The sequence below is a fragment of the Ramlibacter sp. 2FC genome (assembly GCF_005503345.1).
In the GTDB taxonomy this organism is placed as follows: domain Bacteria; phylum Pseudomonadota; class Gammaproteobacteria; order Burkholderiales; family Burkholderiaceae_C; genus SCMQ01.
Genome location: NZ_SCMM01000034.1, coordinates 1 through 53,369, shown reverse-complemented (window position 1 = coordinate 53,369; position 53,369 = coordinate 1). Strand labels below are relative to the sequence as shown.

Below are 53,369 nucleotides of genomic sequence, written 5' to 3'. Positions count from 1 at the left end.
CCCGGCGCCTGCCCCCTCCCCTGCCCTCCCCCAGCGGGGGAGGGAGAGAGCCGGTCGAAGAAGCGCCGCAGCCGCTCGATCGGCAGCAGCATGAGGTCGTGCAGGCAGAGGCCCGGCAAGGCCTCGAGCTGGGCGCGCGTCCAGGCCACGCCCTGGGGCATGAAGCGCTGGGCCGGCGCCAGCACGGCGTCGGCGTCTTCCTGGCGGCCTATGCGCCACAGCAGGCTGTCGATCTTCAGGCGCGCGCCACCGCAGTTGCCGCAGGGCGTGTAGCTGCGGTACTTGGACAGCAGCACGCGGATGTGCATCTTGTAGGACTTGGTCTCCAGGTACTCGAAGAAGCGCTTGACGCCGTACCAGTGCTGGTTCCACTTGCCGTTCCAGTTCGGCGAGCCCTCGATCACCCAGCGCTGCTGGGCCTCGGTCAGCTTGCTCCAGGGCGTGTCGCGCGGAATGCCGGCCGTCTCGGCGTGGCGCATCAGGTCGTCCTGGCACTCCTGCCAGGCCGGCGTCTGCATGGGCTTGATCGCGCCGGCGCGCAGCGTGAGCTTGTCGTTGGGGATCACCAGGCCGTAGTCCACGCCGATCACGCGGCCGAAGCCGCGGCAGGCCTCGCAGGCGCCGACGGCCGAGTTGAACGAGAACATCGAGGGTAGCGGCTCGGCGTAGCGCAGGTCGCTGTCCGGGCAGTGCAGGCCGGTGGAAAACCGCCACAGCTCGGGCTCGCCCTCTTCCTGCAGGCGGTAGACGTTGAGGCGCCCGCCCCCGCGCCGCAGCGCGACCTCGATGGCCTCGATCGCGCGCGACTTCTCCACGTTGCCAATACGGAAGCGGTCCGCCACCACGTCCAAGACTTTTCTGGGCCCGGTCGGCGTGGCCACCTCGCGCTCGGCCTGCACCTTGGTGAAGCCGCTGGCCGACAGCCATTGCTCGACCTCCTCGGCGCTGGTGTGGGCCGGCAGTTCCACCGGGAACGTGACCACCAGCCGTGGATCTTCCTGTTCTGAACGGCCCCGCAACTCGGCGTAGATGGTCTCGGGCGAGTCGTGCCGCACGGGCTGCGCGGTCTGGCGGTCGAACAGCTGGCCGGCGCGCGCGAACAGCAGCTTGAGGTGGTCGTTGAGCTCGGTCATCGTGCCCACGGTGGAGCGCGAGCTGCGCACGGGGTTGGTCTGGTCGATCGCGATCGCCGGCGGCACGCCCTCGACCTTGTCCACCGCGGGCTTGTCCATGCGGTCCAGGAACTGGCGCGCGTAGGCGCTGAAGGTCTCGACGTAGCGGCGCTGGCCTTCGGCGTACAGGGTGTCGAACACCAGGCTGGACTTGCCCGAGCCGCTGGGCCCGGTCACCACCGTGAGCTCGCCGGTGCGCAGGTCGAGGTCGAGGTTCTTGAGGTTGTGCTGGCGCGCGCCGCGGATGCGGATGAGACCCTGGGACATGGCGTGGATATTTCGGTGAAGGCCGAACATTCTAGGGGGCGGACCTCGCCGCAGGGCGGGCGCCGGCAGAAGCCCTGTAAACCGTTTGCATTAAGGGAAACCCCCTGCGATGTCCGCCCGGGCGGGAACGGGCATCGCCCTACACTGTCTCAGCGCGAAGGAGACCGCATGAAATCGTTCCGACTGACCTGGCTGGCCGCCGTGCTGGCCGGCTTTTGCATGACGGCGCAGGCCCAGATCCTGATCGGGCAGACCGCCGGCTTCAGCGGCCCCGTGGGGGCCGGCGTCAAGGAGACCACCGAAGGCGCCAAGCTCTACCTGGACGCGGTCAACGCCCGCGGCGGCGTGCACGGCCAGCCGATCGCGCTGGTCTCCATGGACGACAAGTTCGAGCCCAAGCTGGCGGCCGAGAACGCGCGCGTGCTGATCGAGGACAAACGCGTGCTCGCCCTGTTCCTCAACCGCGGCACGCCGCACACCGAGGCCATCATCCCGCTGCTGAACCAGCATGGCGTGCCGCTGATAGCCCCGTCCACCGGCGCCATGGTGCTGCACCAGCCGGTGCAAAAGCATGTGTTCAACGTGCGAGCCACCTACCAGCGCGAGGCCGAGAAGGCCATCGTGCACCTGAACACCATGGGCATCACGCGCATCGCCGTGGTGCATGTGGACGACAGCTTCGGCGCCGACGGCCTGGCCGGGGCCCAGCGCGGCCTGGCCGCGGCCAAGCTGACCCCGGTGGCGCTCGAGAAGTTCGACCGCGCCAAGCCCAATTTCGCGCCGATCGCGCCCAAGGTGGCCCAGGCCAACGCCCAGGCCGTGCTGATGATCGCCTCGGGCTCGGCCGTGGTCGAGGGCACCAAGGCGCTGCGCGCGGCGGGCTCGGCGGCCCAGGTCGTGACCCTGTCCAACAACGCCTCGGGCGGCTTCGTAAAGAGCCTGGGCGAGCTGGCGCGCGGCGTGATCGTGACCCAGGTCTTCCCCTACGAGCGCTCGATCGCCTTCCCCATCGTCAAGGAGGCCCAGGACCTGGCGCGCGCCAAGGGCGCCAACGAGATCAGCCCCGCCATGCTGGAGGGATTCTCGGCCGCCAAGGTGCTGGTCGAGGCGCTGCGCCGCGCTGGACCCAAGCTCAGCCGCGAGCGCGTGCAGACCGCGCTCGAAGGCCTGCGCAAGCTCGACATCGGCGGCCTCGAAGTCGGCTACAGCACGACCGACCACACAGGTCTGGACTTCGCCGACCTGTCCATCATCGGCATCGACGGCCGCTTCAAGCGCTGAGCCCCTCCCGGGGCCCTTTCCTTACTTGGCGGCGCTGGCCGGCGCCGCGGCCGGCGCGGCCTCGTGCGGCGCCTCGATGCCGTGCTTCTCGCCGCCCATGTCGATGTCGCCACCCTTCATCAGAATGAAGATCGCGAGCGCGGCGAAGGCGATGAAGCCCACAAGCAGTTTCCACATGGTGTTTCTCCCGAAAAAAGGCCCTCGCTGATGGAGGGCCGGGTTGGATGTCCCCGCCCCTGTGGTGGGGAGTAAAGACCAGGATCAGTCGTTGGCGTAGATGTCCACGTCCTTGGTCTCGCGGATGAACAGGGTGCCGATCACACAGGTGGCGGCAGCGATGATGATCGGGTACCAGAGGCCGTTGTACATGTTGCCGGTCTGGGCCACGATGGCGAAGGCCGTGGTGGGCAGCAGGCCGCCGAACCAGCCGTTGCCGATGTGGTAGGGCAGGCTCATCGAGGTGTAGCGGATGCGGGTCGGGAACATCTCGACCAGCATGGCGGCGATCGGGCCGTAGACCATGGTCACCAGGATCACCAGGTAGGTCAGGATCAGGGTCACCATCACCTTGTCGAGCTTGGCCGGGTCGGCCTTGCTCGGGTAGCCGGCGGCCTTGAGCGCGTCGGCCACGGCCTTCTTGAACTCGCCGTCCTTCTTCTTGGCCTCGTCGGCCGCCAGGCCCTTGGAGGCGTAGCTGGCGATCGCGGTCTCGCCGATCTTGATGGTGGCCACGCTGCCCGCGGCCGCCTGCTCGTTCTCGTAGCTGACGGAAGCGCCGGCCAGCACCTGCTTGGCGATGTCGCAGGAGCTGGTGAACTTGGCCGTGCCGGTGGGGTTGAACTGGAACGAGCACTCGGCCGGGTCGGCGGCGATCACCACCTTGTTCGTGGCTTGCGCGGCGGCCAAGTCGGGGTTGGCGGCCTTGGTCAGGGCGCCGAACACCGGGAAGTAGGTCAGCGCGGCCAACAGGCAGCCGGCCATGATGATGGGCTTGCGGCCGATCTTGTCGGACAGGGAGCCGAACACGATGAAGAAGGGCGTGCCGATCAGCAGCGAGACCGCGACCAGGATGTTGGCCGTGGCGCCGTCGACCTTGAGCGCCTGGGTCAGGAAGAACAGGGCGTAAAACTGGCCCGAGTACCAGACCACGGCCTGGCCGGCGGTCAGGCCGATCAGCGCCAGGATCACGATCTTGAGGTTCTTCCACTGGCCGAAGGACTCGGTCAGCGGGGCCTTGGAGGTCTTGCCCTCGGCCTTCATCTTCTGGAAGGCCGGCGACTCGTTCATCGAGAGGCGGATCCAGACCGAGATCGCGAGCAGCGCGATGGAGACGATGAAGGGCACGCGCCAGCCCCAGTCGGCGAAGGCAGCCTCGCCGATCGCGGTGCGGGTGCCCAGGATCACCATCAGCGACAGGAACAGGCCCAGGGTCGCGGTGGTCTGGATCCAGGCCGTGTAGGCGCCGCGCTTGCCATGCGGCGCATGCTCGGCCACGTAGGTGGCGGCACCGCCGTACTCGCCGCCCAGGGCCAGGCCCTGCAGCAGGCGCAGCGCGATCAGGATGATGGGCGCGGCCACGCCTATGCTGGCGTAGTTGGGCAGGATGCCCACGATGAAGGTCGACAGGCCCATCAGCAGGATGGTGACCAGGAAGGTGTACTTGCGGCCGATCATGTCGCCCAGGCGGCCGAACACCAGGGCGCCGAAGGGCCGCACGATGAAGCCGGCCGCGAAGGCCAGCAGCGCGAAGATGAAGGCCGAACCGGCGTCGAGGCCGCTGAAGAACTGCTTGGCGATGATGGCGGCCAAGGAGCCGTAGAGGTAGAAGTCGTACCACTCGAACACGGTGCCGAGGGACGAGGCGAAGATCACTTTCTTCTCCTCGCGCGTCATGGGCCTAGCTGCGGTTGTAGCCATGGGTTTGTCTCCTGTCTATCTGGTTGCAGCCCCCGACACGGGGACTTGCTTCCATTCTTGGCGACGGCTCTGACCCTGCTCTGACGCGAAACCAACGCAGGCTTGCGCCAAACTGAACCGGGGCTGACGGCTTAGGGTGAAACCCTGGGGATCGATTTCAGGATGTGGATGAGGGCAAGCTGACCGCAGCGTCCCAGGCCGGGCCCTGGAACCAGGGGTCGCCGAGCAGGTAGGCGCGCAGCATGGGCAGGGCATCGAGGCCCCAGAACAGATGGCCGTCGACCGCGATGGTCGGCACGCCGAACAGGCCCAGCGCCAGGGCCTGTTCGGTGCGGGCCTTGAGCTCGGCCTTGACGGCCTCGCTCTGCGGGTCGCGGGCCGGCGCGAGCTCGCGCGTCAGCTGCGCCAGGCGCAGCGGGTCGGCCGCCTCGGCGCCGCCGCGCCAGACATGGCGAAAAATGGTTTCGCAGACATAGCGGTTGGGCTCGCCCTGGGCGTCGCAGGCCAGGGCCAGGCGCAGCAGGCCCAGCGGGTTGAAGGGGTGGCTGGCCGGCAGCTGCATGTCCACGCCCTGGCTGTGCGCCAGCCACTGCACCTGGCGGTAGGTCCAGGCGCGCTTTCCAGCGATCTCGGCCGGGCCGAGCTGGCCATGATGCCGCAACAGGCCGGCCAGCAGCAGAGGCCGGTAGCGCAGGCTGTGGCTGATGCCTTCCAGCGCCTCGGGCAGCTTCTCGAAGGCCAGGTAGGCGTAGGGCGAGATGAAGTCGAGGTAGAAGTCCAGCTGCTTCATGCTGCGTCCTCGGCAGGCAGGGGCTCGGCCGCCGCCAGGCGCTCGGCGATGCGCGCCCAGACCACGCGCTTGCCCGCGTCGTCGAGCCGGCTCCAGGCGCGGATCTCGTCCAGCGTGCGCCAGCAGCCCTCGCAGAGGCCGCTGGCCTCGCCCATGCGGCAGACCGAGATGCAGGGGGAAGGCAGCTGCGCTTCGAGCGCGAGCACCTCGCGGGTGCGCCCAGCCAGTCGTGTTGCCGCGCTCATCCCGCCACCTGCACCACGTCGACCACCGGCGCGCCCGTGAGGCGCTCCAGGTCCTGCGGGCGCAGCTCGAACACGCCGTGCGGATGGCCGGCCGCGGCCCAGATCGCGTCGAAGCGGAACAGCTCGCGGTCGATCAGGGTCACGGGCGGCTGGGCGTGGGCCAGCGGCGCCACGCCGCCGATCGAGAAGCCGGTGCGCGCCTTGACGAAGTCGGCGTCGGCGCGGGCTATCGCCCCCAGCTGGGCCTCGACCTTCTTCTCGTCGACGCGACGGTCGCCCGAGGTCACGACGAGCACGGCCGCGTCGTCGCTCTTGCGCCGGAAGACGATGCTCTTGGCGATCTGGCCGAGCGCGATGCCGAGCGCGTCGGCCGCCTGCTGGGCGGTGCGCGCCGCACCGTCGAGCAGCCGCGGCGCATGCGGATGGCCCAGGCGCTCGAGCTCGGCGCGCACGCGTTGCATGCCCTCGGGCAGGGCAGAGACTTCGGCGCCACACATGGCGGGTTCAGCCGGCACGCTTGTTGAGGATGGCCTGGGCCGCGCGCGAATTGGGCTTGCGTCCCAGGAATTCGCTGATGAACTTGCCCGCGTCGACCAGCTTGTCGAGATTGATGCCGGTGTCTATGCCCATGCCGTGCAGCAGGTAGACCACATCTTCGGTCGCCACGTTGCCGGTCGCGCCCTTGGCATAGGGGCAGCCGCCCAGGCCCGCGACCGAGGTGTCGTACTGCCATACGCCCAGCTCCAGGCTGGCCAGGGTGTTGGCCAGGGCCTGGCCGTAGGTGTCGTGGTAATGGCCCGAGACATCGTCGATCTCGTAATGCCGCAGCGCAGCCTCGAGCGCGCGCTGCACCTTCAGCGGCGTGCCCACGCCTATGGTGTCGGCCACGCCCACATGCTGCACGCCGATGTCTTTCATGAGGCCGGCCAGGTAGGCCACGCGCTCGGGCGCGATCTCGCCCTCGTAAGGGCAGCCCACGCAGCAGGACATGGCGCCGCGCACGTAGATGCCGGCCGCGCGCGCCGCCTCGGCCACGGGGCGGAAGCGCTCTATGCTCTCGGCGATCGAGCAGTTGATGTTCTTCTGGCTGAAGGCCTCGCTGGCCGCGCCGAACACCACGATCTCGTCGGGCCGGGTCTTGAGCGCGGCCTCGAAGCCCTGCAGGTTGGGCGTCAGCACCGAGTAGCGCACGCCGGCCTGGCGCTCGATGCCGGCCATGACGGAGGCAGCGTCGGCCATCTGCGGCACCCACTTGGGCGAGACGAAGCTCGTGACCTCGATCTCCCTGAGGCCGGCCGCCTGCAGGCGGTGCACGAGCTCGATCTTGACCGCGGCCGGCACCGGCTGCTTTTCATTCTGCAGGCCGTCGCGCGGCCCGACATCGACGAGTTTGACTTTGGGGGGAAGCTTCATGGGGCACTCTCTCTACGCCACAGTATCGCAAAATCCGGCCCCTGCGGCCGGCATCCGTATTAGTACCTAAGGCGCGCGTAATAGGTCCGCTGCGCGGCCTCGAGCGCCTGGCCCAGTGTCTGTATGCCCTGGTCGGCCAGCAGGGGCAGCAGGCGCAGGAACACCTCGGCCGTCAGCAGGGCGTCACCGAGGGCCCGGTGGCGCCCCTCGACCCCGATGCCGAAGCGCTCGGCGATCGCCTCCAGCTGATGCGATTCCTGGCTGGGATGGACCAGGGCCGAAAGCAGCAGCGTGTCCAGCACCGGCTGGTCGAAATGCAGGCCCGCCGCCTGCTCCTTGAGCCGCAGGAAGCGCATGTCGAAGGCCGCGTTGTGGGCGACCAGCACCGTGTCCCTGGCGAAGGCATGAAAGGCCGGCAGCACCTGCTCTATGGTCGGCCGCCCGCGCAGCAGCTCGGGAACTATGCCGTGGACCGACAAGGAGGCAGCGGGGATGTCGCGCCGCGGGTCGACCAACTGCTCGAAGCCCTCCTGCCGCAGCAGCCTGCCGTTGACGATGCGCACGGCGCCGACCTGGATGATCTCGTCGCCACCCGAAGGGTCCAGCCCCGTGGTCTCGGTGTCGAACACGGTGTAGGCGAGCTCGGACAGGCGGCGCTCGGCCAGTTCGCCGGCCTGGCCCGCGCGCTGGAACAGGTCGAAGTCGTAATACTCGGGGCGGCTGCCGGCGGGCGCCGGCAGGGCCGCCTCGGCCGGTTCCTGCGGGCTGGCCTGCGGCAGCAGGAAGCGGAACCAGGCCTGGTGACTGGCGCGCTCGCGTTCGAACCAGAAGGCGCCGCCATGGCGCTCCACGACATCGCGCACGCTCAGCGGCAGGGTCTCGTCGCCGACCTTCATCGGGTCCATTTCCCAGCCCATCGCGGTTTCGCTGTTCATGACCTGGCCGGACCAGACCAGGTCCAGGTGGGCGCGCGGCCCGGCCGGGCCAAGCCGCAGCTCGACATGGCGCAAGCCGAATTCTTCGAACAGCCGACCGGCGAGGTAGACCAGGGCCTGCAGCAGGGAGAAGCTGTCCACGCGCAGCCACAGCGGGACGGGCGGCGCCACGGTGGCGCAGGGCAGGCCATGGGCCGCCTCGATGCGCCGCGCGGCGGCGGCCAGCAGGTCGCTGCCCAGCATGTCCTCCATCGGCCAGCGGGTCTTGAGCGCATCGGTCGAGCTGGCCACGAGGTCCTGGATGCGCCGGCTCATGGCGGCGGTCTCGTCGCGCACCACGGCGAGGAAGCGATCGCGCAGGGCGGCGTCGAGGTCGGGGTAGTCCAGCATGTCGAGCGCCGCCTGCATGTTGGCCAGGGCGGAGCGGCTGCGCTCGGTCAGGCCCAGCAGCAGGCGGTCGCGCGCGCTCTCCTGCTCGAGTTCGCGCGTGATGTCGTCGAGCAGCAGCACATAGCCGCTCATGGCCGGGCGCTCGCCCTGCGCCGCGGGCGCGCGCACCGGCGTCATCAGGACCCGCAGCAGATGGCCGGCGCCGGCGGTCGTGACGAACTGGGCCGCAGGGCTGGCCGCGTCCTGCGCCATGCGCTGCTGCACGCGCTCCAGGGCATGGTCGATCAGCGGGCGGTCGAACACGGCATAGATCGAGCGCCCGAGCCCGATCAGCTCGGCCCCGCCCGCGACCTCGGGGGCCTGCGACAGGGCACGGAACTGCAGGCGCGCGCGCTGGTTGTAGAGGATGACACGACCGTCCAGGCTGCACACCACCACGCTTTGCATGAGCTCGGACATCAGCGCGGCGAGCCGGCTGCGTTCCTGCTCGATGCGCTGGCTGGCCTCGCCCACCCTGGCCTCGACATCGCGCTGCAGCTGCGCCCGCTGGGCCGCCAGCGCCTCGATGGCCCGGGCCAGGCCCCGGTTCTCGGCGCTGCCCCGGGCCGGCAGCTCGCTCGGCCCCTGCCCGGCCAGCAGCACCTGCGCCGCTTCGAGCAGGCGCGCCGGGGCCTCGACCCGGTCGCGGTACAGCAGGCGCGCCGCATGGCCCAGGCCGCCCGCCAGCACCAGGCCCAGCAGCAGCAGCAGCGCGGCGCGCGGGGCCAGCAGTTCGCCCAGGACCGCGCGCTCGGCCTCGGCCAGCGTGGCCGCGACCAGCGCCAGGGCCAGGCCGGTCCAGGCCGCCAGCACCCCCCCAGGCAGCAGCGTGGCCAGCAGCCGGCGCGGGTCGCGCTTCACGGCCGGCGGTCCAGCAGTTCGCGCACCCGCTGGACCAGCTCCTTGGTCGAGAAGGGCTTGGTCATGTAGCCGTCGGCGCCCAGGGCCAGGCCCTTGGCGACATCGGTCTCGCGCCCCCTGGCGGTCAGCATCAGGATCAGCGTGTCCTTGAGCTGCTCGTCGGCCCGCACCTCCTGGCACACCTCGAAGCCCGTCTTGCCGGGCATCATCACGTCCAGCAGCACCAGCTGCGGGCGCTCGCGCCGGATCGCCGCCATCGCCTCCAGGCCGTCGCGCGCGACCGTCACCTCGTAGGCCTCGCGCCTGAGCAGGTATTCGAGCGAGATCACGATGTTGGGCTCGTCGTCGGCGATCAGTATCTTGTACGTCATGGGGCGTCTCCTGCCTGCTGAAGCTCGTCCTGCCCGGCCTCCCCGCCCGGCGCGCGCCAGGGCAGCCGGAACAGGAAGCGCGCGCCGCGGCCGGGCTCGGACTCGACCCAGAGCCGCCCGCCGAAATGGGCGACGATCTGGCGGCTGATCGGCAGGCCCAGCCCCGTGCCCTGGGGACGGCGGGCCTGGTCGCCGCCCTGGCGGAATTTCTCGAAGATCAGCGCCTGCTGCTCGGGCGGCACGCCCGGCCCATTGTCCTGCACCGCCACCGTCAGGCCCGCGGCGTCGGTGGACAGGGTCACTTCGACCCGCCCGGCCTGGGGTGGCAGGAACTTGGCCGCGTTGGACAGCAGGTTCAGCACGACCTGCGTCAGGCGGTCCGCATCGGCGCGGATCACGACCGGGGGCCCCGGCGGCAGGCTCAGGCTGAGCTCGGCCCCGCGCTCGCGGAACATCTCGGCCGTGGTCTGCATGGCCTGGCTCAGCAGCCGGCCCATGTCCACCTCGCTGTTGTGCCACTCGGCATGGCCCGACTCGATCTTGGCCATGTCCAGCACCTGGTTCACGAGGCGGGTCAGGCGCTCGGTCTCGGCGACGACGATGCCCAGGAACTGCTGGCGCTGCGGTGCCGGCATCTCGGCATCCTCGAGCATCAGCTCGGCCAGGGCGCGGATCGAGGTCAGCGGCGTGCGCAGCTCGTGCGTGACCGAGGACATGAAGTCGTCCTTGAGCCGGTCCAGGCTCTTGAGCTGCTCGTTGGCGGCGCGCAGCTCCCGCGTGGCCTGCTCGAGCGAGCGCGATTTCTGCTCGAGCTCGAGCGAGTGGGCGCGCAGCTGCGAGGCCTCCTGCAGGATCTGCACCACGTCCTCCAGCGCGAGTGGCTCCTCCTCGACGGCCGAGGCCACCATCACGCGCGCCGAGGCGCTGCCGATCGCGCCCGCGAGCTGGGTCTCGACGAACTGGACCAGCCGGGCGTCGGGCGCGATCTGCGCCACCCCGTCCACGCCGGCCTGGCGCGCATAGTCGTCGAACAGCTGCTGGGCCCCGGGCTCGCCGAGAAAGCGCGCGGCCAGCGCCTGCAGGTCCTGCACCCGGGCGCGCCCGCGCCAGAACACGGGGCCGCTGGTCTGGCTGCGCCCGAACACGTCCACGAACAGCAGGGCCTGGCTGGCCTCGGCGGCGTTCGGGCTGCGCCACAGCGAGACGCCCACGTAGGCGCCCAGGTTGGCCAGCAGGCTCCAGAACAGCGAATGGCTCAGGTTGTCCAGCCCGCTCAGGCCCAGCAGCTGCTCGGGCTTGAGCAGCGCGATGCCCCAGGGCCCCTCGGACAGGAAGCCGCCCGCCAACCAGCCCGACTTGGCCAGCGAGGGCAGCATCAGCGTGTAGACCCAGAGGCCGAAGCCCAGCAGCAGCCCGGCCATGGCGCCACCGCGCGTGGCTCCCTTCCAGTACATGCCGCCGAGCAGGGCCGGCGCGAACTGCGCCACGGCCGCGAAGCTGATCAGGCCGATGCTGACCAGGGCATAGGCCTCGCCCGCGAGCTGGAAATAGGCGTAGCCGAGCAGCAGCACCAGCACGATGGCGACGCGCCTGATGCCCAGCAGCAGGCCCGTCAGGTCGCGCCCCGCACGCGCGCCGAAGCGGCGCGTGCGCAGCAGCAGCGGCATCACGAGGTCGTTGCAGACCATGCTGGCCACGGCGATGGTCTCGACGATCACCATGCCGGTGGCCGCCGACAGGCCGCCGACGAAGGCCAGCAGGGCCAGCGCCAACTGCCCGTGCGCCAGTGGCAGCGAGAGCACGAAGGCCTCGGGGTCCATGCGGCCCGGGCCGAAGACCAGCCCCCCGCCCAGCGCGATCGGCAGCACGAACAGGTTGATCAGCAGCAGGTAGAGCGGAAACACCCAGACCGCGCGGCGCAGGTGCCGCTCGTCGACGTTCTCGACCACCATGACCTGGAACTGCCTGGGCAGCAGGATCACCGACAGCATGGACAGCAGCATCAGCGCGAACCACTGGCCCCAGGCGAAGGGCGCGCCGACAGCCGAGGGCAGCAGCTGGGCCAGCGACGGAACGGCCTGGGCGCGCGTGAAGATGTCGCCCACGCCCGCGAACAGACCGTAGCTCACGAACAGCCCCACGGCCAGGAACGCCAGCAGCTTGAGCAGCGACTCGAAGGCAATCGCCGCGACCAGGCCCTCGTGGCGCTCGCTGGCGTCGAGGTGGCGCGCGCCGAACACCATGGTGAAGCCGGCCAGCACCAGCGCGAAGTACAGCGTGCTGTCGCGCCACCAGGGCCCGGGCGGCGGCAGCGCCTCGCCCAGCGGCACGGTCAGCAGGGCATAGCCGCCGGACACGGCCTTGAGCTGCAGCGCGATGTAGGGCAGGATGCCCACCACCGTGATCAGCGTAACCAGGCCCGCCAGCAGCGGGCTCTTGCCGTAGCGGCTGCCGATGAAGTCGGCGATCGAGGTGATGCGGTAGCTGCGCGCGATGCGGATCATCTTGCGCACCACCACCCAGGCCAGCACCATGGCCAGCGTGGGACCGAGGTAGATCGGCAGGAACCACGGGCCCGAGGAGGCGGCCCGCCCCACGCTGCCGAAATAGGTCCAGGCCGAGCAATAGACCGCCATCGACAGCGCATAGACCCAGGGGTTGGCGATGATGGAGCGGCCCTGGGCCGCGCGCCGGTCGCCGTAGAGGGCCACGGCAAACAGCCACAGCAGGTAGGCGAACGAGGTGCCGACGACCAGCGGGGCGGGCAGCATGGAGGCGCTCACTCGGGCATCCGCTCCACCAGCCAGCCCAGCGCCGCGATCAGCAGGCCCCAGAGCACGAACAGCGCGACGACGAACAGCGGCACGCCCCAGACCGTGAGGCCTAGGTTCCAGAGGGCCAGCAGGGGGAAGTTCAGCAGCAGCGCACCGCCGACGAACAGGGCCAGCAGGCGCTGGGCATCCAGTCGCTTGAACACGGTGTTCTCCTTGGCGGGCGGCGCCGGGGCCGCGGGGGCCTGAGCCGGATTGTGTCGGCGCGCCATCAGCTGTCAAGCCGGTAGTGCAGGCGCAGCTGCTGGCGGAAGCGCTTGATGATCAGCAGCGCGTCCTTCAGCAGGTCGCGGTCCAGCGTGCCCAGGCTGGACAGCGGCAGGAGGTTGTCGAGCGGCAGGCCCAGCTGCTTCTGGCGCAGGTGGTTGCGCAGCCTCAGGCCCATCAGGAAATGCAGCACCTCGACCAAGTCGCGCGCCAGGTCCTGCGCCAGCTGGCCGCGCGTCGCCAGGGCACGCAGCCTGGCCGCCGTGCCGACCTCGTCCAGCCGCGCCTCCAGCGCCAGCGCGCGTGCGCCGTGCACGATGGGGAAGGTGCCGAGCTTCTTGAGGTCGAAAGGCGGCTCCTCGCGCCCACCCAGCGCGGCCAGCCTTGCCCACCAGGGGCCCGCTTCGCTGAACTGCTCGATCGCCCCGACGAAGCGCGCGAAGAAGGCGTCGCTGCCGGCCAGGATGCGGTGCAGATGGTCCCTGGCCTCGCGCAGCAGGGCCGCGTCCCCCGCCACCGCCCGCGCGTCCATGAAGATGGCCAGGTTCAGCGGCCCCTCGGGCTCGGCGCCGTAGAGCCATTGCCTGATGCTGTCGCGAAAGCCGGCCAGCGGCTGGCACCAGAGCGGCCGCGTCAGCATGATCTCGCCCGGGCAGGGCGGGTAGCCCAGGTCGGTCAGGGCCTCGCTGAAACGCCGCACGCTCTGCGCGAGCTCGGGGCAGGCATAGCCGTCGCGCAGCAGCAGGGCATTGTCCTGGTCGGTCTTGAGCGCCTGCTCGCCGCGCCCTTCGCTGCCCATGACGAGCAGGCAGCTGTTGCGCACCAGCTCCGCCGGCGCGACGAAGGACCAGAGACGCGCAAAAATCTGCCGATTGAGCTCGCTCACGAGGCCGCAGATCAGCTCTATCCTGGCGCCGCCGCCCTGCAGCAGCGCGACCAGTCCGTCCACCTGCCGCGCGGCGGCCTTGAGCGCATCGAGCGAGCCGGCCTGCTCGACCTGCAGCGCGATCAGGTGCGAGTGGTTGGAGACGAAGCCCATCAGGTCGAGCTGGCTCAGCACCCCGAGGATCTCGTCGCCCTCGCGCACCAGCACGCGGTGCACGCGGTGGCGGATCATGGCCAGCAGGGCCTCGGAGAGCTCGGCGTCGGGCGGCAGCGCGACCAGGTCGAACTGCGCCACCTCGCGCACCGCGAGTTCCTGCGGCGGCACCCCGCGCAGCAGGGCGTCGCGCAGGTCGGTGGTCGTGAACATGCCGATGCGCTGCGCGCCGTCGCGCGCGTCGCGCACCAGCGCATGGGTCTGCCCCTGCTGCGCCAGCAGGCGGCACAGCGAGACCAGGTCCATCCCGCCGTCGACGACCAGGGGCTGGCGCAGGTAGGCGTCGCGCACCCGCACCATCATCAGCGAGAGGAACTCGCGGCTGCCGTGCAGCAGGGCCTGCTCGTCGGTGCCCAGGCGGTCGAAGGGCGGAGCGTCTAAACGGAAATCGTCTGGCACGGCGGCGTCCCGTCAAAAAAGGACTGCGGGCGGGGCTGCCGCAGTCCTTTCAGCTTAGCGCAGGCGCGGCAGCAGTGCCTGCGCCGCGGCCAGCCTCAGTGCCCCGAGGCGGCCTCGGCTCCGATGCCGGTCTCCGACCGCACCTGCTGCGCGAGGAAGCCGGCGCGGTCCCGGCGCGCCTGCGCGCCCCTGTCGAGCAGCGAGACCAGCCAGATGCCGACGAAGGCGAGGCTCATCGAGAACAGGGCCGGCGAGGCATAGGGGAACAGGGCCGAGCCCTTGGGATTGCCGAGCGTCGCTTCCCAGACCGAGGGCGAGACCACGGTCAGCACCACCGAGGAAATCAGGCCGAGAAAGCCGCCGACCACCGCCCCCTTGGTCGTGCAGTCCTTCCACAGCACCGACATGAACAGCACCGGGAAGTTGGCCGAGGCCGCGATCGCGAAGGCCAGCGAGACCATGAAGGCGATGTTCTGCTTCTCGAACACGATGCCCAGCGCGACCGCGAGCACGCCCAGCGCGATCGTGGTCATCTTCGAGATGCGCAGTTCGGACGCGCTGTCGGCCTTGCCCTGCTTGATCACCGTGGCGTAGAGGTCGTGCGAGACCGCCGAGGCGCCGGACAGTGTGAGGCCAGCCACCACCGCCAGGATCGTCGCGAAGGCCACGGCCGAGATGAAGCCCAGGAACACGTTGCCGCCCACCGCGTTGGCCAGGTGCACGGCCGCCATGTTGCCGCCGCCCACCAGGCCGCCCTTGGCGTCGAGGAACTGCGGGTTGGTCAGCACGAAGGTGATCGCGCCGAAGCCGATGATGAAGGTCAGCAGGTAGAAGTAGCCGATCCAGCCGGTGGCCCACATCACGGACTTGCGCGCCTCCTTGGCGCTGGGCACGGTGAAGAAGCGCATCAGGATGTGCGGCAGGCCGGCCGTGCCGAACATCAGCGCCATGCCGAAGCTGATCGCCGAGACCGGGTCCTTCACGAAGTTGCCCGGGCCCATGATGGACTGGCCGGCGGCGGCGGCCTGCTCGGGCGCCTGGCCCGCAGCGCCGGCCAGGCCGGCCTTGATCTCGACCGCCTTGGCGAACATGGCCTCGGGGCTGAAGCCGAACTGCCACAGCACCATGAAGGCCATGAACGAGGCGCCGCCGAGCAGCAGGCAGGCCTTGATGATCTGCACCCAGGTGGTCGCCGTCATGCCGCCGAACAGCACGTAGACCATCATCAGCGCGCCGACGATGACCACCGCCATCCAGTACTCGAGGCCGAACAGCAGCTTGATCAGCTGGCCGGCGCCGACCATCTGCGCGATCAGGTAGAAGGCCACGACGACCAAGGTACCGGAGGCCGCGAAGATGCGCACCGGCGTCTGCTTGAAGCGGAACGCCGCCACGTCGGCGAAGGTGAACTTGCCGAGGTTGCGCAGCCGCTCGGCCATCAGGAAGGTGATGACCGGCCAGCCGACCAGGAAGCCGATCGAGTAGATCAGGCCGTCGAAGCCGCTGGCCATCACGGCCGCGGAAATGCCGAGGAAGGAGGCCGCCGACATGTAGTCGCCGGCAATCGCGAGGCCGTTCTGGAAGCCGGTGATACCGCCGCCGGCGGTGTAGAAGTCGGCCGCGGACTTGGTCCTGGCCGCCGCCCACTTGGTGATGAACAGCGTGCCGATCACGAACACGCCGAACATGCCGATCGCGGTCCAGTTGGTGGCCTGCTTCTGCGCCTGGCCCAGGTCTGCGCCGGCCGCCCAGGCGGCCGAAACGCCGCACAGGGCGAGCAGGGCCAGCAGGCGTCGTGCGGTATCGGTGTTGCGGCTCATTTCAGCGCTCCCTTGACCACGGCGTCGGTGAGGTCGTCGAACTCGCGGTTGGCGCGCCTGACGTAGAAGGCGGTGATCACGATCGTGAAGACGATGACGCCGAAGCCGATCGGAATCCCTATGGTCATGACACCCGCACCGAGCTTTTGCGAGAGGAAGGGCTTGTTGAAGGCCACCAGCAGGATGAAGCCGTAGTACACGACCATCATGGCCAGGGTCAGCCACCAACCCAGGCTGGAACGCCTGGTCTTGAGCTCCTGGTATTTCGGATTGCTGACAATCCGTTGAACCACATCGTCTTCCATATCGTCTCCATTGGTGATCTGGGACCGAAGGCTACGTGAAGCCACTTACCCTGTGCTTACCAAGGAACGAGTCAATATGCAGGGCCAGGCGGCGTGGTGCGCCCAGACGGTAACAGCTTGCGGTCCGGACGTAAACCCGGCAACGGCCCTGCCGGGTTCAGTAGCCGCGCGCCGGATCGACGATGCCGGCGATGGGCTCGCCGCGCTCGAGCGTCGCGATCTTGCCCGCGATCTGGGCAATGCTTTCCTCGCGCAGCGTGCGCGCCGAGGTGTGCGGCGTGACCGTGATCTTCGGATGGGTCCAGAACGGGTGGCCGGCCGGCAGCGGCTCGGTGCGGAACACGTCGAGCGTGGCGCCGGCCAGCTGGCCGCTGTCGAGCAGCGCGATCAGGTCCTCATCCACCAGGTGGGCGCCGCGCGCCACGTTGATCAGGTAGCCCCCGGGCTTGAGGCGCGAGAGCGTGGCGCGGTTCAGGATGCCCTCGGTCTCGGGCGTGAGCGGCAGCAGGTTGACCAGCACGCGGCTGGCGGCGAGGAAGTCGTCGAACTGCGCCGGGCCGGCAAAGCAGCGAACGTCGTCCAGCGCCTTGGGCGAGCGGCTCCAGCCCATGACCGGGAACTCGAACACGCGCAGCGCGCGCGCCACGCGCTCGCCGAGCACGCCCAGGCCCATGACGCCGACGGGGAAGTCGGCCCGCGCACGCGGCTTGCGGTAGGACCACTTGCCCTGTTTGACATCGGCCTCGTAACCGTCGAATTCGCGAAAATGTCGGATCACGGCGTGGCAGACATACTCGGCCATCTGCACCGACATGCCCGCATCGTCGAGGCGCACCACCTGGGCGCCCGGCGGCAGGCGCAGCAGCATCAGCGCGTCGACGCCGGCGCCGATGTTGAACAGCGCCTTGAGCTGCGGCTGCTCGTCGAGAAAGGCCTGGGGCGGGGCCCAGACCACGGCGTAGTCGGCCGGCGCGGCGCCGGGCTGCCAGAGTTCGACCAAGGCCTCGGGCAGAGCCGCGCGCAGGCCGGCCAGCCAGGGCTCGGCCTTGGTATCGGTACAGCAGAAAGTGATCTTCATGGGCGCCGAGCGTAGCCGCTTTCGCGCGGCTGAGCCGTCATTCGGAAGACAGCTTGAGCAGCTCCGCCCCCTCGGCCACCTGGTCGCCGGGCGCGTAGAGCAGCTCGGCCACGGTGCCGTCGGCCGGCGCGGCGATGGTGTGCTCCATCTTCATGGCCTCGAGCACCGCGAGCGGCTGGCCCTTCTTGACGATGTCGCCGGGCTTGACCGCGAACGAGACCACCTTGCCCGGCATGGGCGCCGTCAGGCGCCCACCCTCGGCATGGGTCTCGCCCGCATGGGCCAGGGCGTCGAGCTCGACGATCTGGGTCGCGCCGAGCGCGCAGAACACATGGACCACCTCGTCCTGCTGCCAGGTCTGCACAGTCTGGCGCTGGCCGGCGAACTGCAGGTCGATGCCATCGGCCAAGGCGCTGAAGACCAGCGGGCCGCGCGTCTCGCCCAGGGCCAGGGTGAGCGCGCCGCCATGGCCGTAGATCAGCTTGGCGGTCAGGGCCTGGCCCTGGAACTCGAAGTCAAAGCGCCGCCTGGCCTGGCCGTGCGAGCGCCAGCCATCGCGCCGGCTGAAGGGGTCGGCGCCCTCGGCCGCGCGCTCGGCCAGCAGGGTCTGGGCCACGGCGGCGGCCACGGCCAGGTTCAGGCCCAGCTTCTCCTGCTTGAACAGCACCGCCTGCTCGCGCGGGATCAGCGCCGTGTCCAGGTCGGCCTCGGCAAAGGAGCGGCTGGCCACCACATGGCGCAGGAACTGCACATTGGTCGCCAGGCCCACGATGCGGGTCTGCGCCAGCGCCTCGTCGAGCCGGGCCAGCGCCTGCTCGCGCGTGTCGCCATGCACGATGAGCTTGGCCACCATGGAGTCGTAGAAGGGGCTGATCGCGTCGCCCTCGCGCACGCCGTCGTCGATGCGCACCGCGCCGCGGGCAAAGCTGGTGCAGGCCGGCTTGCGGTAGACGGACAGCCGGCCGGTGGCCGGCAGGAAGTTGTTGTCGGGGTTTTCGGCGCAGATGCGCGCCTCGATCGCGTGGCCGGTGATGCGCAGCTGCTCCTGCGCGCAGGGCAGCGCCTCGCCCGCCGCCACGCGCAGCTGCCATTCGACCAGGTCCTGGCCGGTGATGGCCTCGGTGACCGGGTGCTCGACCTGCAGCCGCGTGTTCATCTCCATGAAATAAAAATGCATCTCGCCGCGCTCGCGCTGCTCGACGATGAACTCCACCGTGCCCGCGCCCACGTAGCGCACGGCGCGCGCCGCGGCCACGGCGGCCAGGCCCATCTGCTGGCGCATCTCGGCCGTCATGCCGGGCGCCGGCGCCTCCTCCAGCACCTTCTGGTGGCGGCGCTGCACCGAGCAGTCGCGCTCGAACAGGTAGACGTAATTGCCATGTTGATCGCCGAACACCTGAATCTCGATGTGGCGCGGGCGCTGCACGTATTTCTCGATCAGCACCGCGTCGTCGCCGAAGCTGTTGATGGCCTCGCGCTTGCAGGAGGCGAGCGCGGCCTCGAAATCCTCGGCCTTGTCGACCGCGCGCATGCCCTTGCCGCCGCCGCCGGCGCTGGCCTTGATCAGCACCGGGTAGCCGATGCGGTTGGCCTCGGCGCGCAGCAGCTCGGCGTCCTGGTTGGCGCCGTGGTAGCCCGGCACCAGGGGCACGCCGGCCTTCTCCATCAGCTGCTTGGACTCGGCCTTCAGGCCCATGGCCGAGATGGCCGAGGCCGGCGGGCCGATGAAGACCAGGCCGGCCTCGGCGCAGGCCTGGGCGAAGGCCTCGTTCTCGCTGAGGAAGCCGTAGCCCGGGTGGATGGCCTCCGCGCCCGTGGCCTTGGCGGCCGCTATGATGCGCTCCCAGCGCAGGTAGCTGTCCTTGGGCGCCGAGCCGCCGATGTGCACGGCCTCGTCGCAGGCGCTCACATGCTTGGCGTGCTCGTCGGCATCGGAATAGACGGCCACGGTGCGAATCGCCATGCGGCGCGCCGTTGCCGCCACCCTGCAGGCGATTTCGCCGCGGTTGGCAATGAGTATCTTCTTGAACATGGTGTGTCTCCCGCGGCTCATCGCCTGTGCACGCTGCGCGTGCCATGCAATCTGGTGAGCGCATCACATGCGCTACGCGCATATGAGCGCTCCCCCGCGCAAGCGCGAACGCCGCGGTTGGCAATCAGAATTTTCTTGAACATGTGGTCTCCGTTCCCTCAGGCCAGCCAGCCCGGTTTGCGCTTTTGCAGGAAGGCCTGCACGCCCTCCTTGCCCTCGGCGCTGGCGCGTATGTCGGCGATGCCCTCGACCGTGCTGGCGATCAAGGGCGCGTCGATCTCGCGCCCCGCCACCTGCTGCACCAGGCGCTTGGCCTCACGCACGGCGTTGGGGCTGGCGCCCACCAGGGCCTGGGTCAGCTCGGCCAGCTTGGCGTCCAGCGCCTCGGCCGGCACCAGCTCGTGCACCAAGCCTATGCGCAGCGCCTCGGCCGCCGAGAAGCGCTCGGCCGTCAGGAAGTAGCGCTGGGCCGCGCGCGCGCCCATGGCGCGGATCACGTAGGGGCTGATGGTGGCGGGGATCAGGCCCAGCTTGACCTCGCTGAGGCAGTAGTTGGCGCTGTCCACGCTGACGGCCATGTCGCAGGCCGCGACCAGGCCCATGCCGCCGGCGAACACGTCGCCCTGCACCCGGGCGATGGTCGGCTTGGGGCAGTCGTGGATCACGCGCAGCATCTCGGCGAGCTTGCCGGCGTCGGCCAGGTTCTGCTCGCGCGTGTAGTCGGCCATGCGCCGCATCCAGTTCAGGTCGGCGCCGGCGCAAAAGGCTGGGCCGTTGGCCGCGAGCACGATGGCACGCACCTCGGTGCGCGCGCCCAGCGCGCCGAAGGCCTGGGTCAGCTCGGCGATAACCTCGTCGTTGAAGGCATTGCGCACCTCGGGGCGGTTCAGCGTGAGCTGGGCCACGCCGCCGGATTCGGAGAGGGTCAGGTATTGCATGGCTTACATCCGGAAGACGCCGAACTTGGTATCGGGAATCGGCGCGTTGAGCGTGGCCGACAGGCCCAGGGCCAGCACGCGGCGCGTGTCGGCGGGGTCGATCACGCCGTCGTCCCAGAGCCGGGCCGTGGCGTAGTAGGGATGGCCCTGGTCCTCGTACTGGCGGCGGATCGGGGCCTTGAAGGCCTCCTCCTCCTCGGCGCTCCAGGCGCCCCCCTTGGCCTCGATGCCGTCGCGCTTGACCGTGGCCAGCACGCTGGCCGCCTGCTCGCCGCCCATGACCGAGATGCGCGCGTTGGGCCACATCCAGAGGAAGCGCGGCGAGTAGGCGCGGCCGCACATGCCGTAGTTGCCGGCGCCGAAGCTGCCGCCGATGATGATGGTGAACTTCGGCACCGCGGCGGTGGCCACGGCCGTGACCATCTTGGCGCCGTTGCGCGCGATGCCCTCGTTCTCGTACTTGCGCCCGACCATGAAGCCGGTGATGTTCTGCAGGAACACCAGCGGGATCTTGCGCTGGCAGCACAGCTCGATGAAATGCGCGCCCTTGAGCGCCGACTCGGAGAACAGGATGCCGTTGTTGGCGATGATGCCGACCGGCATGCCCTCGATGCGCGCGAAGCCGCAGACCAGGGTGGTGCCGAAGCGGGGCTTGAACTCGTGCAGCTCGCTGCCGTCGACGATGCGCGCGATGATCTCGCGCACGTCGAAGGGCTTGCGCGTGTCGGTGGGGATCACGCCGTAGAGCTCCTCGGCCGCGAACTTCGGTGCCACGGGTTCGTGGGTGGCGATGGGCGGCTGCTTGCGCGCGTTGAGGTTCTTCACCGCCTGGCGCGCCAGCGCCAGCGCATGCAGGTCGTTCTGCGCCAGGTGGTCGGCCACGCCCGACAGGCGGGTGTGCACGTCGCCGCCGCCGAGGTCCTCGGCCGTGACCACCTCGCCGGTGGCGGCCTTCACCAGCGGCGGGCCGCCCAGGAAAATCGTGCCCTGGTTCTTGACGATGATGGTCTCGTCGCTCATGGCCGGCACGTAGGCGCCGCCGGCCGTGCAGCTGCCCATGACCACCGCGATCTGGGCGATGCCCTGGGCGCTCAGGTTGGCCTGGTTGTAGAAGATGCGCCCGAAATGGTCGCGGTCGGGAAAGACCTCGTCCTGGTTCGGCAGGTTGGCGCCGCCCGAGTCGACCAGGTAGATGCAGGGCAGGCGGTTCTGCTGCGCCACCTCCTGCGCGCGCAGGTGCTTCTTCACCGTGACGGGATAGTAGGTGCCGCCCTTCACCGTCGCGTCGTTGCAGACGATCATGCAGTCCACGCCCTCGACCCGGCCTATGCCGGCGATCAGGCCGGCGCTGGGTGCGTCGTTGTGGTACATGTTGAGCGCGGCCAGCGGCGCGAGCTCGAGGAAGGGCGTGCCGGGGTCGAGCAGCATCTGCACGCGGTCGCGCGGCAGCAGCTTGCCGCGCGCTTGGTGCTTGGCGCGTGCGGCCTCGCCGCCGCCCTCGGCCACCTTGGCGACCTGGGCGCGCAGGTCCTCCACCAGGGCGCGCATGGCATTGGCGTTGGCCTGGAACTCGGCCGAGCGGGAATTGAGCTGGGTGTCTAGGGTGGTCATGCCGTCTTGTCTTCCTCCAGCCCGAGCTGGTCTTTCATCGCTTCACGGATCTTGAACTTCTGGATCTTGCCGGTCACCGTCATCGGGAAGCCGGCGACGAATCGAATGTAGCGGGGCACCTTGTAGTGCGCAATCCGGCCCTGGCAGAAGGCGCGGATCTCGTCCTCTTCCAACGTCTCGCCGGGGCGCGCGACGATCCAGGCGCAGAGCTCCTCGCCGTACTTCCTGTCGGGCACGCCGACCACCTGCACGTCCTGCACCTTGGGGTGGCGGTAGAGGAACTCCTCGATCTCGCGCGGGTAGATGTTCTCGCCGCCGCGTATCACCATGTCCTTGATGCGGCCCACGATGTTGACGTAGCCCTCAGCGTCCATGGTGGCCAGGTCGCCGGTATGCATCCAGCCCTCGGTATCGATGGCCTCGCGGGTCTTCTCGGCGTCGTCCCAGTAGCCGTGCATCACCGAGTAGCCGCGCGTGCAGAGCTCGCCGGCCTGGCCGTACGGCACGATGGCGCCGCTCTCGGGGGCTACGATCTTGACCTCCAGGTGCGGCTGCACCCGGCCCACGGTGGACACGCGCTTGGGAAGCGGCGTGTCGGTGGCGCTCTGGCAGCTGACCGGGCTGGTCTCGGTCATGCCGTAGGCGATGGTGACCTCGGCCATGTGCATGTCGACGATCACGCGCTTCATGACCTCGATCGGGCAGGGCGAGCCGGCCATGATGCCGGTGCGCAGCGTAGCGAGATCGAACTCCTTGAAGCGCGGGTGGTCGAGCTCGGCGATGAACATGGTGGGCACGCCGTGCAGGGCCGTGCATTTCTCGTCCTGCACGGTCTGCAGCACCGTGAGCGCGTCGAAGCCGTCGCTCGGGTAGACGATGGTCGCGCCATGCGTGAGGCAGGCCAGGTTGCCCAGCACCATGCCGAAGCAGTGGTAGAGCGGCACCGGGATGCAGAGGCGATCGGCCGGCGTGAGCTTCATGGCCTCGCCGATGAAGAAGCCATTGTTCAGCACGTTGCGGTGGGTCAGCGTGGCGCCCTTGGGGAAGCCCGTGGTGCCGCTGGTGAACTGGATGTTGATCGGATCATCGGCTTTAAGCTGGCGGACCAGCTCGGCCAGGCGCGGGTCCTGCGCGTCGCCGCGGGCCAGCAGCTCGGAAAAGCGCAGCAGGCCGGGCTGCTCGTCCCCCTGCCCCGCCTCGTCGATCCAGACCACGGTGTGCAGCTGCGGCAGGCGGGCCGCGGCCAGCTGGCCGGGCTGGGCCTGGGCCAGCTCGGGCGCCAGCTCGCGCAGCAGCCCCAAGTAGTCGCTGGTCTTGAAGCGCGCCATGGTCACCAGGGCCTTGCAGCCCACCTTGTTGAGCGCGTACTCGAGTTCGGCCGTGCGGTAGGCCGGGTTGATGTTGACCAGGATCAGGCCGGCCTTGGCCGTGGCCAGCTGCATCAGCAGCCATTCGGCGTTGTTGTGCGACCAGATGCCCACGCGTTCGCCCGGCGCCAGGCCCAGCCCCAGCAGGGCACTGGCCAGGCGATTCGCCTCGGCCTGCAATTCACGGTAGCTGTAGCGCCGCCCCTGGTGCCGGCTGACCAGGGCCTCGTGCCCGGGCTGGCGCGCCACCATGGCGTCGAAGAACTCGCCTATGGTCTGCTCGATCAGCGGCGGCTCGGTGGCGCCGCGCGCCAGGCTCAGGGCAGCCTGGTCCGAGGGGGGTTGCGTCATGTCTGTCTCCATGCGGGCCATTGGTTGTGAAGCCGGATTGGCCGTCAAGCATAGAGGGAGGGCCGGGTTCGTGGCGGTCAGGGAGGTTGCAGATCCTGCCAGTCAGGCGCATAGCCCTAGGTCCGACACCCTCGTCAACCAGGGGCGACTCGGGCCTCGGTCAGCAACTGCGACACCTTTCCAGCGATAGTCGCGCTTTTCCTTCAAAACGAGCTTGCAGGCAGCCCCCTGGAGCGATGGGGTATCGGGATCGTTTGTACGACCTAAAGCTGCACAGAGAGTTGCCAGTTCATTGACTTGGTTCGCGCCAAGATTTCAGGGACGGTCGATCAGCGCCAGCGCAGGTACTCCACCGGCACCTCGCCGTTCCCTTCCTTGAATGCACGCGTGAAACTCTTCTCGCTGCGAAAGCCCACCGCCAGCGCCACCGGCTTGATCGGGCGGCTGCTGCGGCGCAGGGCCTGCATGGCCTGGTCGCGAAGCGCCTCGTTGATCGAAGTTGCCGTCACGCAGCCTTCTGCGGCACGAATCGCACCTGAAGGTCGCAGCCCACGGCCTGCGCATACCTGTTGAGCGTTGCGAGCGATGGCGCATGCTTGCCGGCCGACTCGAGGCGCGATACGGCGCTCTTGGTCGTTCCCATCCGCTCGGCCACGGCGTCTTGCGTCAGCCCCGCGCGGGCGCGCGCCTTGAGCATTTGATTGGCGACTTCATACTCGAGGGCAAGGGCATCGTACGCTTCGACGAAACCCTTGCGCTTGGCCGCATTGGCAAGGAATTCCTGGTGGTTGTGCCGCACGGGCTTAAATTTCAGGTCAGACATCTGACACCTCCTTCATGCGCTTGCGCGCAAGCTTCAGTTCTCGATCAGGCGTTTGCTGTGACTTCTTGATGAAGGCATGGAGCACGACGACCCGCTTGCCAACGAGAAAGCAGTAGAACGCTCTGCCGATGCCGGAGCGGCCGCGGGGCCGAAGCTCGAACAAGCCATCGCCAAAGGCCCGTGAGTGCGGGAGTCGCAACTTGGCCCATGCGCCGCAAGAAGTTCGACCAGGCGGGCGTAGTCGGCGAGAACGTCCACGGGCCACGACTCGATTTCATGAAGCACGCGCGCATGAAAATACTCGATCTCGTAGGGCATGTCGGCATGTTAGCAAATATGAGAACATCCTGCAGGGGTGCGGGAACGGAGTCGTGACGATTTAGCCCCTTCGACTCAGCGGTGGACAGCGTCGGACTCGTCCATCGCGCCGTCAATACCCGCTGCCGCCCTGCGCCGGTACTCCACCGGCGCCTCCCCCGTCCATTCCTTGAACGCACGCGAGAAACTCTTCTCGCTGCGAAAGCCCACCGCCAGCGCCACCTGCTTGATCGGGCGGCTGCTGCGGCGCAGGGCCTGCATGGCCTGGTCGCGGCGCACCTCGTCCTTGAGCGCCTGCAGGCTGGCGCCCTCCTCCTGCAGCTGGCGGTGCAGGGTGCGCGCCGACATGGCCAGGGCCGTGGCCAGGGCCTCGGCGCTGGCGGCGCCGGGCTGGCTGTGCAGCAGGGCGCGCACGCGCTGCACCAGCAGGCGGTCGCGCCGGTAGGGGCGCACGATCAGCGACAGGGCCTGGGGCAGCATGGCGTTCAGGGCCGCCTCGTCGCGGCGCAGCGGCATGGCCAGGTAGCGCGCGTCGAAGCGCAGGCGGGCCTCGCTGCCGCCGCCGGCAAACTGCACCGGCCCGGGAAACAGCAGCGCATAGACCGCGGCATGGGGCGGCGCGGCATAGGGCAGGCTGAGGTCTTGCAGCGGCATGCGCGAGTCGATCAGCCAGCAGGCGATGCCGTGCAGGTTGCGCAGCAGGGTGACGAAGCAGAACTCGCGCGCGGCCGGGTTCACGCCCATGTCGCTCAGCGTGACGGTGGCGAGACCGCCCTGCACGGACAGACCCAGCTCCACATCGGGTGTGAGCAGGCCGTGGTGGCGGCACCAGCGGCGCAGGGCCACGCCCAGCGTGGGCGCGGAGAGCGAGGCGCGCAGCAGCATGCCGTAGCTGCCCCAGGGCAGCTTGCGCGAGAACCAGCCCAGGGCCTCGTCGTCGAGCTCGCGCATGGCCTGGGCGGCCAGCTGCTCGAGCTGGCGCGAGGTCACGCCGCCTTCCGCCTGCCGCAACAGGGCCGGCGCGATCTGCGCGCGCGCCAGCGCCGGGCCGGGGTCGGCGCCGTATTTCTCGTAGGCCGTGAGCAGCATGCGCACGAAGGCCAGCGGGGTAGCCGAAACGGGCTTCATGGAGCGCAGTTTAGTGGCAGCATCGGCACCCATGCTGGCCGCACATGTGGCACCCGGGCGCCTAGACTGCGCAGAAAACACCCCGCCATGATCACACTTCACCACTGCATGAGCGCCCGCTCGTTTCGTCCCCTGTGGATGCTCGAGGAACTGGGCCTGCCCTACACGCTGAAAATGCTGCCCTTCCCGCCGCGGGCCCTGGCGCGGGACTACCTGGCCATCAACCCGCTGGGCACGGTGCCGCTGCTGGAGGACGGAGGGCTGCGCATGACCAAGTCGGCCGCGATCTGCCACTACCTCGTGGCGCGGCAGGCCCCCACCCCGCTGAACGTAGAGGTGAGCGAGCCCGACTTCGGCCGCTGGCTCAACTGGCTGCATTTCGGCGAGGCCACGCTGACTTTTCCGCAAACCCTGGTGCTGCGCTATGCGCGCTTCGAGCCCGCACGTGGGCTGCAGGCGGTGGCCGACGACTACACGCGCTGGTTCCTGGCCCGGTTGCGCGTGCTGGACGGCGCACTGGCAGAGCAGCCGTTTCTCTGCGCGGGGCGCTTCACCGCGGCCGACGTCTCGGTGGGCTACGCGCTGATGCTCGCTGAGCATCTGGGGCTGGAGCCGCGCTTCTCGCCCGCGGTGCGCGACTACTGGCAGCGCTTGAAAAGCCGCGAGGCGTTTCAGCGCGCGCTGGCTGCCCAGTGGCAGGCGGCCGCGGATCAGGGCGTGTCCACCGTGCCGGCGCCCGACACGCGCCCTCCCGGCTGAAACCGAACCCGAGGGAACGCCCCATGCTCATTCCCGAAGAGACCAGCACCCTGGGCGAGGCCTTTTTCCAGGCTGTCGCCCTCTGGCCGGACCAGGCGCTGATCAGCGCACCGGCCAACGACGCGCGCAACTACCTGCCGCAGGGGCAGGACTACAGTTACCGCGACACGGGCGCCCAGGTGCGCCGCCTGATGCAGCAGTACGCGGATGCCGGCTGGGGGTGTGCACACCGCATCGGCCTGCTGCTGGAAAACCGGCCCGAGCATTTCTTTCACAAGCTGGCCATGAATGCGCTGGGCGCCTGCTGCGTGCCGATCAACGCCGACTACCGCGCGCGCGAGCTGGCCTACCTGATAGACCACGCGGCGCTGGACCTGGTCGTCGTGCTGTCGGACCGCGTGGCGCAGCTGCAGGAAGCCCTGGCCCTGGCGGCGCGACGGCCTCATGTCGTGGTGCTCGAAGACTTTGCGCGCGCGGTTCCGGCCGCACTGCGCCCGGCCGCGCCGGACCAGGTCAGCGCGCAGACGCCGGCCAGCATTCTCTACACCTCGGGCACGACCGGCCGGCCCAAGGGCTGCGTGTTGTCGCACCGCTATGAGCTGGCGGCAGGCCATTGGTATGCCACGCGCGGGGGCTTGGCAAGCCTGCGCGACGCGCAGGAGCGCCTGTACAACCCGCTGCCGCTGTTCCACGTCAGCGCGTCCGTCCTTTCGTTCTACGCGATGATGCTGACCGGCAACTGCCAGGTGCAGACTGACCGCTTTCAGCCCTCGCGCTGGTGGACCGAGATCAGGTCCTCCGGCGCGACCATCGTGCACTACCTCGGTGTCGTGGTGCAGCTGCTGATGGCCCAGCCGCCCACGCAGCAGGACCGCGAGCACGCGGTGCGCTTCGGCCTCGGTGCGGGCGTCGAGCCGCAACTGCACGCGATGTTCGAGCAGCGTTTCGGCTTTCCGCTGCTGGAGATCTGGGGCATGACCGAAATGGTCCGGGCGCTGGTGGACAACATGGCGCCGCGCCAGGTCGGCACCCGGACCTTCGGTCGGGCGGTGCCGGGCGTGGAGGTCCGGGTGGTCGACGACCAGGGCCGCGACCTGGCCGATGGCGAGGCCGGCGAGATGCTGGTGCGCCATTCGGCCCAGACACCGCGCAAGGATTTCTTTTCGGGCTACCTCGACGACGAGGTTGCGACCGAGGCCGCCTGGGAGGGCGGCTGGTTCCACACCGGCGACATCGTGACGCGCCATGCCGATGGCATGCTGCGCTTCGTCGAAAGGCGCAAGAACATCATCCGCCGCTCGGGCGAGAACATCGCCCCGGCCGAGATCGAGGCCCTGCTGCAAACCCATCCGCTGGTGCGGCAGGTGGCCGTGCTCGCGGTGAAGGACGAATTGCGCGAAGAGGAAGTACTGGCCTGCGTCGCACTGAACGGCCCCGCGCCCGCGGACCCGGCATCGCGTCTGGCCACGGCGCAGGCGCTGTTCGACTTCTGCAACAGCCAGCTGGCCTACCACAAGGTGCCGGGCTGGTTCTGGATCACCGACGCCATCCCTGCGACGGCGACGCAGAAGATACAGAAGCACAGCATTTTTGCGCCGGGCACCGACCCGCGCGAGCTGCCGGGCATGGTCGACCTGCGCGCGCGCAAGAAGCGGGCGACGCGCAGCTGAGCAGGAGCTCAGAGCCCCAGCAGGGCCGGCAGCTCGGCCATGTCGGTGAAGACCTGGGCCGCGCCGGCCGCGCGCAGGGCCTCGGGCGCGCCATGGCCGAAGGGCGAGGGGCTGTAGCCGTAGACCGTGGCGCCGGCGGCCCGGCCGGCGGTGACGCCGGTCACCGTGTCCTCGACCACGGCGCAGCGCGCAGGCGCCACGCCCAGGGCCCGGGCGGCGGCCAGGTAGACGTCGGGCGCGGGCTTGGAGCGCGGCATCTCGTGGCCGCTGAAGATGCGGCCCTCGAAATAAGGCCGCAGCCCCACCTTGGCCAGCTGCATCTCGACCTTGTGGCGATCGGCCCCCGAGGCGCAGGCGATGCGCCCGGCCACGGCCTCGTGCACGGCGTGCACGGCCGCCAGGGCACCGTCGATGGCGCCGAGCCGCGCCTCGAGCGCGGCGTTGCGGCGCGCGTAGAAGGCGCGCATCCAGTCCTCGGTCAGCGGCTGGCCGGTGTGGGCCTCGATGGCGGCGCGCTCGTCGCGCACGGCCTTGCCGATGAAGAAGCGCATGCAGGCCTCGGCGCTCATGGCCCAGCCGCGCTCTTCGAGCATGTCGCGCAGCACGCCATTGGTGATGGGCTCGCTGTCGACAAGCACGCCGTCGCAGTCGAACAGTACGGCCTGGAAACTCATGACTTCCCCTTGGCACGGGGGCGATCAGCGGGGCGGAAGGTATAGGGCATCGGAGGCGTTGGGTAACGGCTATTCGTAATGCGACCACATGCGCAGCACCTTGACCACATGGACGTCGGGCAGAACCTGGTACACCAGCCGGTGCTGGATGTTGATGCGCCGGGAATAGGCTCCCGCCAGGTCGCCCACCAGCTTCTCGTAAGGGGGCGGGTTCTGGAAGGGGTTTTCCTGGAGGATGGCGAGCAGCTCTTGCGCCCTGCCCTTCAAGCCGCTGGCCGCGAGTTTCTGGGCATCCTTCTGGGCGTGTTTCGCAAAGACCAGCCGCCAGCTCACCAGTCGAGCTCCGTGGCGCAGTTGGCCACGGGCTCAGCCATGCCTTCACGGATGGATTCGCGCATGCCGGGCACCGAGAGCAGGTACAGCGTTTCCTGAATCGCCTGCCAGTCCTGCTCCGACACCAGCACGGCGCTGCCGCGCTTGCCGGAAATGGTGATGGGCTGATGCGACTCGGCGGCCTGGTCGATCAGTCGGTACAGGTTGGCGCGCGCCTCGCTGGCGGTGAGTGTGCGTTGCATGGAAGACCTCGAAGCATTGAAGCGTACGCTTTTTAGTACGCGAAGTCAATCTGCAGGCGGGAAGACAGTTGGCCGCATCAGAACTGGTCGCCGTCGACGTAGTACCAGCGCCCGCCCTCGCGCACGAAGCGGCTGCGCTCGTGCAGGCGCACGGCGCGGCCGGCCTCGCGAAAGCGCGCGACGAACTCGACCTCGGCGTGGTCCGCGTCGATCTGGCGGTGGCTGCGCACCTCGAGGCCCAGCCATTTGGCAGCAGGGTCCAGCGTCAGCTCGGACGGGCGGGTGCTGGCGTGCCAGCTGGCCAGCAGGTCATCGCGCCGGCCCAGCACGAAGGCGCTGTAGCGCGAGCGCATCAGGCTCTCGGCGTCGGGCGCCGGCTGGTCTTGCTCGAGGTAGCGGCCGCAACAGGCGGTGTAAGCCAGGGCACGGCCCTTGGTGTCGCGCCGACCGCAGGGGCACAAGACAGGGGCAGGCGAGGACATGGGGTCAGACTTTCTTCGTCAACGGTGCAGGATGGCCAGACGGCCCGGCAGACTTCTCGCCTTGAGCCGCCCACCACATCGACAGCGGCACCGCCCACAGTCCGCCGCCAAACGGCACGAGCTCGCGCCCGGTATAGAGCACGATGCCGCGCTGGAAGATGGCAGGCTCGGTTTCCCGCAGATGGCGCAGGCCCTTGAAATCCTTGCCGTCCACCGTGGCGCTGGCCTTGACTTCGATGCCGGTGATCCGGCCCAACGGGTTTTCCAGCACGAAGTCCACTTCCACGTCGGTCTGCGTGCGGTAATGCCACAGCGACAGCCGCTGCGCAGAAAACGCCAGATGCTTGAGCAGCTCGCTCAGCACCAGCGTCTCCACCACGCCGCCGGGCAGGCCGGGCTGGGCCAGCAGGCTTTCGGCCGAAGCTCCCTGCAAATGGTTGAGCAGCCCCGTGTCGGGCAGGTAGACCTTGGGCGCCTTGACCAGGCGCTTGCCGGGATTGCGCTCCCACGACGACACCCGCACCACGAGGAACAGCATTTCCAGCAGGGCGAAGTAGCGCTTGAGCGTGGTTTGCGGCAGGCCGGCCGCTCGGCCCAGTTCGGCAAAATTCAGCAAGCTGCCGCTGCGGGTGGCCAGCAGGCGCAACAGGTTGGGCACCTCGGTCAGCTGTGCGATGTTGGCGAGTTCGCGCACATCGCGCTGCATGATGGTCTGCAGATAGCTGTCGAACCACGCCACGCGCCGGCGTGCGCTGCCGCGGGCCACCGCGTCGGGATAGCCGCCCTCGACCAGGCGGGTGACCAGTGCCTCCCGCTCGCAGGCGGGTACCCGCAGGTCGGCCCAATCGCCGTTGAACAGCCAGTCGGCCCGGTTGAACGCAGGGCTGTCCGCCAATTCGGCGCTGGACAAGGGCCACAGCGACAGCAGTTCCATGCGCCCCGCCAGCGAGTCGGCCAGCCCCGGCAGCAGCAACACGTCGGCCGACCCCGTGAGCAGGAAGCGGCCAGGCAGCCGCTGCCGGTCCACCGCCGCCTTGATGGCCAGGAACAATCCGGGGGCACGTTGTACTTCGTCCAGGGTGACTGGGCCCGGCAATCCGTTGATGAACCCTGCCGGGTCGCGTTGTGCCGCGTGCAGCACGGCTGTGTCGTCCAGCGTGAGGTACTGACGGGCAGGCTTGCCCGCCTGTGCGGCGGCCACGGCCTGCACCAAGGTGCTTTTGCCGCTCTGGCGTGCACCGTTGACCACGACCACGGGCGTGTCCAGCAGCGCATCCTGCAGCAAGGGGGCCATGTGTCGTGCGTACATGGCCTTATTTTATTTCGAAATTCAACCAACAGACGGTTGAAATTCATCCACTTAATGGACGAATTTCAGAACATGCGCGAACACCTCAACAGTGTGCGCACGCCCGCCCGGCCGCGCCACGAAACGCATCGTCTTCCGCCCCTCACTTCCAGCACTCGACCAGCACGGTGAAGCCCCTGGCCTTCTCGGCGATCTCGGTCGGCGCCAGGGCCGGGGCGTTGCCGGCCACGGTGTAGCTCACGCCGTTGGCGTCGAGGAAGCCGCGCAGCACCTGGGCGTTGATCGCGAAGTTGACGTTCTGCGGGATGTCGCCGGTCAGGCGCGCCATGTTCAGCGCGTTCAGCTTGGAGACCACCACGCCGATCAGGTTGCCGGCGGCGTCTAGCATGGGCCCGCCGCTGTTGCCGGGCTGCACCGGGGCGCTGAGCTGCAGCAGCCGGGTGTCGCCGCGCACGCCGGCCAGGCTGCTGAGGTTGCCCAGGGTCATGCTGTAGCCCGACAGCACGCCGCGCAGCGGGTAGCCGACCACGGCCACGGGCTCGCCGATCGCGCCGGGCGTCTCGCGCAGGCTGGCGCTGGCGCCGGGCAGGCTGACCTGCAGCAGGGCCAGGTCGCTGCGCGCATCGCTGGTCTGCAGCTCGGCGGCGACGCCGTTGACCTGCAAGTGGCTGCAGCCATTGACCACATGGTGGTTGGTGACGATGCGGCCGGCCGCGACCCGAAAGCCGCTGGCCGAGCTGCGCCTGGGCGCCTTGACCTGGCCGGAAGCGGCCGGTGCCGACGCCGCGCCGGCCGGCACCCCGGAAGGCGCGGCGGCGGGTGACGGCAACTCGCGCGCCTTGGCGCTGGCCTCGGCCTGGGCCGCCTGGCGCTGCTCCGGCGTGAGCAGGCGCTCGATGCCGTCGCGGCTGGCCTGGGCGGCAACATGGCCCCTGGCGCTGGCCAGCAACCACCAGACATAGGCCTGCTGCGGGTCACGCGCCACGCCCAGGCCATTGGCGTAGCTGACACCGAGGTTGTTCATGGCGTCGGCATGGCCCTGGGCCGCCGAGCGGCGGTACCACTGCAGGGCCTGGTCCAGGTCCTTGGCCACGCCCTGGCCGCCGGCGAGCATGACGCCCAGATTGTTCTGCGCGCCGGCATGGCCCTGCTCGGCGGCTCGGCGGTACCAGTCCACCGCCTGGGCCTCGTCGCGCGCCGTGCCGCGGCCGGTGGCCACCAGCAGGGCCAGGCTGAACTGGGCGCGCGGCTCGCCGTGCTCGGCGGCGCGGCGTATCCAATGCGCCGACTGCGCCGCGTCCTGCGGCACGCCGCGCCCGGCGGCGTAGAGCCGGCCCAGCTGGTACTCGGCTTGGGCGTGGCCTTGGTCGGCCGCCTTGCGAAACCACTGGGCGGCCTGCAGCTCGTCGCGCACCACGCCCTGACCCGCGGCGTAAAGCGCCCCCAGGTTGTACTGCGCGGTCGCGTCGCCCTGCTCGGCCAGCTGGCGGAAACCGGCCAGCGCGGTACGCAAGTCGCCGCGGCGCAAGGCCGCCCTGGCCTCTTCCAGCGTCTGCGCGCCCACGGCGCCGCCCAACGCCAACGCCAGCGCAGCACCCCACAACCATCGATGGCCCATGACCCGCTCCCCATGCGGGGACCGGCCTGCGGCGCAGGCCCGGCCCCTGGCCGCTTTATACCCCTCAGGCCAATGCGCGCTGGATCAGGATCTTCTGCACGTCGCTCGTGCCCTCGTAGATCTGGCACACGCGCACGTCGCGGTAGATGCGCTCTACGGGAAAGTCGCTGACATAGCCGTAGCCGCCCAGGGTCTGGATGGCGGCGCTGCAGACCTGCTCGGCGGTCTCGCTGGCGAACAGCTTGGCCATGGCGGCTTCCTTGAGGCAGGGCCGGCCCGCGTCGCGCAGGCTGGCGGCGTGCCAGATCAGCTGGCGCGCGGCCTCGAGCCGGGTCGCGCAGTCGGCCAGCCGAAAGCCCACGGCCTGGTGGTTGAAGATGGCGGTGCCGAAGCTCTGGCGTTCCTTGGCGTAGGCGATCGCGACCTCCAGCGCGCTGCGCGCCATGCCCACGCTCTGCGCGGCGATGCCGATGCGCCCGCCTTCCAGCGCCGACAGGGCGATCCTGTAGCCCTCGCCCTCCTCGGCGATCAGGTTCCCGGCCGGGATGCGGCAGTTCTCGAAGTTGATCTGCGCCGTGTCGCTGCTGTGCTGGCCCAGCTTGTCCTCCAGCCGCGCCACCACATAGCCCGGGCTGTCGGTGGGCACGAGGAAGGCGCTCATGCCCTTCTTGCCGGCCGCCTTGTCGGTGACCGCGATCACGATCGCAAGGTGACCGTTCTTGCCGCTGGTGATGAACTGCTTGACGCCGCTGATCACGTAGCTGTCGCCCTCGCGGCGCGCCGTGGTGGTGAGCGCCGAGGCGTCCGAGCCCACATGCGGCTCGGTCAGGCAGAACACGCCTAGGAGCTCGCCGCGCGCCAGCCGCGTGAGCCACTGCCGCTTCTGCGCCTCGGAGCCGTAGCGCATCAGGATGGCGTTGACCGGGCAGTTGGTCACGCTGATCGCGGTGCTGGTGCCGCCGTCGCCGGCCGCGATCTCCTCCAGCACCAGGGCAAGGCTCAGGTAATCGAGGCCGGCGCCGCCGTATTCCTCGGGCACCACGACGCCATAGGCGCCCAGCGCGGCCAGGCCCTGGTGCGCCTCCCTGGGGAACAGGTGCTCGCGGTCCCAGCGCGCGGCGTGGGGCCACAGCTGCTCCTGGGCGAAGGCGCGCACGGCGTCGCGGATCATTTCCTGGTCGGGGGTCAACAACATTCGAATCTCCAAATCACCACGACGGATAAGGGCTGCCGTCGTGGCGCAAGAACTGGCCCTTGTGGGCCGGGGTCAGGGCGGCGATGGTGGCGCGCATGGCGTTCACGCTCTGCTCGACCGAAAGCGGCGCATCGGGGCCGCCGAGCTCGGTGCGCACCCAGCCGGGACAGAGCGCGACCAGGATGGCGCCCGGGTAGTCGAGCTGGGCCGTGGCCACCGCCATGTTGAGCGCGGCCTTGCTGACGCGGTAGGTCCAGCCGTGGCTGGAGCTCACCGCGCCGATCTGGCCCATGCCGCTGCCCATGAAGGCGAAGCGCCCGGCGGCGGCCTCGACCAGGGGCGCGACCTGCGGGATGACCTGCATGGCGCCGAGCACGTTGGCGTGCAGGGTGCGATCGAACTGCTCCTGCGTGGGCGGTGCCTTGGCGTCGCCGTGGGCATAGACGCCGGCCACGTAGAGCGCGATGTCTATCTTCTCGCCGTCGAGCTGCCAGGCCAGGCCGCTCACGCTGGCCGGCTGGGCCAGGTCCAGGCGCAGCGCCTGGGCGCCGAGGGCGCGCAGACGCTCCAGGCCGGCCGTGTCGCGCGCGGTCGCAATCACGCGCGCGCCGGCCGCGGCGTACTGGCGCGCGAACTCCAGGCCTATACCGCGCGAAGCGCCTATGACCAGCACCGTGGTCATGACAAGCCCTGGTCGATGCTCAGAGCAGTTCCAGCGCCACGGCCGTGCCCTCGCCGCCGCCTATGCACAGCGTGGCCAGGCCGCGCCGCAGGCCGCGCGCCTTCAGCGCGTGGATCAGCGTGACCATGATGCGCGCGCCGCTGGCGCCGATCGGGTGGCCCAGCGCGCAGGCGCCGCCGTTGACGTTGACGATCTCGTGCGCCACGCCCAGTTCCTTCATCAATGCCATGGGCACGACGGCGAAGGCTTCGTTGACCTCCCACAGGTCCACGTCCTTGACCTCCCAGCCGGCCTTGGCCAGGGCCTGCTGCGTGGCGCCGACCGGGGCGGTGGAGAACCATTCGGGTTCCTGGGCATGGGTGGCGTGGCTGACGATGCGCGCCAGCGGGCGGCAGCCGAGCTTCTGGGCGGTGGAGGCCTTCATCATCACCAGGGCGGCAGCGCCGTCGTTGATGCTGGAGCTGGAAGCGGCGGTGATGGTGCCGTCCTTCTTGAAGGCGGGCTTGAGCGTGGCGATCTTGTCGAGCTTGACCTTGCCCGGCCCCTCGTCGACCGAGACCACGGTCTCGCCGGCGCGGGTCTTCACGGCCACCGGCGTGATCTCGGCCGCGAAGGCGCCGCTTTGCGTGGCGGCCTGGGCGCGCATGACGCTGGCGATGGCGAAGGCGTCCTGCTCGGCGCGCGTGAAGCCATACTTGGCCGCGCAGTCCTCGCCGAAGGTGCCCATGGAGCGGCCAGCCTCGTAGGCGTCCTCCAGGCCGTCGAGCATCATGTGGTCAAAGACGCGATCGTGGCCCATGCGGTAGCCGCCACGGCCCTTGAGCAGCAGGTAGGGGGCGTTGGTCATGCTCTCCATGCCGCCGGCCACCAGCACCTCGTGGCTGCCGGCGAGCAGCATGTCGTGCGCGAACATGGCGGCGCGCATGCCCGAGCCGCACATCTTGGACAGGGTGACGGCACCGGCGCTCTTGGGCAGGCCGCCCTTGAAGGCCGCCTGGCGCGCCGGGGCCTGGCCCTGGCCGGCCATCAGGCAGTTGCCGAACAGCACCTCGCTCACGCGTTCGGGCGCGATGCCGGCGCGCTCGACGGCGGCCTTGATCGCGGCGCCGCCCAGATCGTGCGCGGCCAGGCTGGCGAAGTCGCCCTGGAAGGCACCCATGGGGGTGCGGGCGGCGCTGACGATGACGATGGGGTCTTTCATGGTGGGTCTCCTTCGAAGTAAAAAAATGTCAGGCCGGCGCCTTGGCCCGGGCGCGCGGCAGATGAAAGCGCTTGTCCTGCTCGTAGGGGAACACGTCGTAGACATGGCCCTGCTGGATGCGCTGCTTGTGGCTCTGCCAGAACTCCGCGTCCAGCAGGTCGGCGTGGTGCTTCATGAACGCCTCGCGCACCGCCGGGTTGCCGAGCAGGAAGGGAGCGAAGGTCTCGGGGAACACGTCGCGCGGGCCGACGTTCCACCAGACCTCGCCCGAGAGCTCGTCCTCCTCGCAGCGCGGCGGCGGCACGCGGCGGAAATTGCAGTCGGTGAGGTACTCGATCTCGTCGTAGTCGTAGAACACCACCTTGCCGTGGCGCGTGACGCCGAAGTTCTTCCACAGCATGTCGCCGGGAAAGATGTTGGCCGCCACCAGGTCCTTGATGGCGTTGCCGTACTCGATGACGGCATGCTCGATCTGGTGGCGCGCCTTCTGGTCGGCCGGGCCGGCGTCCAAGGCTTCCTGCAGGTAGAGGTTGAGCGGAATCATGCGCCGCTCGATGTAGACATGCTTGAGGATGACCTCGGTCTGGCCGTCGCCGTCGCGGTCGGAGACCTCGAGCTGGCTGGGCGCGAACTTCTCGATCTCGGCGATCAGTTCGTCCTCGAAGCGCGCGCGCGGGAACGCCACCTCGCTGTACTCCATGGTGTCGGCCATGCGGCCGACGCGGTCGTGCTGCTTGACCAGCAGGTACTTGCCCTTGATCTGCTCGCGCGAGGTGTCCTTCTGCGGCGGGTAGTAGTCCTTGATCAGCTTGAACACATAGGGAAAGGACGGCAGGTCGAACACCAGCATGACCATGCCCTTGATGCCGGGCGCGATGCGAAAGCGGTCGCTGGAATGCTTGAGGTGGTAGAGGAAGTCGCGGTAGAACAGCGTCTTGCCCTGCTTGGCCAGGCCCAGGGCGTTGTAGAGCTCGGCGCGCGGCTTGCGCGGCATCAGGCTGCGCAGGAACTGCACGTAGGCCGAGGGCACCTCCATGTCGACCATGAAATAGGCCCGCGCGAAGCTGAACAGCATCTGCATGTCGTCCTCGCCGAACAGCGCCGCGTCGATCACCAGCTTGCCGCCCTCGTCGTGCAGTATGGGCAGGGCGAACGGCAGCTCGGTGAAGCCGTTGATGATCTTGCCGACCAGGTAGGCGCCCTTGTTGCGGTAGAACAGACTGGACAGGACCTGGATCTGGAAGTTGGCGCGAAGCCTGACCTGGTCCAGCCGCGCGGCGATCGCATCCAGCACGCAGGCGATGTCGCGCGGCAGGTCCTCGAACTCGCGCTGCAGCTGGAAGTTGTCGACGATGCGCTGCAGGGTCTCGCGCAGGTTGTCGCGCGAGGGGTAGTAGGCGCGGTAGGTGGGGCGCGCGGCCGGCTCGTCGTTCTCTATGTACTCGGTGCTGACGGCCGGGCGCACGAAGATGAAGTCGTTGTGGAAATGCGTGCGGTGCAGGATCTTGCAGGTCACCGAGTTGAAGAAGGTCTCGGCCAGCTCGGGCTGGTGGTGGTTGACCAGCAGGCCGATGTAGTGCAGCTTGACCTGCTGCCAGACGTCCATGGGCTGCTCGCCGGCCTTGAACTCGCGCTCCAGCCGGGTCACGCATTCCTTGACGCGCAGGTCGTAGAACTCGATGCGCTCGCGCTGGGCGCGCTGCTGGCCGTGCCAGTCGGCGGTCTCGAAGCGGTGCTTGGCGCGCGCCGACTCGGCGCGGAACAGGCGGTAATGGCGGTTGAAGCCGTCCATCATCGCCTTGGCGATGTCGTAGGCGACCTGGGCATCCAGGCGCTGCGGGAACATGCTGCCACCCCGTTCCATCGCCGGCCCAGGTCCTGCTCCGGGGCTCTAGCCCTGGCCGGCCTGGCGCACGCCGGCGATCGCGGCCTGGTACAGGGCCTTGAGGCCGTCGCTGCCGCCCACCGTCATGTGCAGGTCGTTGATCAGGCCGTCCTTGAGGCCGTAGCACCAGCCGTGCAGCGTGACCTTCTGGCCGCGCGCCCAGGCGTCCTGCATCACCGTGGTGTGGGCGATGTTGAGCACCTGCTCGATCACGTTGAGCTCGCACAACATGTCGTGGCGCCGTGCGGGATCGCTGGCTTCGATCAGGCCCAGGTGGCGGTCGCGCACGTCCTTCACATGCCGGATCCAGTTGTCGGCCAGGCCCACGCGCAGGTCCTGCAGCGCGGCCAGCACGCCGCCGCAGCCGTAATGGCCGACCACCATCAGGTGCTCGACCTTGAGCTGGTCCACCGCGTACTGGATGGTGGACAGGCAGTTGAGGTCGGTGGGCACGACCACGTTGGCCACGTTGCGGTGCACGAACACCTCGCCCGGCTCCAGGCCGGTGATCTGGTTGGCCGGCACGCGGCTGTCGGAGCAGCCTATCCACATGTAGCGCGGCTTCTGCTGGGCCAGCAGGCCGGTGAAGAAACCGGGGCGCTCGCGCTCCATCTGCGCCGCCCAGGCGCGGTTATGGGCAAACAGGTCGTCGATCGAGGGAGAGTTCATGCTTTGATCTTAATCAGTCCCGGCCCGCCTGCGGCCGGGCAGGGCACATAGCCTCGGCGCCCCCGAGGTCAGGCGGTCTCGGCGAACAGCTCGCGGCCTATCAGCATGCGGCGGATCTCGCTGGTGCCGGCGCCGATCTCGTAGAGCTTGGCGTCGCGCCACAGGCGGCCCAGCGGGTACTCGTTGATGTAGCCGTTGCCGCCGTAGATCTGCACGCCCTCGCCGGCCATCCAGGTCGCCTTCTCGGCGGTCCAGAGGATCACCGAGGCGCAGTCCTTGCGCACCTGGCGCACATGCTCGGCGCCCAGCAGGTCCAGGTTCTTGGCCACGGTGTAGGCAAAGCTGCGCGCCGCCTGCAGCACGGTGTACATGTCTGCGACCTTGCCCTGGATCAGCTGGAACTCGCCTATGCTCTGGCCGAACTGCTTGCGGTCGTGGATGTAGGGCACGACGTTGTCCATCACCGCCTGCATGATGCCCAGGGGCCCGCCGGTCAGCACGGCGCGCTCGTAGTCCAGGCCGCTCATCAGCACCTTGGCGCCCTGGTTCAGGCCGCCCAGGATGTTCTCGGCCGGCACCTCGACGTTCTGGAACACCAGCTCGCCGGTGTGGCTGCCGCGCATGCCCAGCTTGTCGAGCTTCTGCGCGATGGAAAAGCCCTTCATGCCCTTCTCGATCAGGAAGGCGGTGACGCCGCGCGCGCCAAGCTCGGGCTCGGTCTTGGCGTAAACCACGAGCGTGTCAGCGTCGGGGCCGTTGGTGATCCACATCTTGCTGCCGTTGAGCAGGTAGTAGCCGCCCTTGTCTTCGGCCTTGAGCTTCATGCTGAGCACGTCGGAGCCGGCGCCGGGCTCGCTCATGGCCAGCGCACCCACATGCTCGCCCGAGATCAGCTTGGGCAGGTACTTCTGCCTTTGCGCCTCGTTGCCGTTGCGCTTGATCTGGTTCACGCAGAGGTTGCTGTGCGCGCCGTAGGACAGGCCCACGCTGGCCGAGGCGCGCGAGATCTCCTCCATCGCGATCATGTGCGCAAGATAGCCCATGTTGGCGCCGCCGTAGGCCTCGGGCACGGTGATGCCGAGCACGCCGAGCTCGCCCATCTTGCGCCACAGGTCCATGGGGAACTGGTCGTTGCGGTCGATCTCGGCCGCGCGCGGGGCGATCTGGCCTTGAGCGAATTCGCGCACCGCGTCGCGCAGCGCGTCGATGTCCTCGCCGAGCTGAAAGTTGAGTCCTGGCAGGTTCATGGCATGTCTCCGGAAAGGGGCTGGATCAATAGGTCTGGGGCACGGGCATCAGGGTCTGCTGCATCAGGGCGCAGGGCGAGGCCTTGCCATCCGCGTCCAGGTGCACGACCTCGGCCGTGGTGATGATCAGGCGCTTGCCGGCCTTGACCACGCGCCCGCTGGCGCGCAGCTCGCCGCCCTGGAAGCTGCCCAGGAAGTTGATCTTGTATTCGGCGGTCACGACCTCCATGCCCTCGGGCGCGAGGGTCAGGCCCGCGTAGCCGGCGGCGATGTCGGCCACCGCGCCCATGGCGCCGCCGTGGAAGCCTGCCTGCTGCTGGGTCACCTTGTCGGAGTATGGCAACAGGATGTCGACCCGCCCCGGCGCCACGCGCAGCAGCCGCGCCTCGAGGTGGCGCATCATGCCCTGGCGCGCGAAGCTGTTGGCGATGCGCTGGTACAGCGCGCTGTCGGCGGTGGTGGCGTCTGTCATGGGCGGGAATCGAGTTGACGTTTACGTAAACGTCAATTATGCGCTATTTCGCCGCGCGGGTCGATGGCCTTTCCGTGCGCGCCAGCAGGGCCTTGGCCTCCTTCTCGTGCACCTTCACCTCGTCCAGCGTGGCCTGCAGGTCGGCCATCTGCTCCTCGAGCTGGCGCCGGTGCTCGGCCAGCACGACCAGGAACTTCTCGAGCTGCGGCCCGGTGTCGCGCGGGCTGTCGTACATGTCGATCAGGTCCTTGGCCTCGGTCAGCGACAGGCCCAGGCGCTTGGCGCGCAGCGTGAGCTTGAGCCGGGTACGGTCGCGCGCGCTGTAGACGCGGTTGCGCCCGCCAGGGCCGGAACGCTCGGGCTGCAGCAGCCCCATGTCCTCGTAGAAGCGCATGGCGCGCGTGGTCAGATCGAACTCCTGGGCCAGGTCGCTGATGGTGTAGGTGGTAGCCATGGGATGGGTGTTGGGGGTGCGCGCAGGTGACAGCGCCGGGCGGGCGCCACGCCTAGAATGGGTCCGGTCTTCCTGTGACGTTTACGTAAACGTTAGCTCAGGCCCGCATGCTACTCCACCCCCCTGACCGATGAACTCTGCCGAACTGGAACGCCAACTGCACTACCCCCTGGGCGATACCCTGCCGGCGCCGGGCGCCGCGCTGGAGATCGCCCCGGGCGTCAAATGGCTGCGCATGGCGCTGCCGTTCGCGCTGGACCACATCAACCTCTGGCTGCTGCGCGACGAGATCGACGGCCGCGCGGGCTGGACCGTGGTCGACTGCTGCATCGCGCGCGACGAGGCCAAGACGCAATGGGAGCAGGTCTTCGCGAACGAGCTCGAGGGCCTGCCCGTGCTGCGCGTGGTCGTGACCCACATGCACCCGGACCACATCGGCCTGGCGCACTGGCTGTGCGAGCGCTGGAGCCGGGATGGATTCGAGTGCCGCCTGTGGATCAGCGCCACCGACTACCAGGCCGCCTGCCTGGCCGCGCGAAGCACCACCGGCTTCGGCGGCGAGGGCGCGGCGCGCTTCTTCGCCCTGCACGGCCTGACCGACCCCGAGGCCTTGGCCAGCATACGCGGGCGCACGCGCTACTACCCCAACCTGGTGCCGGACCTGCCGCAGCGCTACCGCCGCCTGCTGGACGGCCAGACGCTGAGCATAGGCGGGCGCGCCTGGCGCTGCATCGCCGGCTATGGCCATGCGCCCGAGCACATGGCCCTGCACTGCGAGGACCTGAAGCTGCTGATCAGCGGCGACATGGTGCTGCCGCGCATCTCTACCAATGTGAGCGTTTACGAGCTCGAGCCCGAGGCCGACTCGCTGAGCCTGTTCCTGGCCTCGATAGACCGCTTCCTGCCCCTGGCGCCCGACACCCTGACCCTGCCCTCGCACGGCAAGCCCTTCACCGGCCTGCACCGGCGCATCGCCCAGCTGCACGAGCACCACCGCGACCGCCTGGCCGAGGTGCGTCAGGCCTGCCAGGCGCGCGCAGGCAGCGCTCACGACATGCTGCCGGTGCTGTTCAAGCGGCCGCTGGACCTGCACCAGACCACCTTCGCGATGGGCGAGTCGGTGGCGCACCTGCACGCGCTCTGGTACGCCGGCAAGCTCAAGCGCCAGCTGGACGCCGACGGCGTCTACCGTTTTTCAAACTGAAGAAATCCTGCGGCCCTCACCAGGGCGGCACCACGGCCTCGCGCAGCTGGCCGCGCCGCTCGGCGTAGTCGGGCATGACCGAGCCCACGGCGTCCCAGAAGCGCGGGCTGTGGTCCATCACGCGCAAATGGGCCAGCTCGTGCGCCACCACGTAGTCGATCACCGGCAGGCGCAGGTGCACCAGGCGCCAGTTGAGCCTGATGGAGCCGTCGGAGCGCGCGCTGCCCCAGCGCGTGCCGGCATTGGACAGGCTGAGCTTGCGCCACTGCACGCCGAGCTGGGGCGCGAAATGGTCGAGCCGTTCGGTGAACAGGCGCCGCGCCTGGCGCATCAGCCAGGCCTGGGCGGCGTCGCGTATCTGCTCGGGCGCGGCGCCGGACGGCAGGCCGATCTGCAGCGTGGGCGGCAGGCCGGGGCCGCCGGCCTGCGCCAGGGTGCCGGCCCCCGAGGCCTGGCGCGGCGCCAGCGCCAGCAGCAGCGGCTCGCCCAGATAAGGCAGCGTGGCGCCGTCGCACCAGGCGATGCGCGCCATGGCCAGCTTCTGCTGACGCTCGTGCGCCTCGCCGAGCTTGCGCAGGATCCACCCGCTCTTCTCGCGCAGCGCGGCCTCGACCTCGGGCAGCGGAGTCCAGCGCGGCGCGCTGACCACCAGGCCGTCGGGGCCGACCGAAAAGCCTATGGTGCGGCGCTGGCCGCGCCGGAAGGCGTAGGCGATGCGCGCCTCGGCCAGGGCCAGCTCGCGGTTGGCGCGCGGATGCGCGAAGCGCACCGGCGCGATCAGCGGCGCCAACGCTTCGGCCGGCGGGCCGGGCCTGGCCTCGGCCGGCGCGGACGGTGCCGCCGGTGGGACCGGTGGGGCCGGGGGATCGAACAGGTCCAGCGTGAGCTGCAGGAGCCGGCGCATGGACATCGCGGGGCTCAGCCCTGGGCCGCCTCGCTGCGGGCCGGGGCCGCGGGGCTGGCCTGAGCGTAGGCCTCGGGATCGAGGCGGTGCATCTCGGACTCTATCCAGGCCTCGACCTCGCGCATCAGCTCGTCGGACTGGCGGCCGGCGCTGGGGATCGGCTTGCCGATCGAGATATCGACCACGCCCGGGTACTTGATGAAGGCCTTGCGCGGCCAGCACCTGGCCGAGGTCACGGCGATCGGGATCACCGGCGCGCCGGTCTCGATGGCCAGGCGCGTACCGCCGTTCTTGTAGCTGCCCTTCTGGCCGCGCGGGATGCGCGTGCCCTCGGGGAACATGATCACCCAGGTACCCTGGCTCATGAGCCGCTTGCCCTGCGCCACCACCTTGTGGAAGGCCCTGGCACGCTGGCTGCGGTCGATGTGGATCATGTCCATGCGCGCCATGGCCCAGCCGAAGAAGGGCACGTAGAGCAGCTCCTTCTTGAACACATAGGCCAGCGGGTGCGGCATCAGGGTCGGCATCACGAAGGTCTCCCAGGTCGACTGGTGCTTGACCAGCAGGACCGCCGGGTCGGTGCTGCCGGTGGGCAGGTTCTCCCAGCCGGTGACGCGGTTCTTGATGCCCAGGATCGCCGTGCCGCCGGAGACCGCCACGCGCAGCCAGCCCACGCACATCCAGTACATGCGGGTGGAGCTGACGAACAGCGAGGCCAGGATCACGAAGATGGCCCAAGGCACCACGGTCACGGCCATCCAGAGCAGGTGAAGCACAGAGCGGATCAGGGGCATGTTCTAGACGTTTTCAAGTTGGCGGTTCAGGCTCGGGCACCTCTCAGGCCCCCGGCACGGGGCGCGGCGCGCGCTCGAGCGGCTCGCCGCGCGAGATCAGGTGGTCGACGAAGGCCGCCAGGTCGGCGTGCACGCGGGTCTGGGGTGGGAATTCGGGCGGCAGCGGGCGGCCGCGCAGCACGGCGGACCGCCCCGTCAACACCAGGTGGGGTTCGCAGCCAGCCGCGGCAGCGGCCTGGGCGTCGTCCGCGTTGTCGCCCACGGCCGGCACTCCCGCCAGGTCCACACCGTAGCGCTCACCGATCTGCTCGAGCAGGCCGGGCTGCGGCTTGCGGCAGCTGCAGGCCTCGTCGGGGCTGTGCGGACAGAAGAACACCGCGTCGAGGCGCCCGCCGACCGTGGCGAGCAGCTTGTGCATGCGCGTGTGAATGGCATTGAGCGACGCCACGTCGTACAGGCCGCGGCCCAGGCCCTCCAGGTTGGCCGCGACCACCACGTGGAAGCCCGCGTGGTTGAGCCGGGCGATCGCCTCCAGTGCGCCCGGCAGCGGCACCCACTCCTCGGGCGACTTGATGTATTCGTCGCCTTCGGCATTGATGGTGCCGTTGCGATCCAGGATGACGAGCTTCATGTCGGGGCTGGCTCGTTGCGGCATCAGGCGGCCAAGCGTGACAGGTCGGCCACGCGGTTCATGGCCTCGTGCAGGCTCTTGAGCAGGCCCTGGCGGTTCAGGCGCAGGTCCAGCTGCTCGGCGTTGACCATCACGTCGTCGAAGAAGGCGTCGACCGCGCCGCGCAGCGCCGCCAGGGTCTGCAGCGAGGCCGTGTAGTCGCCGGCCTCGAACTGGGCGTTGGCCTCGGGCACGAAGCGCTGCATGGCCTGGTACAGGTTCTGCTCGGCCGGCTCCTGCAGCAGCTGCGGGTTCACATGCGGGTCGACCTCGCCGGCCTTGCGCAGGATGTTGGCGATGCGCTTGTTGGCCGCGGCCAGGGCCGGGCTCTCGGGCAGGGCGGCGAAGGCGCGCACCGCGGCCAGCAGCCGGGCCACTTGGCCCAGGCGCTGCGGGCGCAGGGCCAGCACCGCGTCGACCTCCTGGGCGCTGTAGCCCTGCTCGCGCAAGGCCCCGGCGAGGCGGTCGTAGATGAAATCGGCCAGCGCGGTGTGTGCGTCGACCACGCGCTCGCCGAACACCGGCCAAGCGCCGGCCAGCAGCCCGTCCAGCTCGAGCGGCAGGTCCTTCTCGATCAGCATGCGGATCACGCCGAGCGCATGGCGGCGCAGCGCGAACGGGTCCTTGTCGCCGCTGGGCAGGTTGCCTATGCCGAACATGCCGACCAGGGTCTCGAGCTTGTCGGCCAGGGCCACGACCACGCCGGCCGCGCTGCGCGGCAGCGCATCGCCGGCGAAGCGCGGCCTGTAGTGGTCCTCGATGGCGAAGGCGATGTCCTCGGACAGGCCGTCGTGGCGCGCGTAGTAGCCGCCCATGATGCCCTGCAGCTCAGGGAACTCGCCGACCATGTCGGTTAGCAGGTCGGACTTGGCCAGCTGCGCCGCGGTGTCGGCGGCCTGGGCCAGCGCCTCGCCGCCCAGCGGCTGGGCGATGGCGCGCGCGATCGCACGCACGCGCTCGACCCGCTCGCCCTGGCTGCCGAGCTTGTTGTGGTAAACGACCCGGGACAGGCCTTCGACGCGCGAGGCCAGGGTCTTCTTGCGGTCCTGGTCGAAGAAGAACTTGGCGTCGGCCAGGCGCGGGCGCACCACGCGCTCGTTGCCGCCGACCACCGCGCTGGCGTCCTCGGGCCGGATGTTGCTGACCACCAGGAAGCGGTGGGTCAGCCGGCCCTGCGCGTCGAGCAGCGGGAAGTACTTCTGGTTGGCCTTCATGGTCAGGATCAGGCATTCCTGCGGCACCTCGAGGAACTGCGGCTCGAACTCGCAGACCAGCACGTTCGGCCGCTCGACCAGGGCCGTGACCTCGTCGAGCAAGGCCTCGTCCTCGATGGCGCGCACGCCACCGCCTAGCCGCGCAGCGGCCTCGGCCAGCTGGCTCACGATCTCGGCGCGGCGCGCCTCGAAGCCGGCGATCACCGCGCCGTCCCGCGCCAGGGTCTCGGCGTAATGGTCGGCATGCTCGATCACCACCGGCGAGACGGCGGCCTCGAAGCGGTGGCCCTGGGTGCTGCGCCCGGCCGTCAGGCCCAGCGCCTTGAGCGGCACCACGGTGCTGCCGTGCAGCGCGACCAGGCCATGCGCCGGGCGCACGAAATGCACGCTGCTCCAGCCGGGCAGCTCGCAGTCGCTCTCGAGCTGGTAGCTCATGAGCTTGGGGATGGGCAGCAGGCGGATTGCCTCGTCCAGCGCCTTCTGCAGGCCGGTGTCCAGCGTGGCGCCGGTGACCAGGCTGTCGTAGAACAGGGCTTCGGCCTTGCCGTCCGGCGCGCGCTTGAGCGCGGCCACGGCGGCGGCGGGGTCGGAAACATCGGCCCCCAGCGCCGCGAGCTTCTTGAGCAGGGCCGGCGTGGCCTGGCCTTCGGTGTTCAGGCCCACGCTGACCGGCATCAGTTTTTGCTGCACGGCCTTGTCGGCGGCCTTGAGCCAGACATGGCTGACGTGGGCGGCCAGGCGGCGCGGCGAGGCGTAGGCCGTGACCAGGGAGTCTTCCGAAGCCAGGCCCTGGGCGCGCAGCTGATCGGCCAGCGCGCCGGCGAAGGCCTCGCCCAGCTTCTTCAGCGCCTTGGGCGGCAGCTCTTCGACAAACAGTTCAACGAGGAGATTTTGTGTCGTCATGGTGATGCTCTGCCCTCGCCTTCAGGCCGCCTTCTTGGGGATTTGCGCGACCCACTCGCGCGGCGCCATCGGAAAGCCCAGGCGCTCGCGGCTGTCGTAGTAGCTTTGCGCGACGCTGCGCGCGAGGTTGCGGATGCGGCCTATGTAGGCGGCGCGCTCGGTCACGCTGATCGCGCCGCGCGCGTCCAGCAGGTTGAAGCTGTGGGCGGCCTTGAGCACCTGCTCGTAGGCCGGCAGCGCCAGCTGCTGCGTCATCAGGTGCTGGGCCTGCTTCTCGTGCGCGCCGAAGGCGGTGAACAGGAAGTCGGCGTCGGAATGCTCGAAGTTGTAGGTGGACTGCTCGACCTCGTTCTGGTGGTAGACGTCGCCGTAGAGGAGCTTGCCCCCACGCTCGCCCACTGCGTGTGACTCGCCGCCCCCCGGGGGGGCTGGGTCAGCTTGGGAGCGGCCCGGCGCGGACCCGGTGTCGGTCCACACCAGGTTGTAGACGTTGTCCACGCCCTGCAGGTACATGGCCAGGCGCTCCAGGCCATAGGTGATCTCACCGGTAATGGGCTTACAGTCGATGCCGCCGACCTGCTGGAAATAGGTGAACTGGGTCACCTCCATGCCGTTCAGCCAGACCTCCCAGCCCAGGCCCCAGGCGCCCAGCGTGGGGTTCTCCCAGTCGTCCTCGACGAAGCGGATGTCGTTCTTCTTCAAGTCGAAGCCCAGCGCCTCAAGCGAGCCGAGGTAGAGCTCGAGGATGTTGCTGGGCGCGGGCTTGAGCACCACCTGGTACTGGTAGTAATGCTGCAGGCGGTTCGGGTTCTGGCCGTAGCGCCCGTCCTTGGGGCGGCGGCTGGGCTGCACGTAGGCGGCCTTCCAGGGCTCGGGGCCCAGGGCGCGCAGGAAGGTGGCCGTGTGCGAGGTCCCCGCACCGACCTCCATGTCGTAGGGCTGGAGCAGCGCGCAGCCCTGCGCGTCCCAGTAGGACTGCAGCTTGAGGATGATTTGTTGGAACGTGAGCATAGCTTCGTGGCCCCCGGGGGCGGGCCCGGAAATGGGTTGGCGCGCCAGGCGGTCGCGCAAACCGTCGATTTTACGGGGCCGCCGCCCTTTCAGCGGCGCCGCAGGCGCGCCGCCAGCATCGCCGCGGCGACCAGGGCCAGGGCCAGCCCCCACAAGGGCCACAGGCCCAGGCGCGAAACCCAGCGGGCATAGGGCGTGAGGCCGCTGCGGCCCTCGTATTCGCCGATCAGCACGCCGCGGGTGTGGCGCGGCAGGCTGTGCGTGACCCGGCCGCGGTGGTCGATGATGGCCGTGGCACCGGTGTTGGTGGCGCGCAGCATAGGGCGTTCGAATTCCAGGGCGCGCATGCGCGAGATCTGCAGGTGCTGGTCGATCGCCACGGTGTTGCCGAACCAGGCGATGTTGCTGAGGTTGACCATGGCGGTAGGTGCGCTCGCGCCGTCGGCAAAGCGCGCGCCGAGCTCCTCGCCGAACAGGTCCTCGTAGCAGACGTTGGGCGCCAGGCGCTGGCCGCCCCAGTCCATGGAGCGCTGGCCGACCGCGCCGCGGTCGAAGTCGCCCAGCGGGATGTTCATCATGCTCGTGAACCAGCGGAATCCGGGCGGGATGAATTCGCCGAACGGCACCAGGTGGTGCTTGTCGTAGCGGTAGGGCGAGGACGCGCCGGGTTGCAGGCCCACGGCCGAATTGGTGTAGCCGCTGCCGGCCTCGCCGCCCAGCGGCGCGCCGATCAGGGCGGCCTGGCCGCCCCGGCCACCGGCCTCGGCGCGGCCGTAGCGCGCCTGCAGCGCCGCCCAGTAGCCCGGCGGCATCTGGCGCGGCAGCAAGGGCACGGCGGTCTCGGGCGCCACGACCAGGGGGGCGCTGGCCACGCGCAGCTGCTCGCCGTACCAGCGCAGCGCGTCGCCCACGCCGGTGCCGGGCTGGAATTTCTCGTCCTGCGGGATGTTGCCCTGCAACAGGGCCACGCCCTGGCGGCCGGCGGGTTCGGAGAAGCTCAGCCCGCCGTACTGGGCCGCCAGCGGCAGGCCCAGGACAGCGGCCAGCGCCAGCCGCCGCCCCCAGCCGGACTGCGGCAGCTGCGGCAGCTGCCAGGCCATCCAGGCCGCCACGGCGCCTATGCCGTAGACCCCGACCCAGGGGGCGTAGCCGGCCAGCGGACCTTCGACATGGGCATAGCCGCCCGCGCCCCATGGAAAGCCGGTCAGCCAGCGGCCGCGCGCCAGTTCGGCCAGGGTCCACAGGGCCGCGAACACCAGGCCGGCGCCGCTGCGGCCGACCAGGTCGCGCGCCTTGAACAGCATCAGGAAGGCCGCGCAGGCCGCGCCGTAGTAGAGCGCCAGCGCGGCCGCCAGGGCCAGCACGGCCAGCGCCGCCAGCGGCGCCGCCAGGCCGCCGTAGGTATGCATGGAGATGTACAGCCACCAGAAGCTGCCGGCCAGCCAGCCGCAGGCGAACAGCCAGCCCAGCCAGGCGCCGCGCTGCCAGGCGGGGCGCGGGTCCAGGTCCAGCCAGGTGCTGCTGCTCCAGGACAGCTCGCGCTCGGCGCAGCGGCCGAGCTGCCAGGCCAGTGCCGTGAGGCTCAGGAGCTGCAGCCACCACAGCGGCTGGCCGTTCCAGGGCGCCGCCACCGAGACGGCCTGCGCCAGGCCGGCCAGCAGCACCACGAGCGAAGGGGGGATGCGCCGACGCAGGCGCATCAGCCGTCCGCCCCCTGCCCGGCCGGCGAGACCTTGAACCAGCGCACGGCGCCGCCCTTGGTGTGCAGCACGACGAATTTCAGGCCGGCCTGCACATGCTGCTCGCCGCGCCGGGGCACATGGCCCATGGCGTGCGCGATCAGGCCGCCTATGGTGTCGAAGTGGGTGTCGAAGGCGCGGTCGCCCGCGCTGTCCGGGTCGCTGGCCAGCTGGATGCCGAAGGCCTCGTTGACGCGCTCGATCGGCGTGTCGCCGCTGACGCGGTAGGTTTGATCGGCCAGGCCGAAGATGTCGCCCTGGTCGGCCGCGATGTCGAACTCGTCCTCGATCTCGCCGACGATCTGCTCGAGCACGTCCTCGATCGTGATCAGGCCCGCGGTGCGGCCGAACTCGTCGATCACCATGGCCAGGTGGTTGCGGTTGCCGCGGAACTCGCGCAGCAGGTCGTTCAGGCCCTTGCTCTCGGGCACGAAAACCGCGGGGCGCAGCAGGGCTCGTATGTTGAGCTCGGGCGCGCGCTGCAGCTTGAGCAGGTCCTTGGCCAGCAGGATGCCGATGACGTTCTCGCGGTCGCCCTCGTAGACCGGAAAGCGCGAGTGCGCGGTCTCGATCACCAGGTGCAGCAGCGCGTCGAAGGGCGCATCGATGTCGATCAGGTCCATGCGCGGCGCCGCCACCATGACGTCGCCCGCGGTCATCTCGGCCATGCGGATCACGCCTTCGAGCATGACGCGGCTCTCGGCGTTGATGATTTGGTTGTCCTCGGCCTCGGCCAGGGTCTCGATCAGCTCATCGGTCGAGTCCGGTCCGGGATGGATGAACTCGGCCAGCTTTTGCAGAAAGGTGCGCTTGTCCTCGCGTTCGGCGTGACGCGCAGGGTGGGGGTCGGACACGGTCTTGGGGTGCAGGACCTGCAGTGGTTGAACAGACCCTCAAGGATAGCGGATTGGCGTGACAGCTCATGGCCGGCTCAGCGGCCCGACTTGTGGCGCGCGTCGCGCACGCCCTGGCGCACCTCCTGCACGCCGGCCAGGAAGTCGCGGAACTGCTTGGCCTGGGCCTTGAGCCGGTAGTCGAGCTCGGCCAGCCGCTCCTCGACCAGCTCGGTCACGCGCGTGTCCAGCGTGGCCGCGGGCAGCTTGAGGTAGGCCTCGCTCTCCGAGCCGTCACGCTCCACCGTGGCGCCGGCATGGCGCGCGATCTTGAGCATGGCCGTGTTCTCGCTCAGCGCGTGGATGAAGAGCATGTGCACGCCCTCGTTGCGCGCGTGCACCACGGCGCGCTCGAACAGGCGGGTCCCGTAACCGCGTCCGCGCGCCTTCCTGAGCACCGAAACGCCGAACTCGGCGCAGGAGGCGAACTGCGGGTCGAGCGAGAACGCCAGGTGGGCCATGGCGATGAGCTCCAGGCGCCGGTTGTAGATGCCGAAGATCTCGTCGCGCTCGAAGTTCAGACCCTCGCAGTAGCGACGGATATGCTCGTCGGTGGCCGGGTAGCCGAAGCGCAGGTAGCGGTCCTGGGCGTCGAGCGCGAGCAGGTGGCGCGCGATGCGTTCGCGGTGCCGGGGCCCGATGGCGCGGATCGGCACGATCGCGGGCGCCGTGCCCTGCGGCCGGAACCAGCCGCGCACGGCGTCCAGCAGCTCGGTCAATAGGTTCTTGGCGTCGCCCATGGACAGGAATATACGGGTTTTCCCCGAGTCCGGCACGTGAAAGCCCCAGGCTGTCAGACCGGCATGGCGGTGGTCGCCTTGACCCGGTCCATCACGAAGCTGGTCTTGCAGTCCTGCACGCTGGGGTGCTTGAGCAGGGTGTCCATCATGAAACGCGCATAGGCCGCCATGTCGGCCACCACCAGGCGCAGCAGGAAATCCATCTCGCCGGTCAGGGCCGCGCACTCGACGACCTCGGGCCAGCCCTGCACGCTGGCGCGAAACAGGTCCATGGGGTTGCGCTTGGCGCTTTCGGCGAGCTTCTCCAGCCGCACGTTGATGTAGGCGGTCAGGCCCAGGCCCACGGCCTCGGGCTTGACCAGGGCCACGTAGCGGTCGATCACGCCGGCGGCCTCAAGCTGCCGGACACGGCGCAGCACGGCACTCGGCGAGAGCCCCACGGCCTCGGCGATCTGGTCGTAGGTGGCGCGTCCGTCCGCCTGCAGAATGCGCAGAATCTGCCCATCAAGCTTGTCCAATGACTTCATATTGGAAATTTTGCAGTTTTCATGCGCTCAAGGCAAATCAAGCACCGCAAATTGCAGGAAAACTGAGGGCCTGCGGCCCTACAGTGGCGCATCACTTCACGAGAACCGCCATGAACGCATCACTGCCGCCATCCGTCGCCGCCAGCAGCTCCACCTGGGAGAACCCCATGGGCACAGACGGCTTCGAGTTCATCGAATATGCCGCCCCGGACCCGGTCGCCATGGGCCAGCTGTTCGAGCGCATGGGCTTTCGCGCCATCGCCAGGCACCGCCACAAGGCCGTCACGCTGTACCGCCAGGGCGGCATCAACTTCATCCTGAACGCCGAGCCGGACTCCTTCGCCCAGCGCTTCGCGCGCCTGCACGGGCCCAGCATCTGCGCGATCGCCTTCCGGGTGCAGGACGCCAAGGCCGCCTACGAGCGCGCGCTGGCGCTGGGCGCCTGGGGCTACGCGGGCCACGCCGGCCCGGGCGAGCTCAACATCCCGGCCATCAAGGGCATTGGCGACAGCCTGATCTACCTGGTGGACCGCTGGCGCGGCAAGAACAGCGCGCTGCCCGGCGACATCGGCAACATCGGCTTCTACGACGTGGACTTCGAGCCCCTGCCGGGTGTCAGCGGCGCCGAGGCCCTGAACCCCGAGGGCCATGGCCTGACCTACATCGACCACCTGACGCACAACGTGCACCGCGGCCGCATGGGCGAGTGGGCCGAGTTCTACGAGCGCATCTTCAACTTCCGCGAAATCCGCTACTTCGACCTCGAAGGCCAGGTGACGGGCGTCAAGAGCAAGGCCATGACCAGCCCCTGCGGCAGGATCCGCATCCCGATCAACGAGGAAGGCAAGGACCAGGCCGGCCAGATCCAGGAGTACCTGGACCGCTACCACGGCGAGGGCATACAGCACATCGCACTGGGCTCGAACGACCTGATCGCCACCGTGGACGCGCTGCAGCTGGACGGCATCAAGCTGCTGAGCACCAGCGACAGCTACTACGAGCTGCTCGACAAGCGCATCCCCGGCCATAGCGAGGACGTGGCCGCGCTGCAGCAGCGCAACATCCTGGTGGACGGCCAGCCGGGCGCCCTGCTGCTGCAGATCTTCAGCGAGAACCAGCTGGGCCCGATCTTCTTCGAGTTCATCCAGCGCAAGGGCAACGAGGGCTTCGGCGAAGGCAATTTCAAGGCCTTGTTCGAATCCATGGAGCTCGACCAGATGCGCCGCGGCGTGCTGGCGCAGCAGGCAGGCTGAGCGGCCCTGGCCACCTCAGGCCGCGCCATCGAAGCGATCCTGGCGGATCGCCTCCAGCGTGGCCTCGATGACCTGCGGGCACAGGGCCAGCGCCACATGCGGCAGGCCGGGCACCAGGCGGTTGCGCGCACCCTGCAGCATGGCGCTGGCGTAGGGCAGCACCACGTTGTCGCAGTCGGAATACCAGCAGGTGAACCGTGCCGCGCGCGCGGGCGGTTCCTGGCTCGCCAGCTCGGCCAGCCAGGCGCTGCCCAGCTGCATCTGACGCGCATTGACCGCGGCACTGAAATGGCCCAGCCAGGTGCCTCGGTGCGGCGTGGCGATGGTGACCACATGGTGCACGCGCCGCTCGGCCCCCGGCAGGCGCAGCCAGGCCCGCGCGGCCAGCCCGCCCATGCTGTGGCAGACCAGCACGGGTGGCAGGCCGGTGGCGACGCTCACGCGCGCCACGGCGTCCTCGATCTGCGTCACATAGGCGTCTATGCTGCCGAACACCGGCTCGAGGTTGAGCGCGAGGAATACCCGGCCCTCGGCGCGCAATCGGCGCAGCCACGGGTTCCACAGCCCGCGGTTGCAGGCGAAACCATGAACCAGCACCACGCCGCGCCGCCCCTCCCCGCCCGGCCCGGCCTGCAAC

At 69.4% G+C, this 53,369-nt stretch carries 52 protein-coding genes; 5 read left to right on the top strand and 47 right to left on the bottom strand.

Going from position 1 to position 53,369, the window contains the following annotated elements; translation table 11 throughout:
* Positions 1-1,439: excinuclease ABC subunit UvrA (locus FFS10_RS15180; protein WP_502702877.1), on the bottom strand; the 1,439-nt coding region annotated here is incomplete at its 3' end.
* A 168-nt stretch (positions 1,440-1,607) separates the two neighbouring features.
* Between FFS10_RS15180 and FFS10_RS15175 the strand changes: the two genes are divergently transcribed.
* On the top strand, positions 1,608-2,720 hold the full coding sequence (locus FFS10_RS15175) for an ABC transporter substrate-binding protein (protein WP_137895315.1): 1,113 nt from the start codon (positions 1,608-1,610) through the stop codon (positions 2,718-2,720).
* A 21-nt stretch (positions 2,721-2,741) separates the two neighbouring features.
* Here the strand turns inward: FFS10_RS15175 and FFS10_RS23000 are convergent, their stop codons facing one another.
* The 22 genes from FFS10_RS23000 to FFS10_RS15070 all read right to left on the bottom strand — a co-directional run bounded on the left by FFS10_RS23000 (position 2,742) and on the right by FFS10_RS15070 (position 25,988).
* Complete coding sequence (locus tag FFS10_RS23000; protein ID WP_171016167.1) at positions 2,742-2,897, bottom strand: hypothetical protein; 156 nt, start codon at positions 2,895-2,897, stop codon at positions 2,742-2,744.
* Positions 2,898-2,981: 84 nt separating this feature from the next.
* Positions 2,982-4,637 (bottom strand): MFS transporter, encoded by a 1,656-nt coding sequence (locus FFS10_RS15170; protein ID WP_137895314.1) that lies wholly within the window; start codon positions 4,635-4,637, stop codon positions 2,982-2,984.
* A 157-nt stretch (positions 4,638-4,794) separates the two neighbouring features.
* Positions 4,795-5,427 (bottom strand): 2-hydroxychromene-2-carboxylate isomerase, encoded by a 633-nt coding sequence (locus FFS10_RS15165; protein WP_137895313.1) that lies wholly within the window; start codon positions 5,425-5,427, stop codon positions 4,795-4,797.
* Positions 5,424-5,672, bottom strand: coding sequence for a DUF1289 domain-containing protein (locus tag FFS10_RS15160; RefSeq protein WP_137895312.1), 249 nt, complete (start codon positions 5,670-5,672; stop codon positions 5,424-5,426). The genes FFS10_RS15165 and FFS10_RS15160 overlap by 4 nt, the downstream gene beginning before the upstream one ends.
* The gene (locus tag FFS10_RS15155; protein WP_137895311.1) at positions 5,669-6,169 is read right to left on the bottom strand and encodes a YbaK/EbsC family protein; all 501 of its coding nucleotides are present in this window, start codon (positions 6,167-6,169) and stop codon (positions 5,669-5,671) included. The genes FFS10_RS15160 and FFS10_RS15155 overlap by 4 nt, the downstream gene beginning before the upstream one ends.
* Before the next feature lie 7 nt (positions 6,170-6,176).
* Positions 6,177-7,085, bottom strand: coding sequence for a hydroxymethylglutaryl-CoA lyase (locus FFS10_RS15150; RefSeq protein WP_137895310.1), 909 nt, complete (start codon positions 7,083-7,085; stop codon positions 6,177-6,179).
* Positions 7,086-7,144: 59 nt separating this feature from the next.
* Positions 7,145-9,310 carry a 3'-5' exonuclease gene (locus FFS10_RS15145; protein WP_137895309.1) on the bottom strand — a complete coding sequence of 722 codons (2,166 nt, stop codon included), beginning with the start codon at positions 9,308-9,310 and terminating at the stop codon, positions 7,145-7,147.
* Positions 9,307-9,681 carry a response regulator transcription factor gene (locus tag FFS10_RS15140; protein WP_137895308.1) on the bottom strand — a complete coding sequence of 125 codons (375 nt, stop codon included), beginning with the start codon at positions 9,679-9,681 and terminating at the stop codon, positions 9,307-9,309. Before FFS10_RS15140 ends, FFS10_RS15145 begins: the two co-directional genes overlap by 4 nt.
* Positions 9,678-12,464: an ATP-binding protein gene (locus tag FFS10_RS15135; protein WP_249931312.1), complete on the bottom strand. Its 2,787-nt coding sequence runs from the start codon at positions 12,462-12,464 to the stop codon at positions 9,678-9,680. Before FFS10_RS15135 ends, FFS10_RS15140 begins: the two co-directional genes overlap by 4 nt.
* A complete protein-coding gene (locus FFS10_RS15130; protein WP_137895306.1) occupies positions 12,461-12,658 on the bottom strand; it encodes a hypothetical protein in 198 nt (65 codons plus the stop codon). Before FFS10_RS15130 ends, FFS10_RS15135 begins: the two co-directional genes overlap by 4 nt.
* Positions 12,659-12,723: 65 nt before the next feature.
* Complete coding sequence (locus FFS10_RS15125) at positions 12,724-14,217, bottom strand: putative nucleotidyltransferase substrate binding domain-containing protein (protein ID WP_249931311.1); 1,494 nt, start codon at positions 14,215-14,217, stop codon at positions 12,724-12,726.
* Between the two features lie 95 nt (positions 14,218-14,312).
* Entirely contained in the window at positions 14,313-16,037 is a 1,725-nt protein-coding gene (locus FFS10_RS15120; protein WP_137895305.1) for a cation acetate symporter, read from the bottom strand.
* On the bottom strand, positions 16,034-16,342 hold the full coding sequence (locus FFS10_RS15115) for a DUF485 domain-containing protein (RefSeq protein ID WP_137895304.1): 309 nt from the start codon (positions 16,340-16,342) through the stop codon (positions 16,034-16,036). The genes FFS10_RS15120 and FFS10_RS15115 overlap by 4 nt, the downstream gene beginning before the upstream one ends.
* 157 nt (positions 16,343-16,499) lie before the next feature.
* Complete coding sequence (locus tag FFS10_RS15110) at positions 16,500-17,420, bottom strand: 2-hydroxyacid dehydrogenase (RefSeq protein WP_137895303.1); 921 nt, start codon at positions 17,418-17,420, stop codon at positions 16,500-16,502.
* Positions 17,421-17,457: 37 nt separating this feature from the next.
* Entirely contained in the window at positions 17,458-19,452 is a 1,995-nt protein-coding gene (locus FFS10_RS15105) for an acetyl/propionyl/methylcrotonyl-CoA carboxylase subunit alpha (protein WP_137895302.1), read from the bottom strand.
* Between the two features lie 158 nt (positions 19,453-19,610).
* Positions 19,611-20,390 (bottom strand): enoyl-CoA hydratase/isomerase family protein, encoded by a 780-nt coding sequence (locus tag FFS10_RS15100; RefSeq protein ID WP_137895301.1) that lies wholly within the window; start codon positions 20,388-20,390, stop codon positions 19,611-19,613.
* 3 nt (positions 20,391-20,393) lie between these two features.
* Positions 20,394-22,001: a carboxyl transferase domain-containing protein gene (locus FFS10_RS15095; RefSeq protein ID WP_137895300.1), complete on the bottom strand. Its 1,608-nt coding sequence runs from the start codon at positions 21,999-22,001 to the stop codon at positions 20,394-20,396.
* Complete coding sequence (locus FFS10_RS15090) at positions 21,998-23,719, bottom strand: AMP-binding protein (RefSeq protein WP_137895299.1); 1,722 nt, start codon at positions 23,717-23,719, stop codon at positions 21,998-22,000. The genes FFS10_RS15095 and FFS10_RS15090 overlap by 4 nt, the downstream gene beginning before the upstream one ends.
* A 329-nt stretch (positions 23,720-24,048) precedes the next feature.
* Positions 24,049-24,228, bottom strand: coding sequence for a helix-turn-helix domain-containing protein (locus tag FFS10_RS15085; protein ID WP_249931310.1), 180 nt, complete (start codon positions 24,226-24,228; stop codon positions 24,049-24,051).
* Positions 24,225-24,542 (bottom strand): helix-turn-helix transcriptional regulator, encoded by a 318-nt coding sequence (locus tag FFS10_RS15080; protein ID WP_137895298.1) that lies wholly within the window; start codon positions 24,540-24,542, stop codon positions 24,225-24,227. Before FFS10_RS15080 ends, FFS10_RS15085 begins: the two co-directional genes overlap by 4 nt.
* Complete coding sequence (locus FFS10_RS15075) at positions 24,535-24,807, bottom strand: type II toxin-antitoxin system RelE/ParE family toxin (protein WP_249931309.1); 273 nt, start codon at positions 24,805-24,807, stop codon at positions 24,535-24,537. Before FFS10_RS15075 ends, FFS10_RS15080 begins: the two co-directional genes overlap by 8 nt.
* A 128-nt stretch (positions 24,808-24,935) precedes the next feature.
* Entirely contained in the window at positions 24,936-25,988 is a 1,053-nt protein-coding gene (locus FFS10_RS15070) for an AraC family transcriptional regulator (RefSeq protein ID WP_137895297.1), read from the bottom strand.
* Between the two features lie 87 nt (positions 25,989-26,075).
* Here FFS10_RS15070 and FFS10_RS15065 point away from each other — a divergent pair, with 87 nt between their 5' ends.
* Positions 26,076-26,747 (top strand): glutathione S-transferase family protein, encoded by a 672-nt coding sequence (locus FFS10_RS15065; protein WP_137895296.1) that lies wholly within the window; start codon positions 26,076-26,078, stop codon positions 26,745-26,747.
* A 23-nt stretch (positions 26,748-26,770) separates the two neighbouring features.
* Positions 26,771-28,417: an AMP-binding protein gene (locus FFS10_RS15060; protein WP_137895295.1), complete on the top strand. Its 1,647-nt coding sequence runs from the start codon at positions 26,771-26,773 to the stop codon at positions 28,415-28,417.
* 8 nt (positions 28,418-28,425) lie between these two features.
* On the opposite strand, the gene FFS10_RS15055 is transcribed toward FFS10_RS15060, so the two are convergent.
* From FFS10_RS15055 to FFS10_RS14990, 14 genes are all read right to left on the bottom strand, one after another.
* Entirely contained in the window at positions 28,426-29,091 is a 666-nt protein-coding gene (locus FFS10_RS15055) for an HAD family hydrolase (RefSeq protein WP_137895294.1), read from the bottom strand.
* 69 nt (positions 29,092-29,160) lie between these two features.
* The gene (locus tag FFS10_RS15050) at positions 29,161-29,424 is read right to left on the bottom strand and encodes a Txe/YoeB family addiction module toxin (protein WP_137895293.1); all 264 of its coding nucleotides are present in this window, start codon (positions 29,422-29,424) and stop codon (positions 29,161-29,163) included.
* Entirely contained in the window at positions 29,421-29,666 is a 246-nt protein-coding gene (locus tag FFS10_RS15045; RefSeq protein ID WP_137895292.1) for a type II toxin-antitoxin system Phd/YefM family antitoxin, read from the bottom strand. Before FFS10_RS15045 ends, FFS10_RS15050 begins: the two co-directional genes overlap by 4 nt.
* Before the next feature lie 77 nt (positions 29,667-29,743).
* Positions 29,744-30,148, bottom strand: coding sequence for a YchJ family protein (locus tag FFS10_RS15040; protein ID WP_137895291.1), 405 nt, complete (start codon positions 30,146-30,148; stop codon positions 29,744-29,746).
* A 4-nt stretch (positions 30,149-30,152) separates the two neighbouring features.
* Positions 30,153-31,403 (bottom strand): ATP-binding protein, encoded by a 1,251-nt coding sequence (locus FFS10_RS15035; protein WP_212744138.1) that lies wholly within the window; start codon positions 31,401-31,403, stop codon positions 30,153-30,155.
* 196 nt (positions 31,404-31,599) lie between these two features.
* Positions 31,600-33,075, bottom strand: a complete 1,476-nt coding sequence (locus tag FFS10_RS15030) for a tetratricopeptide repeat-containing serine protease family protein (protein ID WP_137895289.1) — start codon at positions 33,073-33,075, stop codon at positions 31,600-31,602.
* Positions 33,076-33,139: 64 nt separating this feature from the next.
* A complete protein-coding gene (locus FFS10_RS15025) occupies positions 33,140-34,270 on the bottom strand; it encodes an acyl-CoA dehydrogenase family protein (RefSeq protein ID WP_137895288.1) in 1,131 nt (376 codons plus the stop codon).
* Positions 34,271-34,283: 13 nt separating this feature from the next.
* Positions 34,284-34,952, bottom strand: coding sequence for an SDR family oxidoreductase (locus FFS10_RS15020; protein ID WP_137895287.1), 669 nt, complete (start codon positions 34,950-34,952; stop codon positions 34,284-34,286).
* 19 nt (positions 34,953-34,971) lie between these two features.
* Positions 34,972-36,153: an acetyl-CoA C-acyltransferase gene (locus tag FFS10_RS15015; protein ID WP_137895286.1), complete on the bottom strand. Its 1,182-nt coding sequence runs from the start codon at positions 36,151-36,153 to the stop codon at positions 34,972-34,974.
* A 28-nt stretch (positions 36,154-36,181) separates the two neighbouring features.
* Positions 36,182-37,999 (bottom strand): bifunctional isocitrate dehydrogenase kinase/phosphatase, encoded by a 1,818-nt coding sequence (gene aceK, locus FFS10_RS15010; protein WP_137895285.1) that lies wholly within the window; start codon positions 37,997-37,999, stop codon positions 36,182-36,184.
* 45 nt (positions 38,000-38,044) lie between these two features.
* Complete coding sequence (can, locus tag FFS10_RS15005; RefSeq protein WP_137895284.1) at positions 38,045-38,707, bottom strand: carbonate dehydratase; 663 nt, start codon at positions 38,705-38,707, stop codon at positions 38,045-38,047.
* Between the two features lie 68 nt (positions 38,708-38,775).
* Positions 38,776-39,954 (bottom strand): isovaleryl-CoA dehydrogenase, encoded by a 1,179-nt coding sequence (locus tag FFS10_RS15000; RefSeq protein WP_137895283.1) that lies wholly within the window; start codon positions 39,952-39,954, stop codon positions 38,776-38,778.
* Between the two features lie 25 nt (positions 39,955-39,979).
* Positions 39,980-40,426, bottom strand: coding sequence for a PaaI family thioesterase (locus FFS10_RS14995; protein ID WP_137895282.1), 447 nt, complete (start codon positions 40,424-40,426; stop codon positions 39,980-39,982).
* 43 nt (positions 40,427-40,469) lie between these two features.
* Entirely contained in the window at positions 40,470-40,880 is a 411-nt protein-coding gene (locus FFS10_RS14990; protein ID WP_137895281.1) for a MerR family transcriptional regulator, read from the bottom strand.
* A gap of 130 nt (positions 40,881-41,010) precedes the next feature.
* On the opposite strand from FFS10_RS14990, the gene FFS10_RS14985 reads away from it, so the two are divergent.
* Positions 41,011-42,084: an MBL fold metallo-hydrolase gene (locus FFS10_RS14985; RefSeq protein WP_137895280.1), complete on the top strand. Its 1,074-nt coding sequence runs from the start codon at positions 41,011-41,013 to the stop codon at positions 42,082-42,084.
* Between the two features lie 16 nt (positions 42,085-42,100).
* Here FFS10_RS14985 and FFS10_RS14980 read toward each other — a convergent pair whose 3' ends face one another.
* The 9 genes from FFS10_RS14980 to FFS10_RS14940 form a co-directional block, all read right to left on the bottom strand.
* A complete protein-coding gene (locus FFS10_RS14980) occupies positions 42,101-42,988 on the bottom strand; it encodes a M48 family metallopeptidase (RefSeq protein ID WP_137895279.1) in 888 nt (295 codons plus the stop codon).
* Between the two features lie 14 nt (positions 42,989-43,002).
* A complete protein-coding gene (locus FFS10_RS14975) occupies positions 43,003-43,782 on the bottom strand; it encodes a lysophospholipid acyltransferase family protein (protein WP_137895278.1) in 780 nt (259 codons plus the stop codon).
* A gap of 43 nt (positions 43,783-43,825) precedes the next feature.
* Complete coding sequence (gene gmhB, locus FFS10_RS14970) at positions 43,826-44,413, bottom strand: D-glycero-beta-D-manno-heptose 1,7-bisphosphate 7-phosphatase (RefSeq protein ID WP_137895277.1); 588 nt, start codon at positions 44,411-44,413, stop codon at positions 43,826-43,828.
* 23 nt (positions 44,414-44,436) lie between these two features.
* On the bottom strand, positions 44,437-46,569 hold the full coding sequence (glyS, locus tag FFS10_RS14965; protein WP_137895276.1) for a glycine--tRNA ligase subunit beta: 2,133 nt from the start codon (positions 46,567-46,569) through the stop codon (positions 44,437-44,439).
* 21 nt (positions 46,570-46,590) lie between these two features.
* The gene (gene glyQ, locus FFS10_RS14960) at positions 46,591-47,580 is read right to left on the bottom strand and encodes a glycine--tRNA ligase subunit alpha (protein WP_137895275.1); all 990 of its coding nucleotides are present in this window, start codon (positions 47,578-47,580) and stop codon (positions 46,591-46,593) included.
* Between the two features lie 89 nt (positions 47,581-47,669).
* Positions 47,670-49,280, bottom strand: coding sequence for an apolipoprotein N-acyltransferase (gene lnt, locus FFS10_RS14955; RefSeq protein WP_137895274.1), 1,611 nt, complete (start codon positions 49,278-49,280; stop codon positions 47,670-47,672).
* Complete coding sequence (locus FFS10_RS14950) at positions 49,280-50,173, bottom strand: CorC family transporter (protein ID WP_137895273.1); 894 nt, start codon at positions 50,171-50,173, stop codon at positions 49,280-49,282. The genes lnt and FFS10_RS14950 overlap by 1 nt, the downstream gene beginning before the upstream one ends.
* Before the next feature lie 77 nt (positions 50,174-50,250).
* On the bottom strand, positions 50,251-50,952 hold the full coding sequence (locus tag FFS10_RS14945) for a GNAT family N-acetyltransferase (protein ID WP_137895272.1): 702 nt from the start codon (positions 50,950-50,952) through the stop codon (positions 50,251-50,253).
* 53 nt (positions 50,953-51,005) lie between these two features.
* Entirely contained in the window at positions 51,006-51,479 is a 474-nt protein-coding gene (locus tag FFS10_RS14940; RefSeq protein WP_137895271.1) for an Lrp/AsnC family transcriptional regulator, read from the bottom strand.
* 110 nt (positions 51,480-51,589) lie between these two features.
* Between FFS10_RS14940 and hppD the strand changes: the two genes are divergently transcribed.
* The gene (gene hppD / locus FFS10_RS14935) at positions 51,590-52,732 is read left to right on the top strand and encodes a 4-hydroxyphenylpyruvate dioxygenase (RefSeq protein ID WP_137895270.1); all 1,143 of its coding nucleotides are present in this window, start codon (positions 51,590-51,592) and stop codon (positions 52,730-52,732) included.
* A 15-nt stretch (positions 52,733-52,747) separates the two neighbouring features.
* On the opposite strand, the gene FFS10_RS14930 is transcribed toward hppD, so the two are convergent.
* Positions 52,748-53,369 (bottom strand): esterase/lipase family protein (locus tag FFS10_RS14930; RefSeq protein ID WP_137895269.1); only part of this gene is annotated, 622 nt, incomplete at its 5' end.

Excerpts from the sequence above, each read along its gene's own strand:
- FFS10_RS15175 (WP_137895315.1), top strand. The coding sequence starts at position 1,608 with ATGAAATCGTTCCGACTGACCTGGCTGGCCGCCGTGCTGGCCGGCTTT.
- FFS10_RS23000 (WP_171016167.1), bottom strand. The coding sequence starts at position 2,897 with ATGTGGAAACTGCTTGTGGGCTTCATCGCCTTCGCCGCGCTCGCGATC.
- FFS10_RS15170 (WP_137895314.1), bottom strand. The coding sequence starts at position 4,637 with ATGGCTACAACCGCAGCTAGGCCCATGACGCGCGAGGAGAAGAAAGTG.
- FFS10_RS15165 (WP_137895313.1), bottom strand. The coding sequence starts at position 5,427 with ATGAAGCAGCTGGACTTCTACCTCGACTTCATCTCGCCCTACGCCTAC.
- FFS10_RS15160 (WP_137895312.1), bottom strand. The coding sequence starts at position 5,672 with ATGAGCGCGGCAACACGACTGGCTGGGCGCACCCGCGAGGTGCTCGCG.
- FFS10_RS15155 (WP_137895311.1), bottom strand. The coding sequence starts at position 6,169 with ATGTGTGGCGCCGAAGTCTCTGCCCTGCCCGAGGGCATGCAACGCGTG.
- FFS10_RS15150 (WP_137895310.1), bottom strand. The coding sequence starts at position 7,085 with ATGAAGCTTCCCCCCAAAGTCAAACTCGTCGATGTCGGGCCGCGCGAC.
- FFS10_RS15140 (WP_137895308.1), bottom strand. The coding sequence starts at position 9,681 with ATGACGTACAAGATACTGATCGCCGACGACGAGCCCAACATCGTGATC.
- FFS10_RS15120 (WP_137895305.1), bottom strand. The coding sequence starts at position 16,037 with ATGAGCCGCAACACCGATACCGCACGACGCCTGCTGGCCCTGCTCGCC.
- FFS10_RS15115 (WP_137895304.1), bottom strand. The coding sequence starts at position 16,342 with ATGGAAGACGATGTGGTTCAACGGATTGTCAGCAATCCGAAATACCAG.
- FFS10_RS15110 (WP_137895303.1), bottom strand. The coding sequence starts at position 17,420 with ATGAAGATCACTTTCTGCTGTACCGATACCAAGGCCGAGCCCTGGCTG.
- FFS10_RS15105 (WP_137895302.1), bottom strand. The coding sequence starts at position 19,452 with ATGTTCAAGAAGATACTCATTGCCAACCGCGGCGAAATCGCCTGCAGG.
- FFS10_RS15100 (WP_137895301.1), bottom strand. The coding sequence starts at position 20,390 with ATGCAATACCTGACCCTCTCCGAATCCGGCGGCGTGGCCCAGCTCACG.
- FFS10_RS15095 (WP_137895300.1), bottom strand. The coding sequence starts at position 22,001 with ATGACCACCCTAGACACCCAGCTCAATTCCCGCTCGGCCGAGTTCCAG.
- FFS10_RS15090 (WP_137895299.1), bottom strand. The coding sequence starts at position 23,719 with ATGACGCAACCCCCCTCGGACCAGGCTGCCCTGAGCCTGGCGCGCGGC.
- FFS10_RS15080 (WP_137895298.1), bottom strand. The coding sequence starts at position 24,542 with ATGTCTGACCTGAAATTTAAGCCCGTGCGGCACAACCACCAGGAATTC.
- FFS10_RS15070 (WP_137895297.1), bottom strand. The coding sequence starts at position 25,988 with ATGAAGCCCGTTTCGGCTACCCCGCTGGCCTTCGTGCGCATGCTGCTC.
- FFS10_RS15065 (WP_137895296.1), top strand. The coding sequence starts at position 26,076 with ATGATCACACTTCACCACTGCATGAGCGCCCGCTCGTTTCGTCCCCTG.
- FFS10_RS15060 (WP_137895295.1), top strand. The coding sequence starts at position 26,771 with ATGCTCATTCCCGAAGAGACCAGCACCCTGGGCGAGGCCTTTTTCCAG.
- FFS10_RS15055 (WP_137895294.1), bottom strand. The coding sequence starts at position 29,091 with ATGAGTTTCCAGGCCGTACTGTTCGACTGCGACGGCGTGCTTGTCGAC.
- FFS10_RS15045 (WP_137895292.1), bottom strand. The coding sequence starts at position 29,666 with ATGCAACGCACACTCACCGCCAGCGAGGCGCGCGCCAACCTGTACCGA.
- FFS10_RS15040 (WP_137895291.1), bottom strand. The coding sequence starts at position 30,148 with ATGTCCTCGCCTGCCCCTGTCTTGTGCCCCTGCGGTCGGCGCGACACC.
- FFS10_RS15030 (WP_137895289.1), bottom strand. The coding sequence starts at position 33,075 with ATGGGCCATCGATGGTTGTGGGGTGCTGCGCTGGCGTTGGCGTTGGGC.
- FFS10_RS15025 (WP_137895288.1), bottom strand. The coding sequence starts at position 34,270 with ATGTTGTTGACCCCCGACCAGGAAATGATCCGCGACGCCGTGCGCGCC.
- FFS10_RS15020 (WP_137895287.1), bottom strand. The coding sequence starts at position 34,952 with ATGACCACGGTGCTGGTCATAGGCGCTTCGCGCGGTATAGGCCTGGAG.
- FFS10_RS15015 (WP_137895286.1), bottom strand. The coding sequence starts at position 36,153 with ATGAAAGACCCCATCGTCATCGTCAGCGCCGCCCGCACCCCCATGGGT.
- aceK (WP_137895285.1), bottom strand. The coding sequence starts at position 37,999 with ATGTTCCCGCAGCGCCTGGATGCCCAGGTCGCCTACGACATCGCCAAG.
- can (WP_137895284.1), bottom strand. The coding sequence starts at position 38,707 with ATGAACTCTCCCTCGATCGACGACCTGTTTGCCCATAACCGCGCCTGG.
- FFS10_RS15000 (WP_137895283.1), bottom strand. The coding sequence starts at position 39,954 with ATGAACCTGCCAGGACTCAACTTTCAGCTCGGCGAGGACATCGACGCG.
- FFS10_RS14995 (WP_137895282.1), bottom strand. The coding sequence starts at position 40,426 with ATGACAGACGCCACCACCGCCGACAGCGCGCTGTACCAGCGCATCGCC.
- FFS10_RS14990 (WP_137895281.1), bottom strand. The coding sequence starts at position 40,880 with ATGGCTACCACCTACACCATCAGCGACCTGGCCCAGGAGTTCGATCTG.
- FFS10_RS14985 (WP_137895280.1), top strand. The coding sequence starts at position 41,011 with ATGAACTCTGCCGAACTGGAACGCCAACTGCACTACCCCCTGGGCGAT.
- FFS10_RS14980 (WP_137895279.1), bottom strand. The coding sequence starts at position 42,988 with ATGCGCCGGCTCCTGCAGCTCACGCTGGACCTGTTCGATCCCCCGGCC.
- FFS10_RS14975 (WP_137895278.1), bottom strand. The coding sequence starts at position 43,782 with ATGCCCCTGATCCGCTCTGTGCTTCACCTGCTCTGGATGGCCGTGACC.
- gmhB (WP_137895277.1), bottom strand. The coding sequence starts at position 44,413 with ATGAAGCTCGTCATCCTGGATCGCAACGGCACCATCAATGCCGAAGGC.
- glyS (WP_137895276.1), bottom strand. The coding sequence starts at position 46,569 with ATGACGACACAAAATCTCCTCGTTGAACTGTTTGTCGAAGAGCTGCCG.
- glyQ (WP_137895275.1), bottom strand. The coding sequence starts at position 47,580 with ATGCTCACGTTCCAACAAATCATCCTCAAGCTGCAGTCCTACTGGGAC.
- lnt (WP_137895274.1), bottom strand. The coding sequence starts at position 49,280 with ATGCGCCTGCGTCGGCGCATCCCCCCTTCGCTCGTGGTGCTGCTGGCC.
- FFS10_RS14945 (WP_137895272.1), bottom strand. The coding sequence starts at position 50,952 with ATGGGCGACGCCAAGAACCTATTGACCGAGCTGCTGGACGCCGTGCGC.
- FFS10_RS14940 (WP_137895271.1), bottom strand. The coding sequence starts at position 51,479 with ATGAAGTCATTGGACAAGCTTGATGGGCAGATTCTGCGCATTCTGCAG.
- hppD (WP_137895270.1), top strand. The coding sequence starts at position 51,590 with ATGAACGCATCACTGCCGCCATCCGTCGCCGCCAGCAGCTCCACCTGG.